Consider the following 53,225-nt stretch of genomic DNA (forward strand, 5'->3'; position numbering starts at 1 on the left):
AGCGGCCTTGTGTCGCGAAAGGGCTGCGAAGCAGCCCCCGGGGTATTGGCGGCGAAGCTGATATTACTGGGGCCGCTTCGCGGCCCTTTCGCGACGCAAGGCCGCTCCCACACACAACAGACCGCGTCTGCCTCTACATCAGTAGTAGGCGTTCTCTTTCTGGCTATGGTCGGTCACGTCACGCACGCCCTTGAGCTCCGGAATACGCTCGAGCAGGGTGCGCTCGATGCCTTCCTTCAGGGTCACATCGGCCTGGCCACAACCCTGGCAACCACCGCCGAACTGCAGCACGGCAATGCCGTCGTCGACCACGTCCACCAGGCTTACCTGGCCGCCATGGCTGGCCAGGCCGGGATTGATTTCGGTCTGCAGGTAATAGTTGATGCGCTCGTTGATCGGGCTGTCTTCGTTGACCATCGGCACCTTGGCGTTCGGCGCCTTGATGGTCAGCTGGCCGCCCATGCGGTCGGTGGCGTAATCGACCAGGGCATCTTCCAGGAACGGCACGCTGACCGCATCCAGGTACGCGGTGAAGCTCTTCAGACCCACGGCGGTATCGTCAGGCTTCTCTTCGCCCGGCTTGCAGTAGGCGATGCACGTTTCAGCGTACTGGGTGCCTGGCTGGGTGATGAAAATGCGAATGCCGATGCCGGGCGTGTTCTGCTTGGACAGCAGATCAGCCAGGTAATCATGGGCGGCGTCGGTAATGGTTATAGCGCTCATGTAGGTTCCTCACAGACTTGCGGCCAAGTGTACGCCAACCCGGCCTTTGAACAAAGTCCTAGTATTTGACTCGGGAAAGCGCATATTCGGGCACTGGCCCGCGCGGCGCCGCCAGCCAGGCCTGCAGGCGCCGGTACAAGCCGCGCTCCAGCCACTGGTAGCTGAACCACGACAATAGTCCAATGGACGGCACGCACAGGGCGAACACCAGGTACGGGTTCAACTGCAGGCGCTGGCTGGCGAACCAGCCGGCGTACAATACCAGCACATGGATCAGGTACACCGAATAGGAGCAGTCGCCCAGCGCCTTGAGCCAGCGGTTACCCTGAAACACCGGCTCCAGGGCAATGAAGGCCAGCACGATCATCGCGCTCGGCACGCCCCAGTGCAGCAAGCGCTGCGACGCATCCAGGTGATAGATGGCAAGGCCCGCCACCCCCAGCAGCACCAGCGGCAGCCAGCGCCCTTCACGGATCAGCCCGCGGCGGTACAGCACCCCCAGCCCGATACCGAGCAGAAACTCGTAGATGATGTCGTTGTTGTAGAAGCGGCTGAGCACACCCAGCCGGCCCAGCACTTCACTCACCAGTAGCAGCGCGGCGCCGACCAGCAGCAGGCGCTGGCGTGGCGCAACCAGGAAGGCCAGGCCGAACAGCAGGTAGAAGAACATTTCGAAGTTCAGTGTCCAGCCCACGTTCAGGGTCGGATACAGGCCGTAACCACCGGGGTTTTCCGCCGGGATGAACAACATCGACAGCAGCAGGTGGTGCCAGCTGAAGGCCTGGTGCGGCAGCCACTGACTGAAGGCCAGCAGCACGATGGCCATCAGTGCCGTGTAGAACCAGTAGGCCGGGACGATACGCAGCGCCCGATTGAGCAGGAACTGGCGGGGTTCGATGGCTTTGTCGCGGGTCGACAGGTAGATCACCAGCCCGCTGATGACGAAGAAGATGTCGACGCCTGCGGCGCCGCGGTCGGTGAGCAGTTGGCCGATGGGGCCGCTGGGTTTGAAGTCGAAGAAGATCTGCATGAAATGGTGGCAGACCACCACCCAGGCGGCGAACGCCCGCAGTGCCTGAAGCGAATACAGCATGAAATACCCTGCGATTGCCGGTGCATTGAGGCCCGTGCTCGAGTGCTGGCAGCGCGCGCTGCGCGCTCGTTCGCGGCTAAAGCCGCTCCCACAGCGATAGCGGCGCCCCTGAGGCCAGTGCTATCCCTGTGGGAGCGGCTTTAGCCGCGTAGGGCTGCAAAGCAGCCCCCTTGCAATCAATCAGGACCACCCGACGCATCCGACCGCAGGCCCGCCGGAAAGGTCAGCCCGCCCGATCAGAGGTTCTCGTAGCGGTTCATGTCCAGCACGCCCGCCTCGACCGGCTCGGTCTCCTTGATGTAGCTGTTCAGGTCATGGAAATAGCGCCAGAACTCGGGATGGCTGCGGCGCACGCCCCAGCGCATGACGATGCGCTCGAACCTGGCCGGGTCGTCTTTCGCATACTCCAGGTCCTCGACGAACTCCGGCACATCGCCGGTCGGGATGTTGAAGATGAAGTTGGGGTAGCTGCTGAGCACGCCCGGGACCAAGGTCAGGGTATCCAGCCCCGGCTGGTAGCGGTACGCCTCACCGAGCAGGAAGGCCACGTTGCTGTGCGCGCGGTTGCGCAGCAGGCTGTACACCTGGCGCTGGCCACCCTGCCCTTCGATGCGCAGCATGGTCGCTTCGGGCAACTGGCTAATCACCTTCAGCCCGGCAGCCGGGCGCGACACCAGGCGGCTGAGCGATTGCTCGGCGTCGCGGAATTCTTCACTCAGCTGCGGCCGTGAGCAGAACGCACCCTGGCAGCGGTTGATCGGGTCGGGCGCGGCATTCAGGCTGCCGGTGCGCTGCAACAGCTTCAGGCCGAAGTCGCGTTTGGGGTTGCGCGCATCGAGCCTGATCGCGCTCGGGGTGTCGGTGTCGATGTCCTCGTAGTCCATCCACATCTTCACCTTGCCACTGTTCTGGTACCAGTCGCCGAGGATCGCCTGGCGTTGATCGGCCGGCATCAGGCGCAGGAAGTTGATCTCGGCACCGTTGCGGATCAGGTCGAAGTACAGGCGCGTCTGCAACTGGTGCGACACGTTGCCATACACATCGAAGTTGACCGCCAGCTGATAATAGGTGCGCTCGAACAACGGGTAGTCGAACAACCACACGGTCAGCGGCACATCCCCGACCAGGCCCTTGGTGACCGCGGCGCTGTCGAAGTGGCGGAAAATGCTCAGCAGCGCGTTGTCATTGCCCGCCCACAACGTCGCCCAGCCCGGCGCCGGCATCTCGGCATAGGCTTCGCGGCGCAGTTTCTCGTACGCGTTGCGCTTGTCGCGGTAGGCGTGCCAGAGGCTCAGTACGCTGCCCACATCATCGATCTGCCCGGGCATGGCCAGCAGCGGCGTCGCCTCGCCACGGTACGTGGCATCGGTGATGTAGCGGTCGTGGGCCGGCTCCTGGAACAGCGCCCAGAAGTTGTCGCGGATCACATCGGTGGCGATCTGCCCACGGCACACCGGGCCGCGAATGAAGGTGCGCACGAAATACTCGGCGTTATCCAGCATGAACTGGTAGCGCGCCACGGCCGGGATCGCTTCGAAGGTTTCGAACGGGTTGGCCCGGTGGCGCGGGCCGTAGCCCGGCAGCGCCGCGGCGTGCCAGTCGCCGGCGTAGAACAGTTGCTTGACCCGTTTGAGCTTCTGCGGCCCCATCGGGTAGGTGATGTGCGTCTTGTGCACGATCACCCCTTGCACCGGGATCAGCCGGTAATAGAAGTCGGTACCCGGCGGGTCGTTGGGCCGGCGCGTGGCGATGATGTCGACCGGCCGGCCGCTTGGCGTACGTGAGCGCACCCACTGGAAGAAGTGGCCCTGCTGGCCACCGACAAAGTAGATGTGCGCGAGAAACAGGTGCTCGTACAACCAGCGACCGACCAGTGCCTCGCTGGAACCCGGGCGGTTGAGCAGGTCTTCCCAATCGGCGATCTGCCTGGCTTCACTGGCGCTCGGCTGCACCGGCTGGTACTCCACCGGCGCGCCGTCCGCCAGCCAGCGGCGCAGGGTGTGGTACTGCTGGTCGGTCAGCCCGGTCACCGCCAGCGGCATCCCTTCTTTTGGGTGGGCGCCGGCATAGGCGTCGAACTCGTGCGGCAGGGGGCACATGTTGTTACGGCTCAGGCCGAGGACGATTTCCTCGGGCAGCTTGGCATTCGGCGTGAGCGGGGTCTTGTGCCCCAGCTCCAGCATGCGCGCCATCAACGAAGCCTGGCTGCCCTGGTTGTCGAGCACCGAGTAGAAGCCCTTCTTGCGCCACTCACTTTCGCTGTGGGCGTCGTAGAACAGCCGCGTGGTGGCCACCGCCTGGCTGCGCTCGCCCTGATACACCGGCACCTTGCTGGCCCCGCGCACGGCGCCTTCGGGGCTTTCCAGCTTCAGCTGGCAGGCGGCGTCGTTGCAGGCGTGGCAGGCCACGCATTTCTCGGTGAAGATCGGTTGGATGTCCCGGGTGTAGGAAACAGCCGGGCTCGACTGGGGGGCTTGCCCGAACGCTGCGCCACTGATGAGCAGGGCGAAGGCGCCGGCAAGGATACGATGCACCATGTGCGGAAAGTCCTGGGTATTGAAGCCATCACGATTTGTTGCCTGGTCGTGCTTGGGTGCCCTGCCTGGTCAACGCCCGCCCAACATGAGCCATTTTCATGCAAATGGGCGATGCGCCTAAAAACCGCGCAGCTTTGTTATGATTCTGCACCTTCTGAATTTCGCCCGACCAGGTAGTTCCTATGTCCGACCGCAGCGCTCGTCTCCAAGCACTCCAGAACGCACTCGCAGAGCGCATCCTGATCCTCGACGGCGGCATGGGTACTATGATCCAAAGCTACCGGCTCGAGGAACACGACTATCGTGGCACGCGCTTTGCCGATTGGCCAAGCGATGTCAAAGGCAACAACGACTTGTTGCTGCTCAGCCGCCCGGATGTGATCGCTGCGATCGAGAAGGCCTACCTGGACGCCGGCGCCGATATTCTCGAAACCAACACCTTCAACGCCACGCAGATTTCCCAGGCCGACTACGGCATGGAGGCGCTGGTCTACGAGCTGAACGTCGAGGGCGCACGCATCGCCCGCCAGGTGGCCGACGCCAAGACCCTGGAAACCCCGCACAAGCCGCGCTTCGTCGCCGGCGTGCTCGGCCCAACCAGCCGCACCTGCTCGATTTCCCCGGACGTCAACGACCCGGGCTACCGCAACGTCACCTTCGACGAGCTGGTAACCAACTACATCGAGGCCACCCGCGGCCTGATCGAGGGCGGTGCCGACCTGCTGCTGATCGAGACCATCTTCGACACCCTCAACGCCAAGGCGGCGATCTTTGCCGTGCAGCAGGTGTTCGAGGAAGACGGCATCGAACTGCCGATCATGATCTCCGGCACCATCACCGATGCCTCCGGCCGCACCCTGTCGGGCCAGACCACCGAAGCGTTCTGGAACTCGGTGCGCCACGCCAAGCCGATTTCCGTCGGCCTGAACTGCGCCCTCGGCGCCAAGGACCTGCGCCCGTACCTGGAAGAGCTGGCGAGCAAAGCCGACACCCATGTCTCGGCCCACCCCAACGCCGGCCTGCCGAACGCGTTCGGTGAGTACGACGAAACCCCGGCAGAAATGGCCGCGGTGGTCGAGGAATTCGCCGCCAGCGGCTTCCTCAACATCATCGGCGGCTGCTGCGGTACCACCCCGGGCCATATCCGCGCCATCGCCGAGGCCGTGGCCAAGTACCCGCCGCGCGCGATTCCGCAAATCGCCAAGGCCTGCCGCCTGTCGGGCCTGGAACCGTTCACCATCGACCGCCAGTCGCTGTTCGTCAACGTTGGCGAACGCACCAACATCACCGGCTCCGCCAAATTCGCCCGGCTGATCCGTGAAGAGAACTACACCGAAGCCCTCGAAGTCGCCCTGCAGCAGGTCGAGGCCGGCGCCCAGGTGATCGACATCAACATGGACGAAGGGATGCTCGATTCCCAGGCTGCCATGGTCCGCTTCCTCAACCTGATCGCCGGCGAGCCGGACATCTCGCGCGTGCCGATCATGATCGACTCGTCCAAGTGGGAAGTGATCGAAGCCGGCCTCAAGTGCATCCAGGGCAAGGGCATCGTCAACTCCATTTCCATGAAGGAAGGCGTCGAGCAGTTCAAGCACCACGCCCGCCTGTGCAAGCGCTATGGCGCTGCCGTGGTGGTGATGGCCTTCGACGAGGTCGGCCAGGCCGACACCGCCGCGCGCAAGAAGGAAATCTGCCAGCGCAGCTACGACATCCTGGTCAACGAAGTGGGCTTCCCGCCGGAAGACATCATCTTCGACCCGAACATCTTCGCTGTCGCCACCGGTATCGAGGAGCACAACAACTACGCCGTCGACTTCATCGAGGCCTGTGCCTACATCCGTGATCACCTGCCCCACGCGCTGAGTTCGGGCGGCGTGTCCAACGTGTCGTTCTCGTTCCGTGGCAACAACCCGGTGCGCGAGGCGATCCACTCGGTGTTCCTGTACCACGCGATCCAGAACGGCCTGACCATGGGTATCGTCAACGCCGGCCAGCTGGAGATCTACGACGAGATCCCGGCGGCCCTGCGGGAAAAGGTCGAGGACGTGGTGCTCAACCGCACCCCGCACGGTACCGATGCACTGCTGGCGATCGCCGATGACTACAAGGGCGGCGGCGCCACCAAGGAAGTGGAAAACGAAGAGTGGCGCTCGCTGCCAGTGGAAAAACGCCTGGAGCACGCGCTGGTCAAGGGCATCACCGCGTTCATCGTCGAAGACACCGAAGAATGCCGCCAGCAATGCGCGCGCCCGATCGAGGTGATCGAAGGCCCGCTGATGAATGGCATGAACGTGGTCGGCGACCTGTTCGGCGCCGGCAAGATGTTCCTGCCCCAGGTGGTCAAGTCGGCCCGCGTGATGAAGCAGGCGGTGGCGCACCTGATCCCGTTCATCGAAGCCGAGAAAGGCGACAAGCCGGAAGCCAAGGGCAAGATCCTGATGGCTACGGTAAAAGGCGATGTGCATGACATCGGCAAGAACATTGTCGGCGTGGTGCTGGGCTGCAACGGCTACGACATCGTCGACCTCGGTGTGATGGTGCCGGCAGAGAAGATCCTGCAAACCGCCCGTGAGCAGAAGTGCGACATCATCGGCCTGTCCGGCCTGATTACCCCATCGCTGGACGAGATGGTCCACGTTGCCCGCGAAATGCAGCGCCAGGGCTTCCAGCTGCCGCTGATGATCGGCGGCGCCACCACTTCCAAGGCGCACACGGCGGTCAAGATCGAACCGAAGTACAGCAACGACGCCGTGGTCTATGTGACCGACGCCTCGCGTGCGGTCGGCGTGGCCACTCAGCTGTTGTCCAAAGAACTGAAGCCAGGCTTCGTCGAGAAAACCCGCCAGGACTATGTGGAAGTACGCGAGCGCACCGCCAACCGCAGCGCCCGTACCGAGCGCCTGAGCTACGCCCAGGCGGTTGCCGCCAAGCCGCAGTACGACTGGGCCGGCTACCAGCCTGCGGTGCCCGCCTTCACTGGCGTCAAGGTGCTGGAAGACATCGACCTGCGCACCCTGGCCGAGTACATCGACTGGACGCCGTTCTTCATCTCCTGGGACCTGGCCGGCAAGTTCCCGCGCATTCTCACCGACGAAGTGGTCGGCGAGGCGGCCACGGCGCTGTACAAGGATGCCCGCGAAATGCTCGCCAAGCTGATCGACGAGAAGCTGATCAGCGCCCGCGCGGTGTTCGGCTTCTGGCCGGCCAACCAGGTGGCCGATGACGACATCGAAGTCTACGGCGACGACGGCCAGGCACTGGCCACCTTGCACCACCTGCGCCAGCAGACCATCAAGCCGGACGGCAAGCCCAACTGGTCGCTGGCAGATTTCGTCGCGCCGAAGGCCAGCGGTATCACCGACTACGTGGGCGGCTTCATCACCACCGCCGGCATTGGTGCCGAGGAAGTGGCGAAGGCTTACCAGGACAAGGGCGACGACTACAGTTCGATCATGGTCAAGGCCCTGGCCGACCGCCTGGCCGAAGCCTGCGCCGAATGGCTGCACGAGCAGGTGCGTAAAGAGCACTGGGGCTATGCCCGCGACGAGCACCTGGACAACGAAGCGCTGATCAAGGAACAGTACCGCGGCATTCGCCCGGCTCCCGGCTACCCGGCCTGCCCGGACCACACCGAGAAGGAAACCCTGTTCCGCCTGCTCGATGGCACCGCCATCGGCGAAACCGGGCCAAGCGGCGTGTTCCTCACCGAGCACTTCGCGATGTTCCCGGCGGCGGCGGTCAGTGGCTGGTACTTTGCCCACCCGCAGGCGCAGTACTTTGCCGTGGGCAAGGTGGACAAGGACCAGATCGAAAGCTACAGCGCGCGCAAGGGCCAGGATGTGGGCGTGAGCGAGCGCTGGCTGGCGCCCAACCTCGGGTACGACAGCTAAAGCTGCGTTGGCTGCTTCGCGGGTAAACCCGCTCCCACAGGGACCGCACAGCGCTTCAGGGCTGCGCATTAGCTGTGGGAGCGGGTTTACCCGCGAAGAGGCCGGCAAAGCCAACCTCACCTTCATTGCCTACACTGTCCGTGATTGCCTCTGATTCCCTCAGGAGCCACCATGGACGATTCCAGCCAGGGCAAACCCCCGACCTTCTGGCAGATGCTGCACAGCATCCTCGCCGCCGCCTTCGGCGTGCAAAGCGGCAAGAACCGCGCCCGCGATTTCACCCACGGCAAGGCCAGCCATTTCATCGTGCTGGGGACGCTGTTCACCCTGGTATTCATTGCCGTGCTGATTGGCCTGGTGCAACTGGCGCTGCACCTTACCCGTTAACCTGTGCCGGCCCTTTCGCGGGCTTGCCCGCTCCCACAGGTACAGCGCAAGTCTCAAGGGCAGTGTTTTTCCTGTGGGAGCGGGCAAGCCCGCGAAAGGGCCCGCACAGGCAAAGCAAAAACGCCTGCAGGACTCCCTCCCCCAGGCGTTTTGACTGCATCACGGTCTTGAATATGAGTCTACTGATGGCTGACCCAATACGCGGCAGTGACCACTACCAGAACGATCAGGCAGAGGATCGCCCAGGCATCGACACTGCTGTCAGCTTTGCGGACCTTGGTTGAGTTTCCCATTGCATTGCCTCTTGTAGTGGTTATGGGAATGCACTTCACCCACAGCAGTTAAGACGAGCAATGTCCTTCTCTCAAGCAGGGCCTTTCAATAACTGATCGGCGAGGTCAGAAACGGGTACTGGTAGCCCGGCGGCTGGCCTTCGGCGCTGTAGCGCTGGAAATCGACGCCGTAGTCGGCCTGTTCCACCAGTTTCAGCCAATGCCTGGCCTGGGCCTGGTCGATCGGCTGCAACACCGGCACGCGGTGCTCGCGCTGGCCGTCGCGGTTCACCTCCAGCCCCTGGGCGTCGTCATGCAGCATCACCATGGCCCAGCCGCCCAGGGTGAAATGCCCGCCCATCAGCACGCTCAGGCGCCCGTCGATCCGTGCGCGCAAGGCTTCGGGCGAGCTGTTGAAGGCGCCGAACAACACATCGCGTCCCGGCTTGCGCCCGGCTTCCTCGAATGCCTGCATGGCACCGAAGGCCATCTCGTCATTGGCCGACCACACCAGGCGCGTGGCCGGGTAACGCTCCAGCAACTGCCGGGCCTGCTCGTAGGCGCGCTGACGGTTCCAGCCGCCGTACACCACCTGGCGCAGGCGCACCTGGGGGAAGTCGGCCAGGGCGCGGCGCATGCCCTCCTCGCGCAGCTGCGAGGCCGGCGTGGTCTTGACCCCGGCAAAGGCCACCAGGTCCACCGGGCCACTGTCGCGGGGCAATTGTGCGACCATCTGGTGCAACATCTGGAAGCCCGCCTGCTCGTCGTTGGCCGTCAGGGTGCCCAACAGCTGGGCATACTTGTCAGGTTGCGCCTCGATACTGCGGGCCTGGCTGGCAGTGAGGCCGTTGTTGACCAGAAACAGCTTGACCCCGCTGCCACGCGACAGGCGGATGATCTCCGGCGCCACATACTGTTCGTTGACCAGCACCAGGTAATCCGGCCGCTGCGGCCCGCCGAGGATTTCCCGGGCGCGGGTCAGCGCCAGGTCGGCGCGGCGCTCGCTGTATTCCACGCGCAGGGTCATGCCCAGGTCGTCCGCAGCGGCCTGCATGAAGCGGGTATAACTGGTCCAGAAGGTCTCGTTGGACAGCCCCGGGTTGAGGAAAACCACCGAAGCCGGTTGCGCGCTTGCCGCCAGCGGCAAGGCAAGACACAAGCTGTGGCACAACGCCTTGAGCATGGGTGACATCCCTGCGAAGCAAACAACGGATTATAAACGCCAGGCCATGCCTGGCGCACAAATGGCAGTCAGTCTCACATAGTCCATTTGGTTCTTTTCATATGCAAAAACATCACTTTAGCGCATAAACGCAACCTGCTATCGTTCCCCGGCTCCGAAGCGGAGTGCGCGGCCGTGCGCGCGAATAGCTGCAGCCTGAGACAGGACTTTTATGTACGTATACGACGAGTACGATCAGCGGATCATCGAGGACCGCGTCAAGCAGTTCCGTGATCAGACCCGCCGCTACCTGGCCGGTGAGCTGAGCGAAGAAGAATTCCGCCCTCTGCGCCTGCAGAACGGCCTTTACATCCAGCGTTTCGCGCCGATGCTGCGTGTTGCCGTGCCGTACGGCCAGCTGAACGCCAACCAGGTTCGCACCCTGGCCAAAATCGCCCGCGACTACGACAAGGGCTACGCCCACATCTCCACGCGCCAGAACGTGCAGTTCAACTGGCCGGCACTGGAAGACGTACCGGACATCCTCGCCGAGCTGGCCACCGTGCAGATGCACGCCATCCAGACCAGCGGCAACTGCCTGCGCAACACCACCACCGACCAGTTCGCCGGTGTCGCCGCAGACGAGATCGTCGACCCGCGTCCATGGTGCGAAATCGTCCGCCAGTGGACCACCTTCCACCCGGAATTCGCCTTCCTGCCGCGCAAGTTCAAGATCGCCATCAATGGCTCGCAGGAAGACCGCGCCGCCATCGAAGTGCACGACATCGGCCTGGAGCCGGTGCGCAACGCTGCCGGCGAACTGGGCTTCCGTGTGCTGGTCGGCGGCGGCCTGGGCCGCACCCCGGTGGTGGGCTCGTTCATCAACGAGTTCCTGCCGTGGCAGGACCTGATCAGCTACCTCGACGCCATCCTGCGCGTGTACAACCGTTACGGTCGCCGTGACAACAAGTACAAGGCGCGGATCAAGATTCTGGTCAAGGCCCTTACCCCGGAAGTGTTCGCCGAGAAGGTCGAGGCCGAAATGGTCCACCTGCGTGGCGGCAGCACCACCCTGACCGAAGCCGAAGTCCAGCGCGTATCGCGCCACTTCGTCGACCCCGAGTACCTGGCCCTCGACAATGTCGACTACGCCGCCCAGGACGCCGAATACCCAGGTTTCGCCCGCTGGCGCTCGCGCAACACCCGCGCCCACAAGCGCCCGGGCTACGTCGCCGTGACCCTGTCGTTGAAGCCCACCGGCGTCGCCCCCGGCGACCTCACCGACAAGCAGCTGGATGCCGTGGCCGACCTGGCCGAGCGCTACAGCTTCGGCTTCCTGCGCACCTCGCACGAGCAGAACATCATCCTCGCCGACGTCGAGCAGCGCCAGCTGCTGGCGCTGTGGCAGGAGCTGCGCGAGGCCGGCTTCGCCACCCCGAACATCGGCCTGCTGACCGACATCATCTGCTGCCCGGGCGGTGACTACTGCTCGCTGGCCAACGCCAAGTCGATCCCGATCGCCGAGTCCATCCAGCGCCGTTTCGACGACCTGGACTACCTGTTCGACATCGGCGAAATCGACCTGAACATCTCCGGCTGCATGAACGCCTGCGGCCACCACCACGTGGGCCACATCGGCATCCTCGGCGTGGACAAGAAGGGCGAAGAGTTCTACCAGGTGTCGCTGGGTGGCAATGCCGCGCGTGGCGCGAGCCTGGGCAAGATCCTCGGCCCGTCGTTCGCCCAGGATGACATGGCCGACGTGATCGAGAAGCTGATCGCCGTGTACGTCGAGCGACGTACCGAGGAAGAGCGTTTCATCGACACCTACCAGCGTATCGGCATCGACCCCTTCAAGGAACGCGTCTATGCAGCGAATCATTAAGAACAACCAGATCGTCGACGAAACCTGGCACCTGCTGCCCAAGGAAACCTCGTTCGACGAGCTGACCAACTGCGACGACTACATCGTCCCGCTGCAGATGTGGCGCGACCATGCCCATGCGCTCAAGGCCCGCGACGGCGGCCTGGGCATCTGGCTGGACAGTGACGAAGAAGCCGAAGAAATCGGCGAAGACGTGCAACACTTCCAGGTCATCGCCCTGAATTTCCCGGCCTTCACCGACGGGCGCAACTATTCCAATGCGCGCCTGCTGCGTGACCGCTACAAGTTCAAGGGCGAGCTGCGCGCCATTGGCGATGTGCTGCGTGACCAGCTGTTCTTCATGGCCCGTTGCGGCTTCGACGCGTTCGCCATCCGTGCCGACAAGGACCCGGAAGACGCGCTGCAAAGCCTGAAGGACTTCTCGGTGACCTACCAGGCCGCCACCGACGAGCCGCTGCCGCTGTTCCGCCGCCGCTGATCGTCAGTTGCTGTGCCTGACGGCCCGCCTTCATGGCGGGCCGTCGCGTTTTCGGGTCGAAAATTCAAGTTCGCTGATGGCGCGCCGACATCACGTACGAACGTACCAAACAACGCAGGGAGCGTGAATGAACCCGATTACAGCGATCATACGCACGACGCCGACTTACATGCCTGCTGCCACGGCACCTCCAGGCATTGCCGTAACCGCCGCAACATCCGCCGCTGCCAGCAGCGAGGTCAGCATCGGCCAGTCGCCCCCCAGCGCCGACATTGGCATCTACAACGCCAAAGGCGCCCTGGGTAACGGGCAGGTTCGCTATGTCTGGGAGCAGGATGGCATCGACAAGCTGAGCCTGAACATGTACAGCGCGATTCAGGCTTCTTCCACCGCTTCGCGCTTCCAGGGCCTGGGCGCGGCGTTGCTGGAACAACTGGCGACCAACGGCGGGCAACGCATCGCCCAGTCAGGCCTGGCAGTTGACAGCGGTAGCGCAACCGAGCCCACGCTGCTTGGCCTGCAACAGGCCAGGCTGCGCGAGTTCGCCACCGACCGCGTGACCTTCACCCTGAACACCGCCTCCGGCGCGACCGTTTCACTGGGGCTGTTCAACAGCGACAGGGGCCTGGCAGTAGACGCCGAAGTGCTCGGTGGCGAACTCACCGCCAGCGAACTCAAAGGCCTGGCGAGCATGGCGGAGAGCTTCCAGAGTGCCGTCAACGGCCTTGCGCAAGAACCCCCGAGCCTGAAGCTCGGCGCGCTGCTGAAGCTCGACCCCACGCTCTTCACCGGCCTGCACTTCGAGGCACAGCTGCAAACCACAAGCGGCGCCCGGCAGACCTTTGCCCTGCAGATGGACGAGCACACGCGCAGCCTGGAACTGCAGGCGCCGTCCGGCAATGTGAAGATGAACTTCGACACCCAGGGCGGCGTGCTGCTCGGCAGCGAGGCGCAACGCCAGGCTGCCGTGTCGAACTACCTGAGCCAGTTCGATGCCGCGCAGCAACGCGGAAACGGCGATGAACAGTTGATGACGCTGTTCAAGGATGCTTTCCGCCAGCTCAACAGCGTCGATGACGCCACCCTGCGCCCGGCGGATCATGACAGCTGGTCAAACCGCACCAGCCGCCTGCTGCTGAGTGGCATGGCCGACTTCAATGCCTCGCTCACCACACCCGAGCAGCGCACCAACCCCATGCGCCCGGATGAAGTGGACAGCTTCGCTTACAACGTTTCACAGACCACCGCGCGCAAGGGCACGGCAGCCAACCTGAGTTTGCAACAGGACCAGCAGAGCACGCTGAAGGCCGCCTGGCACGAGAGCCTCAACCCATGGGTGGAGCTGCGACTCAACCTCGATAGCGAATCGCAGGACTACCGTTACCACGAGGTGCGTGACGAAGCCAGCAGCTCGACCCGCATCGGCTTCGTCAACAACGTCCTGGTCGAGGCCACGGCTACGCAACAGGCCAGTCAGCAGGAACGTGTACGCACTTACCAGAAAGCCGAACTGCAATCCGACGTCACCACCTCTGCCTCGGCCGAACAATCACGCGACCTGCTGGACACGCTGGAAAAACTTCTGGCCCAGGACCGGCAGGCGCGGCGTCTTGGCCTTGCCTCCAGCCTGGAGCAGCAGCTCCAGGCGCTGCGAAGCCTGTGGTTGCTGCAGGCCAACCCGGCACTGATCGACGCCTGATCATTGTATCTGCTGCCTCTGCCGCCCTTCAGCGGGCACCAGGGGCAGGCACAAATTGCCTGGCTTTCGGTCACGACCGAACTGCCTATTATTGACTGCAGCGCAAAGGACCTTGGCCCTGCCGCCCCTTAATCAATCCGCGCCAAACCCGCACACTGCTCCCACACGAACATACCGAGCGTCACGGCTCGGTTGCCTTCACCTCTTTTTCAGCAGGAGCAGATCCATGAGCATTCCATCCTTCGGCCTCGGCACCTTCCGCCTCACCGGCCAGGCGGTCATCGATTCGGTCAAGTCGGCCCTGGAGCTGGGTTATCGGGTCATCGACACGGCGCAGATCTACCAGAACGAAGCCGATGTCGGCCAGGCCATCGCCGAAAGCGGCGTACCGCGCAGCGAGCTGTTCATCACCACCAAGATCTGGGTCGACAACTATGCCGCCGACAAGCTGATCCCCAGCCTGCGCGAGAGCCTGGAGAAACTGCGTACCGACTACGTCGACCTGCTGCTGATCCACTGGCCAGCGCCGGGCAACGGTGTTGAACTGAGCGAATACATGACCGCCCTGGCCGAAGCCAAAAAGCTGGGCCTGACCCGCCAGATCGGCGTGTCCAACTTCAACATCGAGCTGACCCGCCAGGCCATCGAGGTGGTCGGCAAAGGCGAAATCGCCACCAACCAGATCGAGCTCAGCCCGTACCTGCAGAACAGCAAGCTGACCGCCTTCCTCAAGGAACAAGGCATCAGCGTGACCTCGTACATGACCCTGGCCTATGGCAAGGTGCTGAAAGACCCGGTACTGGCCGACATCGCCGCCAAGCACAAGGCCACGGTCGCCCAGGTTGCTCTGGCCTGGGCCCTGCAGCTGGGTTACGCGGTGATCCCGTCGTCGACCAAGCGCGAAAACCTTGCCAGCAACCTGCTCGCCCGTGACCTGAAGCTGGACGCCGAGGACATGGCCCGCATCGCCGGCCTCGAGCGCAATGGCCGCGAAGTCAGCCCTGCAGGCCTGGCGCCAGCCTGGGATTGATGCCATGACCACGCCCGCCACCGCCAACGAAGGAGACCTCTCAATGAATACCCCCACCTTGGCCGCTGACCAAACGGAGCACGTGCGATGAAAGCCGGACGCGTCCTGTTTGCACTGGCCATTGGCGCCTTCGGTATCGGCACCACCGAGTTCACCCCGATGGGCCTGCTGCCGGTCATCGCCCAGGGCGTCGATGTCAGCATCCCCAGCGCCGGCATGCTGATCACCGCCTACGCCATCGGCGTGATGGTCGGTGCGCCGATCATGACCCTGCTGTTCAGCCGCTTCGGCAAGCGCGCCGCGCTGATGGCGCTGATGGCCATCTTCACCCTCGGCAACCTGTTGTCGTCGCTGTCGCCGGACTATTACACCCTGCTCGCCTCGCGCCTGGTCACCAGCCTCAACCACGGCGCGTTCTTCGGCCTGGGTGCCGTGGTGGCCGCCAGCGTGGTGCCCAAGGAGAAACAGGCCAGCGCCGTGGCCACCATGTTCATGGGCCTGACCATCGCCAACATCGGCGGGGTCCCGGCTGCCACCTGGGTCGGCCAACAGGTCGGTTGGCGCATGGCCTTTGCCGGCACCGCCGTGCTCGGCCTGCTGGCCATGGCCGCGCTGTGGTACGCCCTGCCCAAGGGCGAACGCGGCAACGTGCCTCATGTGCGCAAGGAACTGGCGGTGATCGCCCGCCCCAGTGTGTTGCTGGCGATGGCCACCACCGTGCTCGGTGCCGGCGCCATGTTCACCTTGTACACCTATGTGGCGCCGGTGCTGGCCGAACTGACCGGCGCCTCGGACAGCTTCGTTACCCTCGGCCTGGTGCTGATCGGCGTCGGCTTCACCCTCGGCAACAGCCTCGGTGGTCGCCTGGCCGACTGGTCGCTGGACGGCGCGGCACGCATCTTCCTTGCCGCGCTGGCGGTGATCATGCTGTTGATGCCGCTGGTGCTGGGCAGCCACATTGGCGCGGCGATCGCCTTGCTGGTATGGGGCATGTTCACCTTCGCCGTGGTGCCGCCGTTGCAGATGCGGGTGATGATCGCCGCCATCGAGGCACCGGGGCTGGCGTCGTCGATCAACGTCGGTGCGTTCAACCTGGGCAATGCCGTGGGCGCGGCGCTGGGCGGCGCGGTGATCAGCCTCGACCTGGGCTATGCGGCAGTGCCGATGGCCGGTGGGCTATTGGCGGCAGCCGGGCTGCTGCTGGTGTGGCTGGGCGGGCGTAGCAAGGCTGCCGGGAAAGCCGCAGCCGACGCAGCCTGATAGAGCCCCCCTGTGGGAGCGGCCTTGTGTCGCGAAAGGGCTGCATCGCAGCCCCGGCAACCTATGCATCACAGCTGAAATCCCGGGGCCGCGTTGCGGCCCTTTCGCGACACAAGGCCGCTCCCACAGGGATTGCGCAAGCCTTCAGATTTGAGCAAGACAGTTGCCCCATCTCGAGCGGTGTTAATTGTTTCACACGCTGCAATTATGATGTGCCAGGCACAGCCATTCTCTGTTCGGCCAGCGGCTACTAATCTCCTACCAGCCAATCGACCTGAGGATTACCCCGATGTCCCGCCCACCCCTGCCGCCCTTCACCCGCGAAAGTGCCATCGAAAAGGTCCGCCTGGCCGAGGATGGCTGGAACAGCCGCGACCCGGCCAAGGTCGCTCTTGCCTATACCGTCGACACCGTCTGGCGTAACCGCGTCGAGTTCCCCCGTGGCCGGGCCGAGGTCGAGGCGTTCCTGACGCGTAAATGGAATCACGAGCTGGAGTACCGCCTGATCAAGGAACTCTGGGCCTTCAGCGGCAACCGTATTGCCGTGCGCTATGCCTACGAGTACCACGACGACAGCGGCCAGTGGTACCGCGCCTATGGCAACGAGAATTGGGAGTTTGCCGACGACGGGCTGATGCAGAACCGCCATTCGAGCATCAACGAGCAACCCATCAGCGAAGCCGAGCGCAAGTTCCGCTGGCCGTTGGGCCGGCGCCCGGATGATCACCCCGGGCTCAGCGAACTGGGGCTCTGATCAGCCCAGCGGCAACGTGATCCTGACCTCCAGGCCGCCACCCGAGCGGTTGCCCAGGGTCACGCTGCCGCCCTGCTCCAGCACGATGGCCCGCGCTGCGGGCAAGCCCAGCCCGACGCCACCGGTATTGCGGTTGCGCGAACCTTCGATGCGGTAGAACGGCGCGAATACCTGTTCATGCAGTTCCGGCGCAATGCCCGGCCCGCGATCCTGCACGGTGATCGCGATCTGCCTGGCGCTTAGCGCCAACACCACCATAGGCTCACGGCCATATTTCGCGGCATTGTCGATCAGGTTGACCAGCACGCGCTTGATACCCACTGGCCGCCCCGTGTACACACAGCGGCGTGGCCCGCTGAAGCCGACCTCCACGCCCGCATCCCGGAAATCGTCCACCACCGTCAGCAACAACTCGCCCAGGTCGAACACGGTGGTCTGTTCCAGCCGGGCATCATCACGGAAAAACCCCAGCGCCGCGTCAACCATCGCCTGCATCTCGTCGACGTCCTTGAACACCTTGGCCTGTAACTGGGCATCGTCAATGAACTCGGCGCGCAAGCGCATGCGCGTCAGCGGCGCGCGCAAGTCGTGGGAAATGGCCGCCAGCATCTGGGTGCGGTCGTTAAGAAAGTGCTTGAGCTGCGCCTGGGTGGCATTGAACGCGAGAATCGCCTGGCGCAGATCGTGCGGGCCGACCACCGGAATCGGCGGGGCATTGAAGTCCGTGCCGAATCGTCGCGCACCTTCGGCAAAGCGCTCCAGCGGCTTGGCCAGGTAGCGCGTGGCCAGCAGCGCGACGGCCAGGCTGGAAACCAGCATCAGGCCGAGGATGATCAGGTTGCGCGGCAACTCATCCAGGCCCCAGCTGCGGTCGCTGGCGCGAAACAGCACCCAGGATTTGTCGCTCAGTTCGATCATCAGCGCATAGCCACGTTCAGGGGCGTACTGCGGCATGTCGGCAGGTTCGAAGGCCTCGACCCTGGCATCCGGGCGCTTGAGCAATGCGCGCAGAATCGGCGTGCCCTGGCTGAACTCGGCATCGACCAGCGCTGGCACACCGGCCTGGTCATGGCGGCGCAACCAGCGCACCGAGTACGAGCCGTCCCCCGCCGCGCGGGCGATGTCGGCACGCTGTGCCTGGGGGGCGGCATCGAGAATGCGCGTGACCGCGGCAACCTTGTCGATCACTCCGCTTTCCAGCAGCGGCGGCTGCGCCCAGGCGCTCAGCAGCACGCTGAACAGCCCTTTGAGCAACAGCAGGAACAACATCGCCGTCAGGGTGGTCAGGGCGATCCAGCGGGCGATGGTGATCTTCGGCCGTGGCAGGGCCTGGCGCAGCCGGTCGCGCAGCTTCATCGCTTCGCGACCGTGGGCGTGAACAGGTAGCCGGCGTTGCGCAGGGTACGGATCAACGGCTCGTTGCCGTGGTCACTCTGCAGCTTGCGGCGCAGCCGGCTGACCTGCACGTCAATGCTGCGGTCATAGGCGTCGTAGGCATCACCACGGGCCATGTCCAGCAGTTGCTGGCGGCTGAGCACCCGTCGCGGATGTTCGGCGAACACCAGCAACAATTCGAACTCGCCGTTGGACAAGGGAATCATCACATCGTCCGGCGAACGCAGTTCGCGCCGCAGCACATCCAGCCGCCAGCCGGCGAACTCCAGGCTGGTGCAGACCGGGCCTGGTGCGCCGCCGGGCGCCCGGCCAGCCGCTTCGCCGGCACGGCGCAGCACGGCCCGCACCCGCGCCAGCAATTCTCGCGCGGCGAACGGTTTGGTCAGATAGTCGTCTGCCCCCAGCTCAAGGCCGACCACCCGGTCACTCAATTCGCCCATGGCGGTGAGCATGATCACTGCCACCTTGTGCTCGGCCAGCAAGCGCTGGCACAACACCAGGCCACTGTCGCCAGGCAGCATCACATCGAGAATGACCAGGTCTGGCACCCGCCGCTCGAGGGCCTGCCACAATGCCTTGCCATCGGTTGCCACCTCCACCTCGTAACCGTGCTGGCAGAGAAACTTCTGCAGCAGGTCGAGCACCTCGACATCGTCGTCGACTATCAGCAAATGGCTCACAAAAAGTACCGAAAAACAAAGGTATTCAAGCGCTACTTTAAGGCCATCGATACGCAGCCGTCATATATTTCAAAGCGGAAACAAAATGTCGAGAACGAGACAATCCGGACATTCCCGGGCAAGAAAAACCGCGCAGCATCGCCGCCAGTTCTTCCCAGGAATGTGCCTATGTCCCCTTCATCAACCGCCCTGCGCTCGGCGCGTTCTGCCGCGCTGGTACTCTCGCTGTTCGTCGCTGGCGGCTGCAGCCAGCGCACGCCCGCCGCCACTTGCGGCACTGTCGTCTATCAGGTCAGTGACCCGGCCGAACCCGCCAACCGCGCCGTGTTCGCCTTCAACCGCAGCGTCGATGACTACCTGCTGGCGCCGGTCGCCCGCGGCTACAGTAGGTTGCCCGGTTTTGCCCGGCAGGGCGTGCACAACTTCGCCAGCAACTTCGGCGAGCCCAAGGTGTTGGTCAACGACCTGCTGCAGGGCAACGGCGAGCGGGCGATGACCAGCCTGAGCCGCTTCATCTTCAATACCACCCTGGGCGTGGCCGGGCTGGTCGATGTGTCCGGCAAGATGGGGCTGAGCCAGCACCGTTCGGACTTCGGCCAGACCTTCGGGGTGTGGGGCATCGCCGCCGGGCCGATCGTCGAGCTGCCGTTGCTGGGTAGCCACAACCTGCGTGACGCCACCGGCACGCTACTGGGCCTGGCGCTGGACCCGTTTGGCGACAACAGCGATGCCGTCGAAACCCTGGGCAACGCCGCCATGGCCGGCGGCATCGTGGATGCCCGGGCCGAAGCACTGCCACTCACCGACCTGCTGCGCACCTGGCCGGATTACTACGTCGCGCAGCGCGACTACACCGCGCAGCGCCGCGCCAACCGGGTGGCAGAGGGCAAGGCCGGCGAGCCGGGTACCTGGCAAGCCGATTGCCCGCAGGTGAACGCCGATGAATGATGCCCAGGCTGCCATGCTGCTGTTCCGGCGCCAGGAAGGCGCTGCCCGGCAAGCGCTGCTGCTGCATGAGCTGGAGGCGCGGGTTTCTGCCGATGGCCGGAGCCTGGTGCTGAGCCGCTATCGCGAACGCGTCACCGCCGAGGGCACCCACTACCGGCACGAGGTGCACCGCAACATACCGCTTGCGGCATTGCTGCGTTGGGTGGCCCGGCACGGACAGTGAAATCAGCAGAGTCCCCGTGGGAGCGGCTTCAGCCGCGAACACCGGCGCAGCCGGTGCCATACACCGCGTTGGATTCTTCGCGGCTGAAGCCGCTCCCACAGGGGCGGGCTGATGCGCAGTGCAGGCCTTGCTGGCGATGTCCGAAACGCAACAGTAGCTGCCCGTCCGGCGTGAGACAGGCAGTGTGGGCACTGGCTACCCTGCTTCGGCAAATGCCTTGTTCCCTTTCGCCAGAAGAAGATCGCCCATGACGACTCCCGCCGCCTCACTGGCTGCCACGCCGCCTGCCGACCACGCCCAAGGTTTCCTGGTCCGCATCGTCGGCGCCGCCGCGTTCGCCCACCTGCTCAACGACCTGATCCAGGCCGTGCTGCCGTCGATCTACCCGATGCTCAAGAGCGAGTTCGCCCTGAGTTTCGCCCAGATCGGCTGGATCGCCTTGGTCTACCAGGTGACCGCGTCCCTGCTGCAACCCTGGGTCGGCCTGTACACCGACAAGCATCCGCAACCCTACCTGCTGCCAGCCGGCATGCTGGTGACCCTGGCCGGCATCGCCCTGCTCGCCTTCGCCAACAGCTATGCGATGCTGCTGGTGGCAGCCGCCGTGGTCGGGGTGGGCTCGGCGACCTTCCACCCCGAGGCGTCGCGCGTGGCCAGGATGGCCTCCGGCGGGCGCTTCGGCACCGCGCAGTCGACCTTCCAGGTCGGCGGCAACACCGGCTCTGCCCTCGGCCCGTTGCTCACCGCCGCCATCGTCATTCCGTACGGCCAGGCGGCCATCGCCTGGTTCATGCTGGCGGCTGCGCTGGCGGTGTGGGTGCTGTTGCGGGTCACCGGCTGGACCATGCGCCACGGCCAGGCCCAGCTCAAGAGCTTCGCCGGCCAGCAGGCCCCGGGGCTTTCGGGCAGCGCCATGTGGCGCGCGGTGGGTGTCATCGCCGTGCTGATGTTCGCCAAGTTCGTCTACATCGCCTCGTTCAGCAACTACTTCACCTTCTACCTGATCGAGCATTTCGGCCTGAGCGTGCAGCACAGCCAGTTGTACCTGTTCGTCTTCCTCGCAGCGGTGGCCCTGGGCACCTTCGCCGGCGGCCCGGTGGGTGACCGGATCGGGCGCAAGACGGTGATCTGGGTCTCGTTCCTCGGCGTGGCCCCCTTCGCCCTCGCCCTGCCCTACGCCAACCTGGCCTGGACCGCAGTGCTGGCGGTGGCCATCGGCCTGGTGATGTCCTCGGCCTTCGCCGCACTGGTGGTGTATGCCCAGGAGGCCGTGCCGGGCCGGGTCGGCATGGTCTCGGGAGTGATGTTCGGGTTGATGTTCGGTATCAGTGGCATCGGCGCCGCCGGGCTCGGCGAGCTGGCCGACCGGCATGGCATCGAGTGGGTGTACCAGGCCATCTCGTTCTTGCCGCTGCTGGGGCTGGCCACTGCGCTGCTGCCGGCAACCCGCTCCACCGCGCGGCCCAGCCGCTGCTGTTAAAGTGGCCGGGCCTGGCTGCCTGTCGAAGAGGTCGAAATGCTAAAGCCGCAGCATGAATTGCTGGTAGAGGTCGATGAGTTGGCCTGGGAGGTCGGTAGCCGCGCGACGGACTACCCGACCGACTGGTTCATCGAGCCCCACAGCCATGCCAAGCATCAACTGATCTATGCCATCAAAGGCCTGATGATCGTTGAGTCCGGCAACCAGCGCTGGACCGTACCGCCCAGCCGTGGCGTGTGGATGCCCTGCGGCCAGGTGCACGCGATCCGTTGCGTGGGCGATGTGAAGATGCGCAGTGTGTTCGTGCGTACCGACACGACCGTGCAATTGCCCGTGCAAAGCAAGGCCATCGCTATTTCGCCGTTGCTCAGCGAACTGATCAAGGCCTCCGTGGCGTTTACCGGGCCGTTTGCCGAAGACTCCCGCGAAGCCCGGGTGATGCGCCTGATTCTCGACGAGATCTGCGTGCTGCCGACCTTGCCGCTGAAGCTGTCGCAACCCGCCGACAAGCGCCTGCAGGCGATCTGTTCGGCGTTGCAGGCGCGGCCTGACGACAATGCCAGCGTGGCCGACTGGGGCCGCCAGCTGGGCGTGGACGAAAGAACCATCCAGCGCCTGTTCCGCAGGGAAACCGGCATGACGTTCGGCCAGTGGCGCCAGCAGGCACGGCTGATGCAGGCGCTGGAACGGATCGCCCTGGGCGAGCGGATCATCGATGTGGCGGGGGCGCTGGGGTATGACAGCCCAAGTGCCTTCGCCAGCATGTTCAAGCGCCAGTTCGGCACCACGCCGAGCCAGTTCTTCAAATAGCCTGCAAGACAAAACTTTGCCTGATCCCGCGCAACAACCGTGCCCTGGCGTGTACAGTAAGTTCACAACAAAGCCCCCAGAAGGAGCCCGGCACATGACGGTGACGCTGTCCCCCCTGCAGATCGATTGCGATTTCGACTCCGGCAACATCCAGGTCCTGGATGCCAGCAACCCGGCCCAGGTACACCTGGCCATCCGCCCGGACACTCACAGCGGCCACTACCAGTGGTTCCACTTCAAGGTCAGCGGGCTGACGCCAGGCCAGGTCCATCGCTTCAGCCTCGACAACGCCTCGGGCTCCTCCTACAAGAACGCCTGGAGCGGCTACAACGCCGTGGCCTCGTACGACCAGCAGAGCTGGTTCCGCGTGCCCAGCCAGTTCGACGGCACCGCGCTGTCGTTCGAGGTAACCGCCGAACAACAACACATCTGGTTCGCCTACTTCGAACCCTACCCGCGCGCCCGCCACAACCAGCTGATCGAACGTGCCCGGCAACTGCCGGGGGTCGAGTTGCTGGCCAGTGGCCGCAGCGTGCAGGGCCGCGATATTCCCCTGTTGCGTGCCGGTGATGGTGCCGATGGCAAGCGCAAGCTGTGGCTGATTGCCCAGCAACACCCGGGTGAACACATGGCCGAATGGTTCATGGAAGGTGTGATCGACCGCCTGCAGGCCAACGACGCCGTGGTCCGGCAGTTGCTGGCCAAGGCCGACCTGTACCTGATCCCCAACATGAACCCCGATGGCGCCTTCCTCGGCCACCTGCGCACCAACTTCAAGGGCAAGGACCTCAACCGTGCCTGGCAGGATGCCAGCGTCGAACTCACCCCCGAGGTGTTCTTCGCCCAGGCGCAGATGAAGCAATACGGTGTGGATGCCTTCATCGATGTGCACGGCGACGAAGAGATCCCCCATGTGTTCACTGCGGCCTGCGAGGGCAACCCGGGCTATACGCCACGGCTGGCGCAGCTGGAAGCGCAGTTCCGCAATACCCTGTGCAGCCTGACCCGCGACTTCCAGACGGTGCATGGCTACACCCGCGATGAACCGGGGCAGGCCAACACGACCCTGGCCTGCAATGCGGTGGGGATGGCCTACGACTGCCTGTCACTGACGCTGGAAATGCCGTTCAAGGACCATGACGACGCGCCCGATGCGCGAACCGGATGGTCCGGTGCGCGCTCGAAGGCGCTGGCCGGCGCGGTGCTGGAGACCTTGGCGAAAATGGTTGGCGATTTGCGCTGAAGCCTGCCGGCGCAGGGCTTGTGGGAGCGGGCATGCCCGCGAAGCAGACGACGCGGTGGATGGCACGGGCTTCGCCCGTGTTCGCGGGCGCGCCCGCTCCCACAGGGGGCTGCGCGGGGCAAGGCCTCTCAGAACTGCACATCCAGTATCACGCTGTCGGTATAGGCCCCCGCCGGCGGTGTGGCCTGGTCGGTGTAGACCTTGGCGTTGTAATTGAACACCTGGCTACCGGTGCCGGTACCGGCGCCGGGGTTCACATCGGCATCGCCACTGGCCCGTCGCGCCGCCCCCAGCGAACCCCAGCGCACCGCACTGGCACTCTTGAAAATGTCGTAGGCCAGGTAGCCGCTGGCCGCCGATTTCATCCGCCGCCGCCCACCAGCGACGTTCTGCCCGTCATCCAGGCCCACGGTGTAGTTGCTGCCCTTGGTGCACGACACGCTCAGGCTCTGGCTCACCGTGCCGAACCCGGCCACCACCGGCGCGCTGGCGAAACTGAGGTTGGGCGTGCTGATCTGGCAATCGTTGGTCACCGTCATGCTCACCGCCAGGGTCTTGCTGCCGCCGCTGGTATCCCGGCCGATGCAGAACCCGCCCAGACCAATCCCCTCGCAGTAGTCCCAGGCCCATTCGACGGTCAGCGTTTCCTCGTAGAGCCCCGCTGCAACGTTGCTGCCGGCCTGGGTGCGCAGGTAGAGGGGCACGTTCCTCGGCGTACCGTTGAGCAACCCCAGCACATCGAGAATGCCGGTGGTCCTGTATTCGAACCAGGCGCCACGGGCGATCGGGTAGGTGGTGGTGCCGTCGGCGTACAGCGTGTACGGGATGACATCGCCGCCAGGCCCCACCAGGCCGCTGGTGTTGGCGGTGATCCTGATCTTGAACGAGTCGGTGCTGCTGAGCACGCTCAGCACCGATCCGCTGCACTGCAAGCCCGAGTTGCTGCTGGACGCCAGTTGTACCGTGTTGCGTACCTGGGTGGAATTGAGCGCGCCGAACGCCGCAGGCACAGTCGCCACCGAGGTGCACTTGGCCCAGGCCGGGCCTACCGACAACAGCAGCAGGCACAGCCATGCCGCGCAGCTGCGGGCTGTCATTGGCACACCAGCGGGCCGATCAAGGGAATCGAGCCCTGCGCTTCGGGCAGGTCGAACGCCACCTGGCACTGCCTGCCGCCTTCCAGCTCCACCTGCAGGCGGTTATGCGCTGTCAGGTTCTCCAGGTAGACCAGGCCATCCCACCCGACCACCGCCTGGCTGCCGCTTTCCCTATGGGTGACGCGGCTACCCAGCTTGAGCACCTGGCGGTCGGCGTCCACCAGTTCGACACTGGCCGCCAGCACGCGCTTGAGCGGGAACGCCAGCAGGTAACCGCTGCCCCGGCGCACGGCCACCCGCTGTTCCACTTCGGCGGCGAGGATGTCCGGTGGCAGGTCCATGGGGTCGATCTCGTACTTGCCGCGGTAGTAACCGCTGCTGTACGGCACCAACAGGTGGCCGCTGGCATCGGTGCGGCCAACCACCTGGTTTTCGTAGCGCACCGGCACATCGGCATACCCCCCGGTGCTGACCACCACGAAGGCATCGTCGATGCGGTTGGCGGCAAACAGCCCGGCATCCATCCATACCAGCGAGCCACTGGCGTCGGCCCAACGGGTCATCTGATCACGGCTGCCATACGCGCCGGCCTGCAACTGCACCGACTGCAGGCGCCAGGTCACATCAGCCTGCCGGTAAGCATCGCGCTCGCTGCCGGCGGCGTAACCCAGGTTGTAACCGACACCACCGCCCACCGGCGTCGCTCGGCTGTAGTTGATCCGCTGCAGGCTCTCGCCCTGCTGGCTGCGCTCCAGGCTCAGGGCCAGGGTGCCGCGCAGGTCGAACGGGATCACCAGTTGCGCCTGTACCGCCCACTGGCTGTCGCCCACTTCCCGGTTGGCCGACAGGTACACGCTGCTGTTGCCCCACAACGGCCTGCTGTAGCTCAGGTTGATTAGCCGGGTACGGCTGCCGTCGGCGGCGCGCACGTCGAAGTAACCGGCGCCGAGGTTGCCGTATGCGTTCAGGTTCAGGCTCAGCGTGAGCTGTTCGCTGCGTTGGCTCAGCTGCAGGTCCTGGCTGTCGACCCGGCTCAGGTCGGCGTAATCGCCATAGCGTTGCAGGCGCTGGTAGCTGATGCCGAGGCGCTGGCTGTTGTACTGGTAGCCGAGGGCGACTTGGTGGCCCTTGTCGCCGTCGAAGCGGCTCTGCGCCAGGGCGGCGTTGAGCACGCCGAAAGTGCCCAGCCGCAGGTTGCCGCCCAGGCCGCCGAGCATCAGCGATTCGGCCGTTTCGCCGTGGGTTTCCAGGGTGAAGCTGTCGCTCAGCCCGTAGCGCAGGCTGGCCGAGGCCACCCCGGGGCCATAGACAAAATCGCGCACGCCATAGTCGCGGCGCAGGCTGCCGGCGGCCAGCGAGTAATCCGCCAGGCCCTGCTGCAGCAGACTGCTGGTGACGTAGAACGGCAAGGTGGTCGACACCTGGCGGCCAAGGGCATCGGTGGTGACGACGACCGCTTCCCCGGCGCCGTTGATGAACGGCACGTTGGTCAGCGTATAGGGGCCCGGTTGCAACTCGGTGGTGCTGGATTTGTAGCCATTGATGAACAGGTCCAGCGAGGTTGGCACCGCCGCTTCGCCGGCAAAGGCCGGCAACGGGTAGGTGACCAGGTCGGGGCGCACCGCGAAATCACGCGACAACTGCAGGCCACCGACCCGCACCGCGCTGGTCCAGGGCAAGGCACCGGTCACCAGGTCACCGGCTTCGTAGGTCAGCAGGCGCTGCTCGTCGCTGAAGCGCCAGGTGGTGTCGTAACGCAGAAAACCCTGACGCGTATCGTCCGCCTGTGTACCGTTGAACGCCTGGCGCCACTGCCCGGTAGTGGCGAAGGTGCCCCAGTTGTCGAACAGGCGCAGCTCGTTCCAGGCCGCCAGGTAGGTACCGCTGTCATCGGTGTCGTTGAGGTACAGGTCATAGTTGAACAGGGCGCCGAAACTGCTGCGCGCCTCGCTGGGCGGGTACAGGTTGCGCTCGCCCACCTGCTGGTCCGGCAGCCAGACCGCTGGCACCTGCAGCAGCAGGCGCTGGTTGTGGCTGTCGTAGTCGGCGTGCAGCCCGGCGATGGCCTCCAGCGCCACCTCGCCCTGGGGGTTGCCCGGCAGCGAGACACCGGCTGCGCGCAACACCTCGCTGTCCAGGTACAGCTGCCCGGCGCGCTGCTGCACCGGTACCAGGTCAGCCTTGGGCATCTGGTTCACCAGCAGCTCGAGGTACAGCGTGGCGTCGGCGTTGGCGGGCAGCTCGGTGGGCGGTGGTGGCAGGTCGTCGGCCAGCACCATGCCGCTGCCGACCATGGCCAGCCCCAGGCACCAGCGGTGCATCGTCGCTGTTGGCCGCCTCACGCACGCTTTCCGACCATTGCCGGGCCCCCCCAGGCATTTTTGACGCATTCAGGCGCGGGCTCATTGGCCTTGGCGGAGGGTGTCCGGGCTGCTCTGGCCGTTCACCCTGCCCTTCAGCACACTGCCGGCATTCGGCAGCAGCGGTGCCGGCCAGCGCATGCTGGCGCCCGGCAGCACATAGCCCAGCAGGCCGTCGGCCAATGGCGTGCTCTGGCTGCCCTGCTGCACCACCACATCGGTCAGGCGCGCATGCACCGGGCCGCTGTTGCGCACCTCCAGGTAAGGTTTGCCCTGCACGTTCACTGCGCGCCAGCTGAGTTGCGGTTTGCCGACGCCCTCGGCATTGCGCTTGCTCTCAGGGTCGGCCCTGCCCCACAAGCCTTCGCCGTAGACGAACAGCGGCACCGAGTAGCGCATCTGCAGGCGGATGGCGGCGGTGGTGCCGGGTGCAGCCTTGTCGACGGGAATGGCCGGCGGGATTTCGTCGATGATGATGCGGTAGGCCTGTTCCTGGCCGGCCGGCGAGGGGCCGGTACGGGTCAGGCGGATCAGCTGCTTCTGCCCGGGGGCGATGCTGGCCACCGGCGGGCTGCCGATGATCTCGCGCTGCGCCTGGTACTGTTCCTGGTAGTCACCCTGGCGCCAGGCGAACACCCGCACCTGCAGGTTGGCCGGTGCGCTGCCGCGGTTTTCCAGCCACAGTGCACCGGCCTTCTGGTCGGCCTCCAGCACCGGGTCGATCGGCCAGATCAGCACCGAGGTAGCCGCCGCCACCGGCAGGCTCGCCAGCCACGACGTGGCGATCATTGCACATGCCCATTTCGTCCCTGCCGCCATGAAGCTCTCCTTGGATACTGGTCGTTGCCGCCCGTGTACTCACCAGCTCACGGTCACTTGCACCACATCGGTGTAGGCCCCGGCTGGCAGCGTGCCGGGCAGCTGGACCCGGCCGTAAACCGGCAGCTTGATCGCCGTCGGGTCGCTGTAGCTCACGGCCACGCTCTGGCCGATGCCCAGGTTCTGGCTGTAGGCCGCGTCCCGGTACAACTGATAGGCCAGCAGTTGCGTGCCGCCTGTGCGTTTGAGGTTGCGCGTGCCACCGGCACTGTTCTGCCCGCCATCCACGCTCATGCTCAAGGCCACGCCCGGCGTACACTGGAACGTCACCGTACTGCCACCCAGCGAAGTGCCGGCAAAGCCGCTGAAAAGCGCCGAGCGCGAGCCATAGTCAAGCGTTCCGTAGCTGCTCACGCCGCCCACCACCAGGCACCCGGCAACGATCTGCGCGGTCACCGTGAAGCTGCTGGTGGTCGCCGCGTCCAGCGGCGCGGCCAGCAGCAGGCCCAGGCCGGTGACTGCACCCGGCAGCCAGCCGCGCATGGCTCAGAACGACAGCTCGACGGACACCGTGTCGGTGTACACCCCCGCCGGCAGGCCGGCCTTGCCACGGGCCTGGCCGTACAGGTTGACGGTCTGGGCGATACCCGAGCTGGTCGGCAAGGTGATGGTGCCGTCGATGGCCAACAGCTGCGAGTGCCCGGCATCGGTGTAGAAGTCGTACGGCACGTAATTGCCACTGCCATCGGCCAACGCACGCGTGCCCCCGGTCGACTGGCCATCGTTGTCGCCGCCGCGCACGCGGATCACCGGGATGGTGCCGGCGGAACAGAGCACGCTCATCGCCCCACCGCCACCGCCCATGACCTGGGCACTGGCGGCGGTGAACAGGGCGTCTTGGGAACCGAAGTCCAAGGTACCGAAGTTCAGCCCGGAGGTGCCCGAACTGCCATTGACCTGGCAGGCCTCCGTCAAGGTCAGCGTCGAGTCGATGGTCCCGGTGGTGGCGGCCCCGGCCTGGGAAGCCAGCGCCAGGCCCAGGCCGGCGAGCATGCAGCGTGAGAGGTTGGTGCGCATCGGAGTCTCCTAAGCGTTGTTACCAGTCCAGGGTTACTCTCAGGGTGTCTCGGTACAGCCCGGCCGGCAGCGCACGCGGTTGCGCCACTACCACGCCGTAGATGGGGATCGGCACCTGGCGGCTGCTGCTGATGGTGAACGCGCGTGCCTGGCCGATGCCGTAGCGGCTGTTGCCGCCGGGGTCGAGCGCCAGTTGGTAAGGGATCAGTTCGCGGCCGTTGCTCAGCCGCCGTACGCCATCGCTGCCATTCAGGCCGCCGTTGATGCGCACGTTGAACGCCCGCACCTCGGGCGTGCAGCTGATCTGCAGGCTGCCTTGGCCGTTGACATCGTCAACCTGGCTGCGCAACGGCTGCAGCCAGTTCGGCGCGCGGTCGCCGAAATCCAGCAGGCCCGGGTTGCCCAGGCTTGCGGCCTGGGCTTCATTGCTGTCGATCTGGCAGGCTGCACTGATCACCAGCCGCGCCTGGATGAAACCGTTGCTGCTGCCGTGTGCCACCCCGCCGGGCACCAGCAGCGGGCCCAGGGTGAGCAACAGCATCGAGGTGCGGTTCATCGCGGCGCGTCCTTGGGCATGGTGGCATCCCTACCAGATGACGGTGACTTTGAGCAGGTCGGCGTAGCGCCTTGCGTGCGGTACCCAGGCCAGCTTGTCGATACGGGCGTACAACGGCAATTCGACCGAGCCGCTGGCCGGCACCCGCGCCGAATGCGCCACATTCACTGCCAGCGGCTCGTGCCAGGCGGCGTCGCGATAGAGGCGATACGGGATGGGCCGCGCCTGGTCGTCCTCGCTGGCGAGAAAGCGCAGCTCGCCGACGCCGCCATGCTGGCCACCGTCAACGCGCACCTGATACGGGGTATGCGGGTTGCACTCCAGGCGCGGCGGATGCCGGTTGAGCATTACCCCCGCGAGCGGTGCGTCCGGGCCATCCAGACGCGCGACGGCGCCCAGGTCGATGCGCCCCAGCGCCTGTGCTCCGGCATCGCGAGGCTGGGTGATCAGCATGCAGCCACGCTGCACCAGCACCCGCACTTCCACCAGGAGGTCAGCGGCCATGGCTGCGCTGCTCAACATCAGGCCCAACAGGGCGGCGAGGATGCGTTCCGTCACCTTGTGATCCTTGTCGTTATCCGTGTCCCGATCCCGCAGAAATGAGCGTAGCAGCGACATGGTGTCACAGTGCTGGCATCGAGCAATTTTTTTGGAATAGCCAAAAAGCGATAGCGGCTGAAAAAAAAATTGCCCGGCACAGAACGCCTTGCGCACATCTTCCTCAAATGGCCAAAGGCCGGTAACCAGGCCGATATTCTGTTAGGGTGTACTCCGTTCATCCTGCCTAGACTCATGCGGCACGCATGGACGGACACGACAGGAGCGTTTTTACCGATGATTGCAGACAGCACGCTGACCCAGGCCCTCGAGCGCTGTGCCCAGGAGCCGATCCAGCTGCCTGGCAGCATTCAACCGCATGGCTTCCTGCTGGTGCTGGACGAAACCGACCTGCGCGTACTGCAGGCCAGTGAAAATGTCGAACCGTGGCTGGGCATAGCGGCCAGTGAACTGATCGGCTGCAGCTTCGCCGAACTGGTCGGCGACGCCTTCGACCTGCGCCTGCAGCTGACCCGCCTGCCCCAGGACGAGGTGTTTCCGTTCCACATCAGCGATGTGCACCTGCGCCAGGGCGCGCCGTACAGCGACAAGCTGCACCTGCTGGTGCACCGTCACGACCAGGTGCTGATCGCCGAATTCGAACCCCCGCGCCTGCCGGCAGACCTCGCCGGGCAAGGCGACTATTACCCGCTGGTGCGCAGCTTCGTCGGCCGCCTGCACCAGGCCGGCAGCCTCGAAGAACTGCTGCAGCAGACCGTGCTGCAACTCAAGCGCATCACCGGCTTTGGCCGGGTCAAGGCCTACCGCTTCGATGCCGAAGGCAACGGCCAGGTGCTGGCCGAAGTGGCCGACCCGGGCTACCCCAGCTACCTGGGCCTGTGTTTCCCGGCTGCCGATATCCCGCGCCAGGCGCGCGAGCTGTACCGGGTCAACCGTATTCGCGTGATCGAGGACGCCAACTACCAGCCTTCGCCGTTGCTGCCTGCAGCCAACCCGCGCACCGGAAGGCCGCTGGACCTCAGCTTCGCCGCGCTGCGCAGCGTGTCGCCGGTGCACCTGCAGTACATGCGCAACATGGGTACCCTGGCCTCGATGTCGCTGTCGATCGTGGTCGACGGGCAACTGTGGGGGCTGGTGTCTTGCCACCACCAGCAGCCGCGCCCGGTCGACCTGCGCACCCGCACCGCCTGCGAACTGCTGGCCAGCGTGCTGTCGTTGCAGATCGAATCGCGCGAGTCGCATGCCAACACCCGGCAACTGCTGGAGCTGCGCCAGCACATCGTGCGCATGATCTCGTCCATGGCCGACCATGACAGTGTCGGCGACGGCCTGCGCGACTTGCCCGAAGTACTGCTGGCCTTCGCCGGGGCCCAGGGCGCCGCGGTGATTTCCGCCGAACGTTGCGACCTGATCGGCAAGACCCCGCCAGCCGCGCAGGTCACCGCGCTGGTGCACTGGCTGGCGCAACGTGGCGAAGAAGGCGTGTTCCACAGTGACAACGTGCGCCGCGACATCGACGAGCTGCCCGAACTCGCGGCGCATGCCGGCGGCGTGCTGGCCGTGGCCATCTCGCAGATCCACTCGCACTACCTGCTGTGGTTCCGCGCCGAGCAGGTGCGCACGGTCAACTGGGCCGGGGAGCCGAGCAAACAGCTCGGGCCGCAGGGCAACCTCGCCCCCCGGCACAGTTTCGAACGCTGGCAGGAAAACCTGCGCGGCTACTGTGAACCCTGGCACCCGCTGATCATCGAAGGCGTGCAGGAGCTGCGCACGGCCGTGCTCGGTATCGTCCTGCGCAAGGCCGAGGAGCTGGCGCAACTGGCCGGCGAGCTGCGCCGCTCGAACAAGGAGCTCGAAGCGTTCTCCTACAGCGTGTCCCACGACCTGCGCGCGCCCCTGCGGCACATCGCCGGCTATTCCGAACTGCTCGGTGAAATCGAGGGCCAGGGCCTGAGCGAGCGTGGCAGGCGCTTTCTGCAACACATCGAGGAAGCCGCGAGCTTTGCCGGGAGCCTGGTCGACAACCTGCTGCATTTCTCGCAGATGGGCCGCTCCGCCCTGCGCCTGTCCGAGGTCGACCTCAACGCCCTGGTCGAAGCCATTCGCAGCGAGCTGGCGCCCGACTACGCGGGCCGCGAAATTGTCTGGGACATCGCCCGGCTGCCGAAAGTGATCGGTGACCCGGCATTCATCAACATGGCCTTGCATAACCTGCTGGCCAACGCCATCAAGTACACCCGTGGGCGTACCCCGGCGCGCATCGGCATCAGCGCCGTGCAACACCCGGGCGAAACCGAAATCTGCATTCGCGACAACGGTGTGGGTTTCGACATGGCCTACGCCAACAAACTGTTCGGCGTGTTCCAGCGCCTGCACCGCATGGAAGACTTCGAAGGCACCGGGATCGGGCTGGCCAGTGTGCGCCGCATCATCGAACGCCATGACGGCAGGGTCTGGGCCCACGGCAAGGTCGGCCAGGGCGCGACCTTCCACTTCACCCTTCCGCGTCACCCCGCGACAACCTGAGGCACCGCTATCATTATGCTCAAACCTATCCTGCTGGTCGAAGACAACCCGCGAGACCTGGAGCTGACGCTCCTGGCGCTGGAGCGCAGCCAGTTGGCCAACGAGGTCATCGTGCTGCGTGACGGTGCCGAGGCCCTGGACTACCTGCTGCGGCGCAATGCCTATGCCGAACGTGACGATGGCAACCCCGCCGTGTTGCTGCTGGACCTGAAGCTGCCGAAAGTCGACGGCCTCGAAGTGCTGAAGGAAGTGCGCGCCACTGCCGAGTTGCGCAGCATCCCGACGGTGATGCTGACCTCCTCGCGCGAGGAGCCCGACCTGCTGCGCGCCTACGAACTGGGGGTCAACGCCTACGTGGTCAAGCCGGTGGAGTTCAAGGAATTCGTCGCCGCCATATCCGACCTGGGGATCTTCTGGGCCGTACTCAACGAACCGCCACCCGGCTCGCTGCGCCTGAATCGGCGTGGTGGCATCTGAGAGCGCCGCGACGATGCAGCCAATGCCGCTGAAACTGTTGATGGTCGAAGACAACTCGATGGACGCCGAGTTGACCCTGATGCGCCTGGAGCGCAGCGGGCTGCATATGCAGGCGCGCCTGGTGTTCGACCATGCCGGGGTCGAACAGGCCCTGCGCGAGGCGCGCTACGACCTGATCCTGTGCGACTGCGTGCTGCCGGGCTCATCGGGCACCGAAGTGCTGGCCATCGCCCAGCGCCTGGCGCCGGATGTGCCGTTCATCTTCCTCTCCGGCATCTATGGCGAAGAACATGCGGTGGAAATGATCCGCCTGGGCGCCACCGACTATGTACTGAAGAAAAACCTGCCGCTGCTGCCCAAGGCCGTGCGCCGGGCCCTGACCGAAGTGCAGGAGCGCCAGCGCCGGCGCCGCGCCGAAGAGGCGCTGGCCGACGTCGAGGCGCGGGCGCGGATTGCCATCGACGCGGCCGGCATGGGCACCTGGGACATGCGCCCGCAAGAAGGCCTGCTGCTGTGGGATGACCGCTGCAAGACCCTGTTCGGCTTGCCCACCGACACCGAAATGAGCCTTGAGGTGTTCTACGCCGGCATCTACCCGGACGACCTGCCGATGGTGCGCGAGGCCGTGGAAAACGCGATGCGCCCGGAAAGTGGCGGCCACTACCGGGTGGAATTTCGCATCGCCCAGCCCAGTGGCCTGGAACCGCGCTGGTTGCTCAGCAGCGGCCAGAGCCAGTTCGTCAACGACCAGTGCGTGCGTTTTTCCGGGGTGTTGCAGGACATCCACACCCAGCGCCTGGCCACGCAGGCACTGCGCCAGCTGAACGAGATGCTGGGGGAACGGGTCGAGCGCCGCACGCGCGAGCGCGACCGTGCCTGGGAGCTGTCGCAAGACTTGCTGGCCGTACTCAACAAGGACCTGACCCCCGTCGCGCTGAACCCCGCCTGGGAAGCCAGCCTGGGTTTGTCCCGCGAACGCCTGAGCCAGTCATCGCTGCTGCACCTGCTGCCCGAGCCCGACCAGGAGCTGCTGCTCACCGAACTGGCCGCCCTCGCCCATGGCCGCACCAGCGCCCGTTTCGTCGGGCGTATCCTGCATGCCGGTGGCCAGCAGCGCTGGCTGTCCTGGGTGGTGGTGCCGGATGACACCTTGCTGTACGTGGTGGCGCGTGACATCACCAGCGAACGCGAAGCCGCCCTCGGCCTGGCCAAGGCCAACGCCCGCCTGCGCGAGCAAATTGCCGAACGCGAACGCATCGAGGCTGCCCTGCAACAGATGCAGCGCCTGGAGGCGGTCGGCCAGCTGACCGCAGGGGTGGCGCATGACTTCAACAACCTGCTGACGGTGATTCTCACCGGCGCCAGCTTCCTCGAACGCGACCTGGCCAAGGCCGATGTGGACAAGGCCCGGGCGCGTCTTACCCACATTCGCGAGGCCGGCGAGCGCGGCGCCAAGCTGACCTCGCAGTTGCTGGCGTTCTCCCGCCGCCAGCGCCTGGAACCGGTGGCACTGAACCTCAACCGCACCCTGGCCGGGCTGGAAGAACTGCTGCGCCGTACCTTGGGCGGCAACGTCTCGGTGCGCCTGGACCTCGACCCGACCCTGTGGCAGGCGCTGACCGACCCGACCCAGACGGAAATGATCATTCTCAACCTGGCGATCAATGCCCGCGACGCCATGCCCGACGGCGGCCAGCTGACGCTATCGACCCGCAACACCCGTATCGACGCGCAACCGCAACGCCCGGAAGACCCGGACCCCGGCGAGTACGTGATGCTGAGCATCTGCGATACCGGCTGCGGCATGAGCGACGAAGTGCTGGCCAAGGTGTTCGAACCGTTCTTTACCACCAAGGACATCGGCAAGGGCTCGGGCCTGGGCCTGGCCCAGGTATTCGGCTTCGCCAAACAGTCGGGCGGTGGCGTACGCATCGACACCACGCTGGGGCGTGGCACGCAGGTGGCCGTGTATCTGCCGGCGGTCAAGCATGAAGCCGTCAGCGAACCGCTGCCGCCGCTGCTCAGCCACTCGATCAGCGAAAGCGGCCGTAACCGCACCGTGCTGCTGGTGGATGACGACCATCTGGTACGTGACATGCTCGGTGATGTGTTACGCCAGTATGGCTACCAGGTGCGCCAGGCGCACAGCGGCGAACAGGCCCTGGCCCTGCTGGATGACCAGATCGACCTGCTGCTGAGCGATTTCGCCATGCCCGAGTTCAACGGCGCGCAACTGGCGCTGGCAGCACGCGAACGCTACCCGCGCCTGCCGGTGGTGTTCCTGACCGGTTATGCGGAATTGCAGGGGCTGGAACTGCCGGGCAGCCTGGTGGTGCAGAAGCCGGTACAGGCCGATGAACTGGCGCGGTTGCTGAACGACATGCTGGGTGTCGCCGGGTAAGCGTTCAGCCATTCGCAGCCAGTTGCCCAGCCCTCCGCCCCTGTGGGAGCGGGTTCACCCGCGAAGAACCAAACGCGGTGCCTGGCACCGGCTACGCCGGTGTTCGCGGGTAAACCCGCTCCCACAAGGGGTGGCCGTGACCATGGAATCAACGGAAACGACAAAGCCCAGCGCTTATCTTTACTAAGCACTGAGCGAGATACGTTTACAGCGAGAAAATGGCAGGGGCGGCTGGATTCGAACCAACGCATGGCAGGATCAAAACCTGCTGCCTTACCGCTTGGCGACGCCCCTGTATCGGATGCAGCATTCGCTGCTCTGACAATTCCAACTGAGTGACAACTGGGTTGTTGTCTTGGAATGCGCGGCACTTTAACAACAATCTTCCGGTCTGTGAACCCCCTGATGAAAAAAAATTGCCAGAAAACAGCGAGTTAGTCATTTCGCCGGGAGCGCGACGACCATTCGTCGCTTTCCGCCCGTCTCGCTTCAACACAATCGCATTCCTCCCTTCCAATCAGATGAGGCAATTGCACTGACCATGGAGGACTCCCATGCCTGTTTCTCACGATCTCTATCAGGACTTGCACTACCCGCGTGAAATCGTCCAGCAACGCCGACAGCAGGACAAGGCGCTGGACCGGCTGCTCGATGAGTACGTGGACATCGACAACCAAGTGCTGGCCGCCGAGTCGATCTCGGCCGGCAACTTCGAGGATGAAGACCTGCGCCACCTGAAGGAACGCCGGCTGGCCGTGAAGTACATGATCGAACGCCAGCTGGAGCGCAAGCCCTGAGCGACGCCGACAAGCGGGCCGGGTCAGCAGGCCCGCAAGGCGATCCATCTCGTCAGGCGATCATTGCCGCGCATTTTCTGTATTGGTCAAAATGGCCGGCGTCGGGCAAGCTGCCCGCTGCCCCGCCATCGCCCAAGGAACGTCGCTTTGCCTGCCTGGATCCCTGCCCCGCTACGCCAGCTTGGCCAACGCCTGCGCGGTACCGCCGCCCACCACAGCGAACTGCTCGGCTGGTTCGAGGACCAGGCGCAGCGCCGCGGTTATCAGCTTAGCGACGGCCAGCGCCGGGTGGTCCAGTGCATGGCCGAACAACTGGCGCAGCTCGAACAGGGCCAGCCGCGCAGCCTCTATCTGTATGGCTCGGTGGGCCGTGGCAAGAGCTGGTTGCTCGATGGCTTTTTCCAGGCGGTGCCGGTGGCAGCCAAGCAGCGCCTGCACTTCCATGAATTCTTTGCCCGCCTGCACCAGGGCATGCACCGGCACCGGGCGCTGGATGACGCACTGGGCGCGACCCTCGACGAGCTGCTGGGCGACTGCCGGGTGCTGTGTTTCGACGAATTCCACGTGCATGACATTGGCGATGCCATGCTGCTCACGCGCCTGTTCAACGCTTTGTTCGCCCGTGGCGTGCTGTTGCTGGTGACGTCCAACTATGCCCCCGAAGGGCTGTTGCCAAACCCGCTGTACCATGAGCGCTTCCTGCCGGTGATCCGCCTGATCAACGGCGCGATGGATGTCCTCGAGGTGGCTGGCGATACCGACTTTCGCAGTTTGCCGGTCAATCGCCAGCATCAGCGCTTCACCCAGGGCCACTATGTATGGCCGGGCAATGCGGCACAGCGCCAGGCGCTGAAGGTGCCAGATGCGCAACCGGTCATGCTGCAGGTGAACAAGCGCCCGTTGCGCGCGCTGGCCGTCGATGGCCGGCGGGTGGTGCTGGCCTTCGACGACCTGTGCGAAAAAGCTACGGCGGTGATCGACTACCTGGTGCTGGCCGGGCAATACGATGAGTGGATCATCGAAGGGCTGGATGATCTGGCGCAATGTTCACTGGCTGCGCAGCAGCGGTTCGTCAACCTGGTGGATGTGCTGTATGACCAGGACCGGCAGCTGCTGGTGATTGCTCGACGGCCATTGGCAGACAGCCTGGGTGGGCCGCTGGCCGACCTGATGCGCACCCGCAGCCGGTTGGGGCAACTGCATCAGGTCGGGCCTTGAAGCTGCTTTGCCTGAACCGGCCTCATCGCCGGCAAGCCGGCTCCCACAGGGATCGCGCCAGCCTTTAGAAATTGAGTAAGACAGGTACTGCACAGGACTTTGAGGTCGATGCGGTCGGGGTGGGAGCTGGCTTGCCGGCGATGAGGCCATGACAGTCAACCCATCAACCCGCCCGGGGCAAATCCGCCAGCACCGCCTCGATCTCGCCCAGCACCGCCGGGTCATCCAGGGTCGAGGGCGGCTGGTAGTCCTGCCCGTCGGCAATCTTGCGCAGCACCGCGCGCAGAATCTTCCCTGAACGGGTCTTGGGCAGCCGCTTCACCAGCCGCACGCGGTTGAAACAGGCCAACGCGCCAATCTCCTCACGCACGCTGCCCACCAGGTCCACCAGCAGCTGCGCCTCGGCAATGCCCTCGCCGTCCTTGAGCACCACCAGGGCCAGCGGCACCTGCCCCTTGATGTCGTCGTGCACGCCAATCACAGCGCATTCGGCCACCGCTGGGTGGCGCGCCACCAGGTCCTCCATCTCACCCGTGGACAGGCGGTGCCCGGAGACGTTGATCACGTCATCGGTGCGCCCCATGATGTAGACGAAACCGTCGTCGTCCAGGTAGCCGCCATCGCCGGTGTGGTAATACCCCGGGTAGGTGCGCAAGTAAGCTTGCAGGTAGCGCTCGTGATCGCCCCACAGCGTCTGGCTGCAGCCGGGCGGCAACGGCAGGGCGATGACGATCGAGCCCTGGTGGTTCGGCCCCAGCAAGTGGCCCTCGTCATCCAGCACGCGCACGTGATAACCCGGCACCGCCCGGTTGCTCGAGCCCGGCTTCGCCGCGCTGCCTTCCAGCCCCACGCACGGCGCGGTGACCGGCCAGCCGGTCTCGGTCTGCCACCAATGGTCGTGCACCGGCTTGCCAGTGACCCGCTGCAGCCACTCGTGGGTGCTGGAGTCCAGTTTTTCGCCGGCCAGGAACAGCTGGCGCAGCGAACTCAGGTCGTGCTTGCGAATCAGCTCGCCTTCCGGGTCCTCCTTACGGATGGCGCGCATGGCGGTGGGGGCGCAGAACAGCGCGTTGACCTGGTATTGCTCGACCACCCGCCAGTAGGCCGATGCATCCGGGGTGCGGATCGGCTTGCCTTCGTAGAACACCGTGGTGCAGCCGCTCATCAGCGGCCCATAGACGATCAGCGAATGGCCGACAACCCAACCCACATCGGATATGCCCCACCACACATCACCGGCCTGCATGCCGTAGATATGGCGCATGGCATAGCACAGCGCCACGGCGTTGCCGCCGTTTTCGCGCACGATGCCTTTGGGTTTGCCGGTGGTACCCGAGGTGTACATGATGTACAGCGGGTCGCCGGCATCCAGCTCGACCGGTGGCACCGGCTCGGCATCGGCCACCGCCGCCTGCCAGTCCAGGTCACGCCCCGCTTGCAGTGCGGCACGGGCTTGCGGGCGCTGCAGTACCAGCACGTTGCGCGGCTGGTGCCGGGCCACCTGCAGCGCGCGGTCGACCAGCGGCTTGTACTCGATCACCCGGTCGAACTCCAGGCCGCAGGAGGCCGTCAGCAGCAGCGTCGGCCGCGCATCATCGATGCGCAAGGCCAGTTCGTTGGCGGCAAAGCCACCGAATACCACCGAGTGCACCGCGCCGATCCGCGCGCAGGCCAGCATGGCCATGGCCGCCTGCGGCACCATGGGCATATAGATGATCACCCCATCGCCCTTGCTCACCCCCAGCTGGCGCAACAACCCGGCCAGGCGCGCCACCTCGTCATGCAGCTGCTGGTAGGTGTAGGCCTGCTGCACGCCGGTCACCGGCGAATCGTAGATCAGCGCCAGTTGCTCGCCGCGGCCCTGCTCGATCTGGTGATCGAGCGCCAGGTAGCAGCTGTTCAGGCGGCCATCGGCGAACCAGCGGTGGGTGCCGTCGGCGTTTTCCTGCAGAGTCACGGCAGGCTTGCGGTGCCAGGCCAGGTGCGCGGCCTGTTCCGCCCAGAAAGCGGCAGGGTCGGAAATGGAATGGGCGTAGCTGTGCTGATAGCTCATGGCGAAGGGAACCCGGTACTTGTTGTTATTGAAGGGCGAAACCTGAGTATGGACGCCTGCACCGGCCCCGCCAGGCGACTAAAGTCACAACCGACCTGCAAATTTGCAGACAACGCAAAAGCGCCCCATAACGGTGCAAAGCCTCTAGAATAGGCCACCCCTTCAGCCACCGAGCAGCTCATGGACATCGAACAGGCCCGAACCTTCCTGGAAATCGTGCGTTGCGGCAGCCTGGTCGCCGCCGCCGAACGCCTGTTCGTGTCTCAGACGGCGATCACCGCGCGGGTCCAGCGCCTGGAGCAGCAACTGGGCTGCCAGCTGTTCGTGCGCAGCCGCAACGGCGCCAGCCTGACCAGCGACGGCGAGGCCTTCGTCAGTTATGCCAACCAGATGGTGCAGACCTGGGAAGCGGCGCGCCGTGACCTGCCGCTGCCTGAAGGCTGCCAGCAAGTGCTGCACGTGGGGGGTGAGGTGAGCCTGGGCAACCCGATGATGCTCGACTGGGTCAGTGCCCTGCACCGCGAGCTGCCCAGCCATGCCATCCGCAGCGAGGTGAGCGACGGCGAATCGCTGCTGCGCAAGGTCGAGATGGGCCTGCTGGACGCCGCACTGGTCTACCAGCCGACCTACGGCCCGGGCCTGCAGGTGGAGCAGTTGATGGAGGAGAAGCTGATCCGCGTGCGCCGGGTCGACCTGCCAGCCCCGTACATCTATATCGACTGGGGCGAGGCTTTCCGCCGCCAGCACGATGCCGCCCTGCCCGACTGCGCGCGCCCGGCGCTGAGCTTCAACCTCGGGCCGCTGGCCTTGCAGTTCATTCTCGACCAGGGCGGCAGTGGCTACTTCCGCACCCGGGTGGTGCAGGCCTATCTGGACAGCGGGGTGTTCGAGCGGGTACCGCAGGCGCCGGAGTTCACCTACCCGACGTTCCTGGTGTACCCGCGCAAACGCGACAGCGAAGCCCTGCAACAGGCCTTCGCCATCCTGCGCCGGCTGGTGGCGGCTGGCGCCAGCGACTGGTCACAGCGCTGGGACCCGGTGCTCTGAAGCTTCGGTGTTGCTCAGCAGCTGGCGTTTGAGGCCGGCGATCAGATCGGTCTGGGTAATCACCCCTACCAGCCGTTCGGCATCGAGCACCGGCAGGCAATGCAGGCCCTGCTCGCACAGCAACGGCAGCAAGCGCTCCAGCGAGTGCTGGCTGCTGACGCTGATTACCCGGCGGCTCATCACCTGCTCCAGGCGTACCTCTTTACGGCCGAACAGACCACGCCAACTGAAGTGGCCCCGCTGCATGGCCGGGCCGACCAGGTCGCTGAGGCTGACGATACCCACCAGCTTGCCCTGCTGCAGTACCGGCAGGGTTTTCAGGTGATGGCTGGCCAGCATCTTCCACGCTTGCTCCAGAGTGGTGTCGGGCGTGGCGAACTGCACATCGCGAGACATCACCGAGGCTGCGGTGATACCGCCGAGGCTGCGCTGCAGGGCGTGCTGCTCGGTGGCCAGGATGATGCGCTCGAGTTCGTCACGGGTGACATCGACGAACTCGCCCAGTTCTTCCAGGGCCTGGTCCAGGTCGTCACTGCGTATGCCGACCCGTTCGCTGGGTAATGGGTCATGGGTGTGGTGCAGGTCCTTGCGCGGCACTGCGCCTTTTGGGTAGCGCACGCCGGTGAGGCGGTTGTAGAGCACCGCCACCGTGACCAGGATCAGCGCATTGAGTAGCACCGGCTCCAGCAGGTGGTCGCCCAGGGCGGTCAGCCCCGAGTCGGCCAACACCGCACTCACCGCCACCCCGCCACCCGGCGGGTGCAGGCAGCGCAACAGGCACATCACCAGGATCGAAATGCCCAGGGCGGCGGCGGCCACCCACAGCTGCGCACCGAAGCCCTGGCGCATGGCCAGGCCGACCGCAGCGGCCAGGGCGTAGCTGCCGAGCACCGGCCAGGGCTGGGCCAACGGGCCGGAATGCACGGCGAACACCAGCACCGCCGACGCCGCCAGCGGGCCGAGCAGGTGCAAGGCGATGCCGGGGCCATAGGCCATGCTGGTCAGCCAGCCGGCGAGAAACAGCCCGAGCAGCGCGCCGATACCGGCACGCAGCCATTCTTTGGGGGGAATATTCAGGGGCGCCGGCAACAGCCGCTGCAGACGACTTTCGGAACGCAAGGCAGACATGTGGGTAATCGGGATCTTTGGTTTTCTTGATTGAAAAGAAAGCCCGGCCGGGGTGGCCTGGGCCGCGTATTGCGCAGGCAATAGCACAAGGGGCTCCGTCCGTGGAGAGATGGAAACCGCAGGGTTTCGTGGTGGCGATTCTGCCGGGCGAGACGGGATTGGGCCAATTCAAAAAAATGCGCCTGTACTGCAATTTTTTTGCAGTGGTGATCTGGCCCGCGATCCCTGTAGGAGCGGCCGTGGCCGCGAACACCGGCGCAGCCGGTGCCATCCCTCGCGTCGCCTGCTTCGCGGGTGAACCCGCTCCCACATGGGGCTGCGTATGCCTCGGGCTTACGCTGAAACCTGTGGGAGCGGCTTTAGCCGCGAACACCGGCGCAGCCGGTGCCATCCACCGCGCCGCCTGCTTCGCGGGCTTGCCCGCTCCCACCGGGGGAATGCGTATGCCGCAGGTCAACACAACAGCTGTGGGAGCGGCCGTGGCCGCGAACACCGGCGAAGCCGGTGCCATCCACCGCGTCGCCTGTTCGCGGGCTTGCCCGCTCCCACAGGGACCGCTTCAGCGAGCCTTGCGCGGCAACTCGATGCTCACGCGCAGCCCGCCCAACGGGCTTTGCAGCAATGCCAGGCGCCCGCCCCAGGCCTCGACGATATCCCGCACGATGCCCAGCCCCAGCCCATGCCCATCGACCTGTTCATCCAGCCGCGAACCACGCTCCAGCACCTGCTGCCGCTGCCCCTCGGGGATCCCGGGGCCATCGTCGTCGACCCACAGCTGGTAAGCCTCCGCGCTCGGCGCGATCGCCACCCTCACCTCGCTGTCAGCCCACTTGCAGGCGTTGTCCAGCAGGTTGCCGAGCAGTTCCAGGACGTCTTCGCGGTCCCACGGCAGCAGCAGCCCGGGCGGCACATCGCTGGCCAGCAACAGGCCGTCGCCGTGGATCATGCCCAGCGTCCCCAGCAGCCCGGGCAACTCGGCGTCGCAATCGAATTGCGCGCCGGGCAGCGCATCGCCCGCCAGGCGCGCACGGTTCAACTCGCGGGCCAGGCGTTGCTGTATCTGCTCCAGCTGCTCGCGCAACTGCGCGCGCACCTCAGGCAGGTCATTCAGGCGCTCACCGGCGGCCAGGCTCAGCAACACCGCCAACGGCGTCTTCAGCGCATGGCCAAGGTTGCCCAGGGCATTGCGCGAGCGACGCAGGCTGTCTTCGGTATGGCTCAGCAGATGGTTGATCTGCCCCACCAGCGGCGCCAGTTCGCTGGGCACTTCAGCATCCAGCTGCGAGCGCTGGCCCTGCTGCAGCTGGGCAATCTGCTGGCGCGCCCGCTCCAGCGGCCGCAGCGAGCGGGTCACGGTGATACGTTGCAGCACCAGCACCAGGATCAGCGCCACCAGGCCCATGCCCAGGCCGATCTGCTGCATGCGCCGGAAGCCTTCGCGCACCGGCGAATAATCCTGCGCGACACTGATCGAGATGTCCTGGCCCAGGCGCCGGTAATCGGCCCGCAAAACCAGCAATTGCTGGCCTTCCGGGCCGAGCTGATGGCTGTCGGAAAGGCCCGGTGCGTCGGGCTTGGGCATGTCCAGGTCCCACAGCGAGCGCGAACGCCAGGTGCTCTGGGGCAGGCTGCCTTTGGCGAAATCGATGCGGAAGTAATAGCCGGAAAATGGCCGCTGGTAAGCCGCAGAGATACGCCGCTCATCCAGCTGCAGACCCGCAGGCCCGCGCACCAAGGCGACCAGCAGGTTTTCGCTTTCCTTGCGCAGGCCGTTTTCCAGGTAGCGCTGCAGGCCGGCCTCGAACAGCCACAAAGTCAGCTGCGCCAGCACCAGGCCGACCATCACCAGCACCGCCACCAGCCCCAGGCTCAGGCGCGCCTGGATTGACTTCACGCGGCGCTCCCGGCGTAGATGTAACCTTGCCCGCGACGGGTTTCGATGACGCTGCGGCCCAGCTTGCGCCGCAGGTGATTGACATGCACTTCGAGCACATTGGAATCGCGCTCGGTTTCACCGTCGTAGAGGTGCTCGGCCAAGTGGCTCTTGGAAAGGATCTGCTGCGGATGCAGCATGAAGTAGCGCAGCAGGCGGAATTCGGCAGCGGTCAGCTGGATGTCCACGCCATCACGGTTCACGCACTGGCGGCTTTCATCCAGGTGCAGGCCGGCGGCCTCCAGTGTCGGCTGGTTGGCCAGGCCACGGGCGCGGCGCAGCAACGCCTGGATGCGCAACTGCAGCTCTTCGGGGTGGAAAGGTTTACTCAGGTAGTCATCGGCCCCGGCTTTCAACCCTTCGATACGCTCAGCCCACGAGCCGCGCGCGGTCAGGATCAGCACGGGCGTGACCAGGCCATTGGCGCGCCATTGGGCCAGCACCTCCAGGCCCGGCAAGCCCGGCAGGCCGAGGTCGAGAATGATCAGGTCGTACGGTTCGCTCTGGCCCTGGTACACCGCGTCGCGGCCATCGGCCAGCCAGTCCACGGCATAGCCCTGACGTTGCAGGCCGGTGGTCAGTTCGTCGGCCAGTGGCACATTGTCCTCGACAAGCAACAGGCGCATTCAGTCGTCTTCCTCGTCTTTGAGCAGGGCGCCGGTGCTGGCGTCGAGCTTGATTTCGCGCACCACACCTTCCGCCGTCAGCAACTCGACTTCGTATTCGTAGCGATCGTCGTCTTCTTCCAGCTCGGCCTCCAGCAAACGCGCCCCGGGGTGACGCCCCAGGGCGGTTTCCAGCAAGTGTTCGAGCGGCAGGATGATGCCCTTCTGGCGCAGTTCCAGGGCTTCGTCCTGGTCAAGGTCGCGGGCGGCCGCCAGGGAACAGACGGCCAGAAGGGCCAGCGCAAGGTAACGCGCCGACCGCGCTAGCTGGGTCATCAGTTGTCCCGCTCGTCCTTCAGCACTTCACCGGTCTTGGCGTCCAGCGCCACATCCCACTCGACGTTCTGCGTATCGCGCAGCTCGACCTTGTAGATATAGCGGCCGTACTCGTCTTCAAGCTCGGAGTCGGTGACGGTGGCACCCGGGTGCTTGGCCACGGCGGCGGCCTTGAGTTCTTCCAGCGACTTGACGGTCTTGGCGTTGACCAGTTTGACCACTTCGTCGGGTTGTACATCCTTGGCGATGGCGGAATGAGCGCCCAGAACCAGGGCGGCGGCGACGGTGAACACGGCAGTCAAAGTTTTCATCGTTCTTCTCTCCTGAGAACTGTACAAGTTGTCTACGGGGTTAAGATTAACCGGCCGTCCTTAATTCAACCTGAAAACAGCTGGCGGCATGATAGCGCAGGTCAACACCGCGTAGCGTTCATCGCCGGCAGGCCAGCTGCCACAGCTTCACCACCACCTGGCGGTTGCGTGAACGCCTGCAAGCCTTGTAGCGGCCATGCTGGTAGACTGCGCGCATTCCTGATTCACACAGAGTTATCGACGCGTGGAAATTTTCAAAGAGTTCACATTCGAATCGGCCCACCGCCTGCCCCACGTGCCTGCCGGGCACAAATGCGGCCGCCTGCACGGCCACTCGTTCAAGGTCGGCCTGCACCTGACCGGCCCGCTCGACCCGCACACCGGCTGGATTCGCGATTTCGCCGAGGTCAAGGCGATCTTCAAGCCGATCTACGAGCAGCTGGACCACAACTACCTGAACGACATCCCCGGCCTGGAAAACCCGACCAGCGAAGTGATCGCCAAGTGGATCTGGGACCAGGTCAAGCCGCTGATGCCGGAGCTGTCCAAGGTGCGCATTCACGAAACCTGCACCAGTGGCTGCGAATACAGCGGCGATTGAGCCTGCGGCCTCGACAGGGGCCAGGTAACGGGTCAGATCCGGAATGGGCGCTTCAGTACTTCAAGGCTGACGCGCCCTTGGTAAGCTTTGGAGCCGGTGTATAGATAGGGCTGTTTATCCTGCTTTCGCAAGGTCACGGGGTTGTCGTCGACATCCTTCATCTCGAGATTGAGGTAGCGCTCACCCTCGGTCAACTTCGTTGGGTCCAGCCCGTTCAGCTGCCACATGTCCTCACCGATATAGATCACCCACTCCGGCACTTCAAAAACGCCAGCATACATGCCCATGTAGCCGACTTTGTCGGTGTCCAGATAACAGTTGATGATCGTCGGCTTACCCTCGACAAAGCCGCTTACCGGCCTGATCTGATAGTAATACCGTCCATTCTTCTCGTAGACCCCGAACCAGAAAACCTCATGGAGCGTTCCACCGCCATGGGACTCGAGTGCGGACCAGGGAACGAGTGAACCCTCCCTGGACTCGATGCGCAGATAACCGTCTTCACCATCCCCTCGTTCAAAACCCACCCAGATCGGTTTGACGAGATGCAATGAATTTTGCCATTGCGCCGGATCGAGATGAGCATCCTTTTGTTGCCAGCGCCATTTGGCAAGGAACGAAAGATGGGATTGGTACTTGAAATAGAATGCCATTTGCCAGCTACCCCGGATGATCTGTGGAGCGACCAGACTAGCCAGGCAGCGGCGCGCGCCGCAGAGGGAGACAGCTACCTCAGAACGCCATCGAGAAAGCTGGGGGCGATATAGCGCTGATAGTGCGCCTCGGACAGCAGAAAAAATTCGCGATCGATGGCATCGCGCAGCTGGGGCAACTCCCAATCGCGAAACTCTGGCAGCAAGACCATGCCGTAGGCCTCCAGATCACGGATCATCCGCGCCCCGCGGGCGATCAGCTGGTACGCCCAGCAGTACTCAGACTGCTGCTCGACGAAGCGGATGGAGCGCTGCTGCAGCTGTTGGCGCAGCCGGTTTTTGTCGAACACTTCCAGCTTGGCCATCATCACCTGCACCAGCAGCTGTTCCAGGCGCAGCCACACCGCGCGCTTCTGTTCGTCGTCGTAGCCGTTCCAGTGGATCACTTCGTGATGAAAACGCTTGCAGCCCCGGCAAACGGTGTCCCCGTAAACGGTGGAGCAGAGGCCGACGCAAGGGGTCTTGATGGACTGGTTGGGCATTGGAAACAACGGCTTGGCGGTGGAACACGGGGTCATGTTAGCCCTTTGTCTAACCAGGGTCACTCGTTAAAGTCATGTTCGCCGCCTTACCTTCGGGCTTTTTTTGCCGTAGAATCATCCGGCCTTTTCAAAGGCAACAATGTCCGTTGGAAGCTGTTTTCAAAGCGTCACGAGCACAGTTCATCCGGTAGAACGGCGTTGGCCCGGGCCATGCACCCCTCGCATGCCCGTGCCAGCCCTCATCAGCTCCCCGTTCTGCAGGCGTAAAACTTTGAAAGCAGCTTCTGTAAGGATTCTTTGCGACTCTGGCTGGGCGGCCCACAAAGCCGTGGCAGCGCATGGGTGCATCGAATGCTGGATGAGCGTCCCGGACCCCCTTTAGGGACCACTGATGAGGGTAATAACTGTGCTTGAAGCCTACCGCAAACACATCGAAGAGCGTGCCGCCCTGGGCATCGTGCCCCAGCCGCTGAACGCCGAACAAACTGCAGGCCTGGTCGAGCTGCTGAAAAACCCGCCGGCCGGCGAAGAAGCCTTCCTCGTAGACCTGATCACCAACCGCGTACCGCCAGGGGTCGACGAAGCTGCCTACGTCAAGGCCGCTTTCCTCTCCGCCGTCGCCAAGGGCGAAGCCAAGTCGCCGCTGATCGACCGCAAGCACGCCACCGAACTGCTGGGCACCATGCAGGGCGGCTACAACATCGAAACGCTGGTCGCACTGCTGGATGACGCCGAACTGGGCGCCGTCGCGGCCGAACAGCTCAAGCACACCCTGCTGATGTTCGATGCCTTCCACGATGTGGCAGAAAAAGCCAAGGCCGGTAATGCGCACGCCAAGGCCGTGCTCGAGTCCTGGGCTGCCGGCGAGTGGTTCACCTCGCGCCCGGCAATCGCCGACAAGTACACCCTGACCGTGTTCAAGGTGCCTGGCGAAACCAACACCGACGACCTGTCCCCTGCCCCGGACGCCTGGTCGCGCCCTGACATCCCGCTGCACGCCCTGGCCATGCTGAAAATGGCCCGTGACGGCATCGAGCCGCAGCAGCCTGGCTCGGTCGGCCCGCTGGCCCAGATCGAAGCGGTCAAGGCCAAGGGCTTCCCGGTTGCCTACGTCGGTGACGTGGTCGGTACCGGTTCCTCGCGTAAATCCGCCACCAACTCGGTGCTGTGGTTCTTCGGCGACGACATCCCGTACGTGCCGAACAAGCGCGCCGGTGGCTTCTGCTTCGGCACCAAGATCGCCCCGATCTTCTACAACACCATGGAAGACGCCGGCGCCCTGCCGATCGAATTCGACTGCACCAACCTGGCGATGGGCGACGTCATCGACGTTTACCCGTTCAAAGGTGAAGTACGCCGTCACGGCAGCGACGAACTGGTTACCAGCTTCACCCTGAAGACCGAAGTGCTGCTGGATGAAGTCCGCGCTGGCGGCCGTATCCCGCTGATCGTCGGCCGTGGCCTGACCGAAAAAGCCCGCGCCGAGCTGGGCCTGGGCTCATCGGACCTGTTCAAGAAGCCAGAGCAGCCTGCCGACACCGGCAAGGGCTTCACCCTGGCGCAGAAAATGGTGGGTCGCGCTTGTGGTCTGCCTGAAGGCCAGGGCGTACGCCCAGGTGCCTACTGCGAGCCGAAGATGACCACCGTCGGTTCCCAGGACACCACCGGCCCGATGACCCGCGACGAGCTGAAGGACCTGGCGTGCCTGGGCTTCTCCGCTGACCTGGTGATGCAGTCGTTCTGCCACACCGCGGCGTACCCGAAGCCGATCGACGTCACCACCCACCACACCCTGCCAGACTTCATCCGCACCCGTGGCGGCGTGTCGCTGCGCCCGGGCGACGGCATCATCCACAGCTGGCTGAACCGCATGCTGATGCCTGACACCGTGGGCACCGGTGGCGACTCGCACACCCGCTTCCCGATCGGCATCTCGTTCCCGGCCGGTTCCGGCCTGGTAGCGTTCGCCGCTGCCACCGGCGTCATGCCGCTGGACATGCCAGAGTCGATCCTGGTGCGCTTCAAGGGCAAACTGCAACCCGGCATCACCCTGCGTGACCTGGTCCACGCCATCCCTTACTACGCCATCCAGCAAGGCCTGCTGACCGTCGAGAAGAAGGGCAAGAAAAACGCCTTCTCCGGCCGCATCCTGGAAATCGAAGGCCTGGACGAGCTGACTGTCGAGCAAGCCTTCGAGCTGTCCGACGCCTCGGCCGAGCGTTCCGCTGCCGGTTGCACCATCAAGCTGCCAGAGAAGGCCATTGCCGAGTACCTGCAGTCGAACATCACCCTGCTGCGCTGGATGATCGGCGAAGGCTACGGCGATGCCCGCACCCTGGAGCGCCGCGCCCAGGCCATGGAAGCCTGGCTGGCCAAGCCTGAGCTGCTGTCGGCCGACGCCGATGCCGAATACGCCGAAATCATCGAGATCGACCTGGCCGACGTCAAAGAGCCTGTGCTCTGCGCGCCGAACGACCCGGACGACGCCCGCCTGCTGTCTTCGGTGCAGGGCGAGAAGATCGACGAAGTGTTCATCGGTTCGTGCATGACCAACATCGGCCACTTCCGCGCCGCCGGCAAGCTGCTGGACAAGGTCAAGGGCGGTATCCCGACCCGTCTGTGGCTGGCTCCGCCAACCAAGATGGACGCTCACCAGCTGACCGAAGAAGGCTACTACGGCATCTACGGCAAGGCCGGTGCGCGCATGGAAATGCCAGGCTGCTCGCTGTGCATGGGTAACCAGGCACGCGTGCAGACCGGTTCGACCGTGGTCTCCACCTCGACCCGCAACTTCCCGAACCGTCTGGGCGACGCTACCAACGTGTACCTGGCATCGGCCGAGCTGGCTGCTGTCGCTTCGATCATCGGCAAGCTGCCGACCGTCGAAGAGTACATGCAGTACGCGAAAGACATCGACAGCATGGCTGCCGACGTTTACCGCTACCTGAGCTTCGACCAGATCGCCGAGTTCCGCGAAGCGGCCGCCAACGCCAAGATCCCGGTGGTTCAGGCGTAAGCTGAGTTGTAAGGTGTAAAGAAGAGCCCCGGCAGCGATGCCGGGGCTTTCTTGTTTCAACCTGTACCGGCCTCTTCGCGGCTAAAGCCGCTCCCACACGGTCCTGCGCAGCCCCTACGGTGAGTACCCTGTGGGAGCGGCTTTAGCCGCGAAGAGGCCGCCACTGGCAACCTCAAATCACCAACAACTCCACAAACCTGTGCACCGCCATCTGCTCCAGCACTTGCTGGTCCTTGCACAGCTCGAATATCTGCTGACACCGTTGCCGCGCAAAGCGCGTCGCCAGGTTGGCCCTGAACTTGGCCTCCAGCAACGGAATCCCCTCCTCCCGCCGCCGCCGATGCCCGATCGGGTACTCCACCGCCACCTGTTCGGTACTGCTGCCGTCCTTGAAGAACACCTGCAAGGCGTTGGCGATCGAACGCTTGTCCGCTTCCAGGTACTCGCGGCTGAAGCGCGGGTCTTCCACCACCTCCATCTTCTCGCGCAGGCGGTCGATGCTTGGGTGATTGGCGTGGAAGGCGTCTTCGTAATGCTCGGCCACCAAGTGCCCGAAAATCAACGGCACCGCCACCATGTACTGCAGACAATGGTCGCGGTCGGCGGCGTTGGCCAGCGCGCCGCTCTTGGAAATGATGCGGATCGCCGATTCCTGGGTGGTAATGACGATGCGATCGATTTCATGCAGGCGGTTACGCACCAACGGATGCAGAATGACCGCCGCCTCGCAGGCGGTCTGGGCGTGGAATTCGGCCGGGAAACTGACTTTGAACAGCACGTTCTCCATCACATAGCTGCCCAGAGGTTGCGGCACGCGCAGTTCCTGCTGCTCGGACGGCTTGAGCGCCAGGTCCTTGTTGGTGTGGCTGAACAGCACGTCGTAGAAGCCCCACTGCGGCGCGGTGAGCACGCCCGGCACGCCCATCTCGCCGCGCAGGGCGATATCGGCCAGGCGCACGCCACGGCTGGACGCATCGCCGGCGGCCCACGACTTGCGCGAGCCGGCATTGGGCGCATGACGGTAGGTGCGCAGCGCCTGGCCATCGACGAAGGCGTGGGACAAGGCAGACAGCATCTGTTCGCGGTTGGCGCCCATCAGCCTCGCGCATACTGCGGTCGAGGCCACCTTGACCAGTATCACGTGGTCGAGGCCCACCCGGTTGAAGGCATTCTCCAGCGCCAGCACGCCCTGGATCTCGTGGGCCATGACCATGGCTTCGAGCACATCGCGCATCAGCAGCGGTGCCTCGCCTGTGGCCACGCGCTTCTGCGACAGGTGATCGGCAACGGCGAGGATGCCACCGAGGTTGTCCGAGGGGTGAGCCCATTCGGCGGCCAGCCAGGTGTCGTTGTAGTCCAGCCAGCGCACCGTGCAGCCGATATCCCAGGCGGCCTTGACCGGGTCCAGGCGGTAGCCGGTGCCGGGGACGCGGGCGCCATTGGGCACTACGGTGCCTTCCACCTGCGGGCCAAGCAGCTTGGTGCATTCGGGAAAGCGCAGGGCCAGCAGGCCGCAGCCGAGGGTGTCCATCAGGCAGTTGCGCGCGGTGTCCAGGGCTTCGGCGGATTCGACCCGATAGCCGAGGGCGTAATCGGCGAGGGTTTGCAATACCCGGTCGTAATCGGGGCGGGTGTTGAGGTCTACGTTGGCGCTCATATGCAGCTCCCTTCAGAATTGCCGGGGCCGCTTCGCGCCCCTTTCGCGACGCAAGGCCGCTCCCACAACGGAAGTACACCACCCTCCATGTGGGAGCGGCTTTGCGTCGCGAAAGGGCTGCGCAGCAGCCCCAACCAACTAAAGCCGAGCGCCAGTGGTGCGTTAGAAGCTATCGCCAGGCACGCGAACCCAGCCCTCCATCAGCACGCGAGCACTGCGGCTCATGATTGCCTTGGTCACTGTCCACTCACCATTCACCTGGCGCGCCTCGGCCCCGACCCGCAGGGTGCCCGAGGGGTGGCCGAAACGTACGGCGCTGCGCTCGCCCCCGCCAGCGGCGAGGCTGACCAGCGTGCCCGGAATGGCCGCTGCGGTACCGATCGCAACCGCAGCCGTACCCATCATTGCATGGTGCAGCTTGCCCATCGACAAGGCCCGTACCAGCAGGTCGATATCAGCCGCCTGCACCGCCTTGCCACTGGACGCAGTGTAGGTGCTTGGCGGCGCGACGAAAGCCACTTTCGGTGTGTGCTGACGCCCGGCAGCCTGGTCGACGTTGTCGATCAGGCCCATGCGCACGGCGCCATGGGCGCGAATCGTCTCGAAACGCAGCAGCGCCTGCGGGTGGCCATTGATGGCGTCCTGCAGTTCGCAGCCGGTGTAACCGATATCGGCGGCATTGACGAAGATGGTCGGGATACCGGCATTGATCAGGGTCGCCTTGAACGTACCGACACCTGGCACCACCAGGTCATCGACCAGGTTGCCGGTGGGGAACATCGCCCCGCCCTCGCCGTCTTCGTCGGCGGCCGGGTCGAGGAACTCCAGCTGCACCTCGGCCGCCGGGAAGGTCACCCCGTCCAGTTCGAAATCGCCGGTTTCCTGCACTTCGCCTTCGCTGATCGGCACATGGGCGACGATGGTCTTGCCGATGTTGGCCTGCCAGATGCGCACCGTGGCGATGCCATTGCGCGGGATGCGCGCCGGGGCGACCAGGCCGCTGCTGATGGCGAACGAACCGACGGCGGCGGAGAGGTTGCCGCAGTTGCCGCTCCAGTCGACAAAGGCCTTGTCGATGCTGACCTGGCCGAACAGGTAATCGACATCATGATCGGGCTTGCTGCTTTGCGACAGGATTACGGTCTTGCTGGTGCTGGAAGTGGCGCCACCCATGCCGTCGATCTGCTTGCCGTACGGGTCGGGGCTGCCGATTACCCGCAGCAGCAGGGCGTCGCGGGCAGGGCCGGGGATTTGCGCCCGCTCGGGCAGGTCTTGCAGCCGGAAGAACACGCCCTTGCTGGTGCCGCCACGGATGTAGGTGGCGGGGATTTTCACTTGCGGTATAGGTGCCATTGCTTTGCTGTCCTGTCTGATAGGCATGAAACCCCGGGGCTGCGGTGCAGCCCATCGCCGGGGGGGCCGCCCCCCCCCCCCCCCCCCCCGGGAAAAAAAGGGGGGGGGGGGGGGGGGGGGGGGCGGGGGGGGGCGGGGGGGGGGCAACCCCCCCC

Annotated in this window: 44 protein-coding genes and 1 tRNA gene; 21 read left to right on the forward strand and 24 right to left on the reverse strand. The window is 64.9% G+C overall.

Translation table 11 applies throughout. The features are described from left to right. Positions 1-138: 138 nt before the first annotated feature. The 3 genes from nfuA to C6A77_RS15660 all read right to left on the reverse strand — a co-directional run bounded on the left by nfuA (position 139) and on the right by C6A77_RS15660 (position 4,353). Positions 139-723 (reverse strand): Fe-S biogenesis protein NfuA, encoded by a 585-nt coding sequence (nfuA, locus tag C6A77_RS15650; protein ID WP_003250416.1) that lies wholly within the window; start codon positions 721-723, stop codon positions 139-141. A gap of 58 nt (positions 724-781) precedes the next feature. Continuing rightward, complete coding sequence (locus tag C6A77_RS15655) at positions 782-1,816, reverse strand: acyltransferase (RefSeq protein WP_114170287.1); 1,035 nt, start codon at positions 1,814-1,816, stop codon at positions 782-784. A gap of 236 nt (positions 1,817-2,052) precedes the next feature. Then, positions 2,053-4,353 carry a fatty acid cis/trans isomerase gene (locus tag C6A77_RS15660; protein WP_114170288.1) on the reverse strand — a complete coding sequence of 767 codons (2,301 nt, stop codon included), beginning with the start codon at positions 4,351-4,353 and terminating at the stop codon, positions 2,053-2,055. A gap of 182 nt (positions 4,354-4,535) precedes the next feature. Here C6A77_RS15660 and metH point away from each other — a divergent pair, with 182 nt between their 5' ends. Both metH and C6A77_RS15670 read left to right on the forward strand, forming a co-directional pair. Then, positions 4,536-8,243: a methionine synthase gene (gene metH, locus C6A77_RS15665; protein ID WP_114170289.1), complete on the forward strand. Its 3,708-nt coding sequence runs from the start codon at positions 4,536-4,538 to the stop codon at positions 8,241-8,243. A gap of 171 nt (positions 8,244-8,414) precedes the next feature. Further along, a complete protein-coding gene (locus C6A77_RS15670) occupies positions 8,415-8,630 on the forward strand; it encodes a DUF2970 domain-containing protein (RefSeq protein WP_114170290.1) in 216 nt (71 codons plus the stop codon). 378 nt (positions 8,631-9,008) lie between these two features. Here the strand turns inward: C6A77_RS15670 and C6A77_RS15675 are convergent, their stop codons facing one another. Next, complete coding sequence (locus C6A77_RS15675; RefSeq protein ID WP_114170291.1) at positions 9,009-10,085, reverse strand: ABC transporter substrate-binding protein; 1,077 nt, start codon at positions 10,083-10,085, stop codon at positions 9,009-9,011. A gap of 211 nt (positions 10,086-10,296) precedes the next feature. On the opposite strand from C6A77_RS15675, the gene C6A77_RS15680 reads away from it, so the two are divergent. The 6 genes from C6A77_RS15680 (at position 10,297) to C6A77_RS15710 (ending at position 17,170) form a co-directional block, all read left to right on the forward strand. Continuing rightward, positions 10,297-11,949, forward strand: coding sequence for a nitrite/sulfite reductase (locus C6A77_RS15680; RefSeq protein WP_114170292.1), 1,653 nt, complete (start codon positions 10,297-10,299; stop codon positions 11,947-11,949). Then, entirely contained in the window at positions 11,933-12,427 is a 495-nt protein-coding gene (locus tag C6A77_RS15685; protein ID WP_013971943.1) for a DUF934 domain-containing protein, read from the forward strand. Before C6A77_RS15680 ends, C6A77_RS15685 begins: the two co-directional genes overlap by 17 nt. A gap of 127 nt (positions 12,428-12,554) precedes the next feature. Further along, on the forward strand, positions 12,555-14,126 hold the full coding sequence (locus C6A77_RS15690; RefSeq protein ID WP_114170293.1) for a hypothetical protein: 1,572 nt from the start codon (positions 12,555-12,557) through the stop codon (positions 14,124-14,126). Between the two features lie 226 nt (positions 14,127-14,352). Beyond that, a complete protein-coding gene (dkgB, locus tag C6A77_RS15695) occupies positions 14,353-15,156 on the forward strand; it encodes a 2,5-didehydrogluconate reductase DkgB (protein WP_114170294.1) in 804 nt (267 codons plus the stop codon). 87 nt (positions 15,157-15,243) lie between these two features. After that, positions 15,244-16,416 (forward strand): MFS transporter, encoded by a 1,173-nt coding sequence (locus C6A77_RS15700; RefSeq protein ID WP_114170295.1) that lies wholly within the window; start codon positions 15,244-15,246, stop codon positions 16,414-16,416. A 289-nt stretch (positions 16,417-16,705) separates the two neighbouring features. After that, the gene (locus C6A77_RS15710) at positions 16,706-17,170 is read left to right on the forward strand and encodes a nuclear transport factor 2 family protein (RefSeq protein ID WP_114170297.1); all 465 of its coding nucleotides are present in this window, start codon (positions 16,706-16,708) and stop codon (positions 17,168-17,170) included. On the opposite strand, the gene C6A77_RS15715 is transcribed toward C6A77_RS15710, so the two are convergent. Together C6A77_RS15715 and C6A77_RS15720 are read right to left on the reverse strand one after the other, a co-directional pair. Then, entirely contained in the window at positions 17,171-18,526 is a 1,356-nt protein-coding gene (locus tag C6A77_RS15715; protein WP_114170298.1) for an ATP-binding protein, read from the reverse strand. Next, complete coding sequence (locus C6A77_RS15720) at positions 18,523-19,245, reverse strand: response regulator (protein ID WP_114170299.1); 723 nt, start codon at positions 19,243-19,245, stop codon at positions 18,523-18,525. Before C6A77_RS15720 ends, C6A77_RS15715 begins: the two co-directional genes overlap by 4 nt. 168 nt (positions 19,246-19,413) lie before the next feature. On the opposite strand from C6A77_RS15720, the gene C6A77_RS15725 reads away from it, so the two are divergent. The 5 genes from C6A77_RS15725 (at position 19,414) to C6A77_RS15745 (ending at position 23,949) form a co-directional block, all read left to right on the forward strand. Next, positions 19,414-20,193 carry a VacJ family lipoprotein gene (locus tag C6A77_RS15725; RefSeq protein WP_114170300.1) on the forward strand — a complete coding sequence of 260 codons (780 nt, stop codon included), beginning with the start codon at positions 19,414-19,416 and terminating at the stop codon, positions 20,191-20,193. Continuing rightward, complete coding sequence (locus C6A77_RS15730; protein ID WP_114170301.1) at positions 20,186-20,416, forward strand: hypothetical protein; 231 nt, start codon at positions 20,186-20,188, stop codon at positions 20,414-20,416. The genes C6A77_RS15725 and C6A77_RS15730 overlap by 8 nt, the downstream gene beginning before the upstream one ends. A 247-nt stretch (positions 20,417-20,663) precedes the next feature. Next, a complete protein-coding gene (locus C6A77_RS15735; RefSeq protein WP_114170302.1) occupies positions 20,664-21,896 on the forward strand; it encodes an MFS transporter in 1,233 nt (410 codons plus the stop codon). 36 nt (positions 21,897-21,932) lie between these two features. Further along, positions 21,933-22,706, forward strand: coding sequence for a helix-turn-helix transcriptional regulator (locus C6A77_RS15740; RefSeq protein WP_114170303.1), 774 nt, complete (start codon positions 21,933-21,935; stop codon positions 22,704-22,706). Positions 22,707-22,800: 94 nt separating this feature from the next. Beyond that, positions 22,801-23,949, forward strand: a complete 1,149-nt coding sequence (locus C6A77_RS15745) for a M14-type cytosolic carboxypeptidase (protein WP_114170304.1) — start codon at positions 22,801-22,803, stop codon at positions 23,947-23,949. Positions 23,950-24,077: 128 nt separating this feature from the next. Here C6A77_RS15745 and C6A77_RS15755 read toward each other — a convergent pair whose 3' ends face one another. The 7 genes from C6A77_RS15755 to C6A77_RS15785 form a co-directional block, all read right to left on the reverse strand. Then, on the reverse strand, positions 24,078-25,046 hold the full coding sequence (locus tag C6A77_RS15755) for a spore coat U domain-containing protein (protein WP_114170305.1): 969 nt from the start codon (positions 25,044-25,046) through the stop codon (positions 24,078-24,080). Continuing rightward, positions 25,043-27,340, reverse strand: coding sequence for a fimbria/pilus outer membrane usher protein (locus C6A77_RS15760; protein ID WP_114170329.1), 2,298 nt, complete (start codon positions 27,338-27,340; stop codon positions 25,043-25,045). Before C6A77_RS15760 ends, C6A77_RS15755 begins: the two co-directional genes overlap by 4 nt. A 108-nt stretch (positions 27,341-27,448) precedes the next feature. Beyond that, on the reverse strand, positions 27,449-28,195 hold the full coding sequence (locus C6A77_RS15765; protein ID WP_114170306.1) for a molecular chaperone: 747 nt from the start codon (positions 28,193-28,195) through the stop codon (positions 27,449-27,451). Positions 28,196-28,264: 69 nt separating this feature from the next. After that, the gene (locus C6A77_RS15770; protein WP_114170307.1) at positions 28,265-28,768 is read right to left on the reverse strand and encodes a spore coat U domain-containing protein; all 504 of its coding nucleotides are present in this window, start codon (positions 28,766-28,768) and stop codon (positions 28,265-28,267) included. Between the two features lie 3 nt (positions 28,769-28,771). Continuing rightward, entirely contained in the window at positions 28,772-29,302 is a 531-nt protein-coding gene (locus tag C6A77_RS15775) for a spore coat U domain-containing protein (RefSeq protein WP_114170308.1), read from the reverse strand. 19 nt (positions 29,303-29,321) lie between these two features. Then, complete coding sequence (locus tag C6A77_RS15780) at positions 29,322-29,858, reverse strand: spore coat U domain-containing protein (protein ID WP_114170309.1); 537 nt, start codon at positions 29,856-29,858, stop codon at positions 29,322-29,324. Positions 29,859-29,888: 30 nt separating this feature from the next. Further along, positions 29,889-30,416: a spore coat U domain-containing protein gene (locus C6A77_RS15785; RefSeq protein WP_114170310.1), complete on the reverse strand. Its 528-nt coding sequence runs from the start codon at positions 30,414-30,416 to the stop codon at positions 29,889-29,891. A 276-nt stretch (positions 30,417-30,692) separates the two neighbouring features. Here C6A77_RS15785 and C6A77_RS15790 point away from each other — a divergent pair, with 276 nt between their 5' ends. The 3 genes from C6A77_RS15790 to C6A77_RS15800 are packed head-to-tail and all read left to right on the forward strand — an operon-like array spanning position 30,693 to position 35,820. After that, complete coding sequence (locus C6A77_RS15790) at positions 30,693-32,942, forward strand: ATP-binding protein (RefSeq protein ID WP_114170311.1); 2,250 nt, start codon at positions 30,693-30,695, stop codon at positions 32,940-32,942. A 15-nt stretch (positions 32,943-32,957) separates the two neighbouring features. After that, positions 32,958-33,419, forward strand: coding sequence for a response regulator (locus C6A77_RS15795; protein WP_114170312.1), 462 nt, complete (start codon positions 32,958-32,960; stop codon positions 33,417-33,419). A gap of 13 nt (positions 33,420-33,432) precedes the next feature. Next, entirely contained in the window at positions 33,433-35,820 is a 2,388-nt protein-coding gene (locus C6A77_RS15800) for a response regulator (RefSeq protein WP_114170313.1), read from the forward strand. 219 nt (positions 35,821-36,039) lie between these two features. Here the strand turns inward: C6A77_RS15800 and C6A77_RS15810 are convergent. Next, a tRNA-Gln gene (locus tag C6A77_RS15810) sits at positions 36,040-36,114 on the reverse strand. A gap of 260 nt (positions 36,115-36,374) precedes the next feature. Here C6A77_RS15810 and C6A77_RS15815 point away from each other — a divergent pair. Further along, positions 36,375-36,617: a hypothetical protein gene (locus C6A77_RS15815; RefSeq protein WP_114170314.1), complete on the forward strand. Its 243-nt coding sequence runs from the start codon at positions 36,375-36,377 to the stop codon at positions 36,615-36,617. 147 nt (positions 36,618-36,764) lie between these two features. Beyond that, on the forward strand, positions 36,765-37,835 hold the full coding sequence (zapE, locus tag C6A77_RS15820; RefSeq protein ID WP_114170315.1) for a cell division protein ZapE: 1,071 nt from the start codon (positions 36,765-36,767) through the stop codon (positions 37,833-37,835). 163 nt (positions 37,836-37,998) lie between these two features. Here zapE and C6A77_RS15825 read toward each other — a convergent pair whose 3' ends face one another. Next, the gene (locus C6A77_RS15825; protein ID WP_114170316.1) at positions 37,999-39,888 is read right to left on the reverse strand and encodes a propionyl-CoA synthetase; all 1,890 of its coding nucleotides are present in this window, start codon (positions 39,886-39,888) and stop codon (positions 37,999-38,001) included. 180 nt (positions 39,889-40,068) lie between these two features. Between C6A77_RS15825 and C6A77_RS15830 the strand changes: the two genes are divergently transcribed. After that, a complete protein-coding gene (locus C6A77_RS15830; RefSeq protein ID WP_114170317.1) occupies positions 40,069-40,935 on the forward strand; it encodes a LysR family transcriptional regulator in 867 nt (288 codons plus the stop codon). On the opposite strand, the gene C6A77_RS15835 is transcribed toward C6A77_RS15830, so the two are convergent. The 5 genes from C6A77_RS15835 to C6A77_RS15860 form a co-directional block, all read right to left on the reverse strand. Next, the gene (locus C6A77_RS15835; RefSeq protein WP_114170318.1) at positions 40,909-42,063 is read right to left on the reverse strand and encodes an HPP family protein; all 1,155 of its coding nucleotides are present in this window, start codon (positions 42,061-42,063) and stop codon (positions 40,909-40,911) included. The two genes, C6A77_RS15830 and C6A77_RS15835, sit on opposite strands and share 27 nt — an antisense overlap. A 559-nt stretch (positions 42,064-42,622) precedes the next feature. Beyond that, positions 42,623-43,957: a sensor histidine kinase gene (locus tag C6A77_RS15845; RefSeq protein ID WP_114170319.1), complete on the reverse strand. Its 1,335-nt coding sequence runs from the start codon at positions 43,955-43,957 to the stop codon at positions 42,623-42,625. Next, the gene (locus tag C6A77_RS15850; RefSeq protein WP_114170320.1) at positions 43,954-44,622 is read right to left on the reverse strand and encodes a response regulator transcription factor; all 669 of its coding nucleotides are present in this window, start codon (positions 44,620-44,622) and stop codon (positions 43,954-43,956) included. Before C6A77_RS15850 ends, C6A77_RS15845 begins: the two co-directional genes overlap by 4 nt. Further along, positions 44,623-44,937, reverse strand: coding sequence for a PepSY domain-containing protein (locus C6A77_RS15855; protein WP_114170321.1), 315 nt, complete (start codon positions 44,935-44,937; stop codon positions 44,623-44,625). Next, positions 44,937-45,248 (reverse strand): PepSY domain-containing protein, encoded by a 312-nt coding sequence (locus tag C6A77_RS15860; protein ID WP_114170322.1) that lies wholly within the window; start codon positions 45,246-45,248, stop codon positions 44,937-44,939. The genes C6A77_RS15855 and C6A77_RS15860 overlap by 1 nt, the downstream gene beginning before the upstream one ends. Before the next feature lie 244 nt (positions 45,249-45,492). Between C6A77_RS15860 and queD the strand changes: the two genes are divergently transcribed. Next, positions 45,493-45,849 carry a 6-carboxytetrahydropterin synthase QueD gene (gene queD / locus C6A77_RS15865; RefSeq protein WP_114170323.1) on the forward strand — a complete coding sequence of 119 codons (357 nt, stop codon included), beginning with the start codon at positions 45,493-45,495 and terminating at the stop codon, positions 45,847-45,849. Between the two features lie 32 nt (positions 45,850-45,881). On the opposite strand, the gene C6A77_RS15870 is transcribed toward queD, so the two are convergent. Both C6A77_RS15870 and C6A77_RS15875 read right to left on the reverse strand, forming a co-directional pair. Further along, entirely contained in the window at positions 45,882-46,502 is a 621-nt protein-coding gene (locus C6A77_RS15870; RefSeq protein ID WP_133295893.1) for a hypothetical protein, read from the reverse strand. Between the two features lie 74 nt (positions 46,503-46,576). Next, positions 46,577-47,044, reverse strand: a complete 468-nt coding sequence (locus C6A77_RS15875; RefSeq protein WP_161959673.1) for a DUF1289 domain-containing protein — start codon at positions 47,042-47,044, stop codon at positions 46,577-46,579. Between the two features lie 406 nt (positions 47,045-47,450). Between C6A77_RS15875 and acnB the strand changes: the two genes are divergently transcribed. After that, complete coding sequence (acnB, locus tag C6A77_RS15880) at positions 47,451-50,060, forward strand: bifunctional aconitate hydratase 2/2-methylisocitrate dehydratase (protein ID WP_114170326.1); 2,610 nt, start codon at positions 47,451-47,453, stop codon at positions 50,058-50,060. A gap of 172 nt (positions 50,061-50,232) precedes the next feature. Here the strand turns inward: acnB and prpD are convergent, their stop codons facing one another. Together prpD and prpF are read right to left on the reverse strand one after the other, a co-directional pair. Beyond that, positions 50,233-51,717, reverse strand: coding sequence for a 2-methylcitrate dehydratase (prpD, locus tag C6A77_RS15885; RefSeq protein ID WP_114170327.1), 1,485 nt, complete (start codon positions 51,715-51,717; stop codon positions 50,233-50,235). A 162-nt stretch (positions 51,718-51,879) separates the two neighbouring features. Then, positions 51,880-53,070 (reverse strand): 2-methylaconitate cis-trans isomerase PrpF, encoded by a 1,191-nt coding sequence (gene prpF, locus C6A77_RS15890; protein ID WP_114170328.1) that lies wholly within the window; start codon positions 53,068-53,070, stop codon positions 51,880-51,882. Positions 53,071-53,225 lie beyond the last annotated feature (155 nt).

This window comes from Pseudomonas sp. AFG_SD02_1510_Pfu_092 (assembly GCF_003331055.1).
In the GTDB taxonomy this organism is placed as follows: Bacteria; Pseudomonadota; Gammaproteobacteria; order Pseudomonadales; family Pseudomonadaceae; genus Aquipseudomonas.

Excerpts from the sequence above, each read along its gene's own strand:
- nfuA (WP_003250416.1), bottom strand. The coding sequence starts at position 723 with ATGAGCGCTATAACCATTACCGACGCCGCCCATGATTACCTGGCTGAT.
- C6A77_RS15655 (WP_114170287.1), bottom strand. The coding sequence starts at position 1,816 with ATGCTGTATTCGCTTCAGGCACTGCGGGCGTTCGCCGCCTGGGTGGTG.
- C6A77_RS15660 (WP_114170288.1), bottom strand. The coding sequence starts at position 4,353 with ATGGTGCATCGTATCCTTGCCGGCGCCTTCGCCCTGCTCATCAGTGGC.
- metH (WP_114170289.1), top strand. The coding sequence starts at position 4,536 with ATGTCCGACCGCAGCGCTCGTCTCCAAGCACTCCAGAACGCACTCGCA.
- C6A77_RS15670 (WP_114170290.1), top strand. The coding sequence starts at position 8,415 with ATGGACGATTCCAGCCAGGGCAAACCCCCGACCTTCTGGCAGATGCTG.
- C6A77_RS15675 (WP_114170291.1), bottom strand. The coding sequence starts at position 10,085 with ATGCTCAAGGCGTTGTGCCACAGCTTGTGTCTTGCCTTGCCGCTGGCG.
- C6A77_RS15680 (WP_114170292.1), top strand. The coding sequence starts at position 10,297 with ATGTACGTATACGACGAGTACGATCAGCGGATCATCGAGGACCGCGTC.
- C6A77_RS15685 (WP_013971943.1), top strand. The coding sequence starts at position 11,933 with ATGCAGCGAATCATTAAGAACAACCAGATCGTCGACGAAACCTGGCAC.
- C6A77_RS15690 (WP_114170293.1), top strand. The coding sequence starts at position 12,555 with ATGAACCCGATTACAGCGATCATACGCACGACGCCGACTTACATGCCT.
- dkgB (WP_114170294.1), top strand. The coding sequence starts at position 14,353 with ATGAGCATTCCATCCTTCGGCCTCGGCACCTTCCGCCTCACCGGCCAG.
- C6A77_RS15700 (WP_114170295.1), top strand. The coding sequence starts at position 15,244 with ATGAAAGCCGGACGCGTCCTGTTTGCACTGGCCATTGGCGCCTTCGGT.
- C6A77_RS15710 (WP_114170297.1), top strand. The coding sequence starts at position 16,706 with ATGTCCCGCCCACCCCTGCCGCCCTTCACCCGCGAAAGTGCCATCGAA.
- C6A77_RS15715 (WP_114170298.1), bottom strand. The coding sequence starts at position 18,526 with ATGAAGCTGCGCGACCGGCTGCGCCAGGCCCTGCCACGGCCGAAGATC.
- C6A77_RS15725 (WP_114170300.1), top strand. The coding sequence starts at position 19,414 with ATGTCCCCTTCATCAACCGCCCTGCGCTCGGCGCGTTCTGCCGCGCTG.
- C6A77_RS15730 (WP_114170301.1), top strand. The coding sequence starts at position 20,186 with ATGAATGATGCCCAGGCTGCCATGCTGCTGTTCCGGCGCCAGGAAGGC.
- C6A77_RS15735 (WP_114170302.1), top strand. The coding sequence starts at position 20,664 with ATGACGACTCCCGCCGCCTCACTGGCTGCCACGCCGCCTGCCGACCAC.
- C6A77_RS15740 (WP_114170303.1), top strand. The coding sequence starts at position 21,933 with ATGCTAAAGCCGCAGCATGAATTGCTGGTAGAGGTCGATGAGTTGGCC.
- C6A77_RS15745 (WP_114170304.1), top strand. The coding sequence starts at position 22,801 with ATGACGGTGACGCTGTCCCCCCTGCAGATCGATTGCGATTTCGACTCC.
- C6A77_RS15755 (WP_114170305.1), bottom strand. The coding sequence starts at position 25,046 with ATGACAGCCCGCAGCTGCGCGGCATGGCTGTGCCTGCTGCTGTTGTCG.
- C6A77_RS15760 (WP_114170329.1), bottom strand. The coding sequence starts at position 27,340 with ATGGTCGGCAGCGGCATGGTGCTGGCCGACGACCTGCCACCACCGCCC.
- C6A77_RS15765 (WP_114170306.1), bottom strand. The coding sequence starts at position 28,195 with ATGATCGCCACGTCGTGGCTGGCGAGCCTGCCGGTGGCGGCGGCTACC.
- C6A77_RS15770 (WP_114170307.1), bottom strand. The coding sequence starts at position 28,768 with ATGCGCGGCTGGCTGCCGGGTGCAGTCACCGGCCTGGGCCTGCTGCTG.
- C6A77_RS15775 (WP_114170308.1), bottom strand. The coding sequence starts at position 29,302 with ATGCGCACCAACCTCTCACGCTGCATGCTCGCCGGCCTGGGCCTGGCG.
- C6A77_RS15780 (WP_114170309.1), bottom strand. The coding sequence starts at position 29,858 with ATGAACCGCACCTCGATGCTGTTGCTCACCCTGGGCCCGCTGCTGGTG.
- C6A77_RS15790 (WP_114170311.1), top strand. The coding sequence starts at position 30,693 with ATGATTGCAGACAGCACGCTGACCCAGGCCCTCGAGCGCTGTGCCCAG.
- C6A77_RS15795 (WP_114170312.1), top strand. The coding sequence starts at position 32,958 with ATGCTCAAACCTATCCTGCTGGTCGAAGACAACCCGCGAGACCTGGAG.
- C6A77_RS15800 (WP_114170313.1), top strand. The coding sequence starts at position 33,433 with ATGCAGCCAATGCCGCTGAAACTGTTGATGGTCGAAGACAACTCGATG.
- C6A77_RS15815 (WP_114170314.1), top strand. The coding sequence starts at position 36,375 with ATGCCTGTTTCTCACGATCTCTATCAGGACTTGCACTACCCGCGTGAA.
- C6A77_RS15825 (WP_114170316.1), bottom strand. The coding sequence starts at position 39,888 with ATGAGCTATCAGCACAGCTACGCCCATTCCATTTCCGACCCTGCCGCT.
- C6A77_RS15830 (WP_114170317.1), top strand. The coding sequence starts at position 40,069 with ATGGACATCGAACAGGCCCGAACCTTCCTGGAAATCGTGCGTTGCGGC.
- C6A77_RS15835 (WP_114170318.1), bottom strand. The coding sequence starts at position 42,063 with ATGTCTGCCTTGCGTTCCGAAAGTCGTCTGCAGCGGCTGTTGCCGGCG.
- C6A77_RS15850 (WP_114170320.1), bottom strand. The coding sequence starts at position 44,622 with ATGCGCCTGTTGCTTGTCGAGGACAATGTGCCACTGGCCGACGAACTG.
- C6A77_RS15855 (WP_114170321.1), bottom strand. The coding sequence starts at position 44,937 with ATGACCCAGCTAGCGCGGTCGGCGCGTTACCTTGCGCTGGCCCTTCTG.
- C6A77_RS15860 (WP_114170322.1), bottom strand. The coding sequence starts at position 45,248 with ATGAAAACTTTGACTGCCGTGTTCACCGTCGCCGCCGCCCTGGTTCTG.
- C6A77_RS15870 (WP_133295893.1), bottom strand. The coding sequence starts at position 46,502 with ATGGCATTCTATTTCAAGTACCAATCCCATCTTTCGTTCCTTGCCAAA.
- C6A77_RS15875 (WP_161959673.1), bottom strand. The coding sequence starts at position 47,044 with ATGCCCAACCAGTCCATCAAGACCCCTTGCGTCGGCCTCTGCTCCACC.
- prpD (WP_114170327.1), bottom strand. The coding sequence starts at position 51,717 with ATGAGCGCCAACGTAGACCTCAACACCCGCCCCGATTACGACCGGGTA.
- prpF (WP_114170328.1), bottom strand. The coding sequence starts at position 53,070 with ATGGCACCTATACCGCAAGTGAAAATCCCCGCCACCTACATCCGTGGC.